Annotated in this window: 60 protein-coding genes (1 of these 60 running past the window's edge); 20 read left to right on the forward strand and 40 right to left on the reverse strand. The window is 58.6% G+C overall.

Translation table 11 applies throughout. The features are described from left to right. The first annotated feature begins 269 nt into the window (after nt 1-269). The gene (locus tag ACSQ3S_RS32930) at nt 270-578 is read left to right on the forward strand and encodes an H-NS histone family protein (protein ID WP_436145170.1); all 309 of its coding nucleotides are present in this window, start codon (nt 270-272) and stop codon (nt 576-578) included. A 486-nt stretch (nt 579-1064) separates the two neighbouring features. Here the strand turns inward: ACSQ3S_RS32930 and ACSQ3S_RS32935 are convergent, their stop codons facing one another. Continuing rightward, nucleotides 1065-1286 (reverse strand): hypothetical protein, encoded by a 222-nt coding sequence (locus ACSQ3S_RS32935; RefSeq protein ID WP_436145171.1) that lies wholly within the window; start codon nt 1284-1286, stop codon nt 1065-1067. 51 nt (nt 1287-1337) lie between these two features. On the opposite strand from ACSQ3S_RS32935, the gene ACSQ3S_RS32940 reads away from it, so the two are divergent. From ACSQ3S_RS32940 to ACSQ3S_RS32950, 3 genes are all read left to right on the forward strand, one after another. Next, a complete protein-coding gene (locus ACSQ3S_RS32940; protein WP_436145172.1) occupies nt 1338-2162 on the forward strand; it encodes an N-6 DNA methylase in 825 nt (274 codons plus the stop codon). Between the two features lie 167 nt (nt 2163-2329). Beyond that, complete coding sequence (locus ACSQ3S_RS32945) at nt 2330-2968, forward strand: response regulator (protein WP_436145173.1); 639 nt, start codon at nt 2330-2332, stop codon at nt 2966-2968. Between the two features lie 116 nt (nt 2969-3084). Continuing rightward, on the forward strand, nt 3085-3669 hold the full coding sequence (locus ACSQ3S_RS32950; protein ID WP_436145174.1) for a hypothetical protein: 585 nt from the start codon (nt 3085-3087) through the stop codon (nt 3667-3669). 53 nt (nt 3670-3722) lie between these two features. Here the strand turns inward: ACSQ3S_RS32950 and ACSQ3S_RS32955 are convergent, their stop codons facing one another. Together ACSQ3S_RS32955 and ACSQ3S_RS32960 are read right to left on the reverse strand one after the other, a co-directional pair. Then, nucleotides 3723-4103: a hypothetical protein gene (locus tag ACSQ3S_RS32955; RefSeq protein ID WP_436145175.1), complete on the reverse strand. Its 381-nt coding sequence runs from the start codon at nt 4101-4103 to the stop codon at nt 3723-3725. Between the two features lie 15 nt (nt 4104-4118). Next, nucleotides 4119-5045, reverse strand: a complete 927-nt coding sequence (locus ACSQ3S_RS32960; protein WP_436145176.1) for a glycine zipper 2TM domain-containing protein — start codon at nt 5043-5045, stop codon at nt 4119-4121. Between the two features lie 217 nt (nt 5046-5262). Here ACSQ3S_RS32960 and ACSQ3S_RS32965 point away from each other — a divergent pair, with 217 nt between their 5' ends. The 4 genes from ACSQ3S_RS32965 to ACSQ3S_RS32980 all read left to right on the forward strand — a co-directional run bounded on the left by ACSQ3S_RS32965 (nt 5263) and on the right by ACSQ3S_RS32980 (nt 7691). After that, on the forward strand, nt 5263-6162 hold the full coding sequence (locus ACSQ3S_RS32965; RefSeq protein WP_436145177.1) for a recombination-associated protein RdgC: 900 nt from the start codon (nt 5263-5265) through the stop codon (nt 6160-6162). 20 nt (nt 6163-6182) lie between these two features. Beyond that, a complete protein-coding gene (locus tag ACSQ3S_RS32970) occupies nt 6183-6407 on the forward strand; it encodes a DUF3717 domain-containing protein (protein WP_436145178.1) in 225 nt (74 codons plus the stop codon). Between the two features lie 119 nt (nt 6408-6526). Then, a complete protein-coding gene (locus ACSQ3S_RS32975; protein WP_436145179.1) occupies nt 6527-6979 on the forward strand; it encodes a hypothetical protein in 453 nt (150 codons plus the stop codon). 496 nt (nt 6980-7475) lie between these two features. Further along, a complete protein-coding gene (locus ACSQ3S_RS32980; protein ID WP_436145180.1) occupies nt 7476-7691 on the forward strand; it encodes a hypothetical protein in 216 nt (71 codons plus the stop codon). 74 nt (nt 7692-7765) lie between these two features. Here the strand turns inward: ACSQ3S_RS32980 and ACSQ3S_RS32985 are convergent, their stop codons facing one another. Further along, nucleotides 7766-8068 carry a hypothetical protein gene (locus ACSQ3S_RS32985; protein WP_436145181.1) on the reverse strand — a complete coding sequence of 101 codons (303 nt, stop codon included), beginning with the start codon at nt 8066-8068 and terminating at the stop codon, nt 7766-7768. Between the two features lie 112 nt (nt 8069-8180). Here ACSQ3S_RS32985 and ACSQ3S_RS32990 point away from each other — a divergent pair, with 112 nt between their 5' ends. From ACSQ3S_RS32990 to ACSQ3S_RS33010, 5 genes are read left to right on the forward strand one after another with little or no spacing between them, the layout of a single operon-like run. Continuing rightward, the gene (locus tag ACSQ3S_RS32990; protein ID WP_436145182.1) at nt 8181-8798 is read left to right on the forward strand and encodes a hypothetical protein; all 618 of its coding nucleotides are present in this window, start codon (nt 8181-8183) and stop codon (nt 8796-8798) included. Continuing rightward, on the forward strand, nt 8795-9274 hold the full coding sequence (locus ACSQ3S_RS32995; RefSeq protein WP_436145183.1) for a polymer-forming cytoskeletal protein: 480 nt from the start codon (nt 8795-8797) through the stop codon (nt 9272-9274). Before ACSQ3S_RS32990 ends, ACSQ3S_RS32995 begins: the two co-directional genes overlap by 4 nt. A 15-nt stretch (nt 9275-9289) precedes the next feature. Beyond that, nucleotides 9290-10621 (forward strand): hypothetical protein, encoded by a 1332-nt coding sequence (locus tag ACSQ3S_RS33000; protein ID WP_436145184.1) that lies wholly within the window; start codon nt 9290-9292, stop codon nt 10619-10621. Continuing rightward, the gene (locus tag ACSQ3S_RS33005) at nt 10608-10889 is read left to right on the forward strand and encodes a hypothetical protein (RefSeq protein WP_436145185.1); all 282 of its coding nucleotides are present in this window, start codon (nt 10608-10610) and stop codon (nt 10887-10889) included. The genes ACSQ3S_RS33000 and ACSQ3S_RS33005 overlap by 14 nt, the downstream gene beginning before the upstream one ends. Before the next feature lie 2 nt (nt 10890-10891). Next, nucleotides 10892-11596 carry a hypothetical protein gene (locus ACSQ3S_RS33010; RefSeq protein WP_436145186.1) on the forward strand — a complete coding sequence of 235 codons (705 nt, stop codon included), beginning with the start codon at nt 10892-10894 and terminating at the stop codon, nt 11594-11596. Nucleotides 11597-11647: 51 nt separating this feature from the next. Here the strand turns inward: ACSQ3S_RS33010 and ACSQ3S_RS33015 are convergent, their stop codons facing one another. The 19 genes from ACSQ3S_RS33015 to ACSQ3S_RS33105 form a co-directional block, all read right to left on the reverse strand. Next, complete coding sequence (locus ACSQ3S_RS33015) at nt 11648-12046, reverse strand: hypothetical protein (protein ID WP_436145187.1); 399 nt, start codon at nt 12044-12046, stop codon at nt 11648-11650. A gap of 125 nt (nt 12047-12171) precedes the next feature. Continuing rightward, the gene (locus ACSQ3S_RS33020; protein ID WP_436145188.1) at nt 12172-13446 is read right to left on the reverse strand and encodes a hypothetical protein; all 1275 of its coding nucleotides are present in this window, start codon (nt 13444-13446) and stop codon (nt 12172-12174) included. Nucleotides 13447-13458: 12 nt separating this feature from the next. Beyond that, nucleotides 13459-14016: a hypothetical protein gene (locus ACSQ3S_RS33025; protein WP_436145189.1), complete on the reverse strand. Its 558-nt coding sequence runs from the start codon at nt 14014-14016 to the stop codon at nt 13459-13461. Nucleotides 14017-14045: 29 nt separating this feature from the next. After that, a complete protein-coding gene (locus ACSQ3S_RS33030; protein ID WP_436145190.1) occupies nt 14046-15098 on the reverse strand; it encodes a hypothetical protein in 1053 nt (350 codons plus the stop codon). Beyond that, nucleotides 15062-15535, reverse strand: coding sequence for a hypothetical protein (locus tag ACSQ3S_RS33035; protein WP_436145191.1), 474 nt, complete (start codon nt 15533-15535; stop codon nt 15062-15064). Before ACSQ3S_RS33035 ends, ACSQ3S_RS33030 begins: the two co-directional genes overlap by 37 nt. 13 nt (nt 15536-15548) lie before the next feature. Further along, nucleotides 15549-15998 carry a hypothetical protein gene (locus ACSQ3S_RS33040; RefSeq protein WP_436145192.1) on the reverse strand — a complete coding sequence of 150 codons (450 nt, stop codon included), beginning with the start codon at nt 15996-15998 and terminating at the stop codon, nt 15549-15551. 12 nt (nt 15999-16010) lie between these two features. Beyond that, nucleotides 16011-16238: a hypothetical protein gene (locus tag ACSQ3S_RS33045; RefSeq protein ID WP_436145193.1), complete on the reverse strand. Its 228-nt coding sequence runs from the start codon at nt 16236-16238 to the stop codon at nt 16011-16013. Between the two features lie 10 nt (nt 16239-16248). Then, nucleotides 16249-16569 carry a hypothetical protein gene (locus ACSQ3S_RS33050; RefSeq protein ID WP_436145194.1) on the reverse strand — a complete coding sequence of 107 codons (321 nt, stop codon included), beginning with the start codon at nt 16567-16569 and terminating at the stop codon, nt 16249-16251. 14 nt (nt 16570-16583) lie between these two features. Continuing rightward, nucleotides 16584-17150 carry a DNA topoisomerase gene (locus ACSQ3S_RS33055; protein ID WP_436145195.1) on the reverse strand — a complete coding sequence of 189 codons (567 nt, stop codon included), beginning with the start codon at nt 17148-17150 and terminating at the stop codon, nt 16584-16586. After that, nucleotides 17147-18658 (reverse strand): DNA topoisomerase, encoded by a 1512-nt coding sequence (locus tag ACSQ3S_RS33060; protein ID WP_436145196.1) that lies wholly within the window; start codon nt 18656-18658, stop codon nt 17147-17149. Before ACSQ3S_RS33060 ends, ACSQ3S_RS33055 begins: the two co-directional genes overlap by 4 nt. Nucleotides 18659-19199: 541 nt before the next feature. Further along, entirely contained in the window at nt 19200-19472 is a 273-nt protein-coding gene (locus ACSQ3S_RS33065; protein ID WP_436145197.1) for a hypothetical protein, read from the reverse strand. A 44-nt stretch (nt 19473-19516) separates the two neighbouring features. Continuing rightward, nucleotides 19517-19843 carry a hypothetical protein gene (locus ACSQ3S_RS33070; protein WP_436145198.1) on the reverse strand — a complete coding sequence of 109 codons (327 nt, stop codon included), beginning with the start codon at nt 19841-19843 and terminating at the stop codon, nt 19517-19519. A gap of 259 nt (nt 19844-20102) precedes the next feature. After that, nucleotides 20103-20348: a hypothetical protein gene (locus ACSQ3S_RS33075; RefSeq protein WP_436145199.1), complete on the reverse strand. Its 246-nt coding sequence runs from the start codon at nt 20346-20348 to the stop codon at nt 20103-20105. Beyond that, nucleotides 20345-20656 carry a hypothetical protein gene (locus tag ACSQ3S_RS33080; RefSeq protein WP_436145200.1) on the reverse strand — a complete coding sequence of 104 codons (312 nt, stop codon included), beginning with the start codon at nt 20654-20656 and terminating at the stop codon, nt 20345-20347. Before ACSQ3S_RS33080 ends, ACSQ3S_RS33075 begins: the two co-directional genes overlap by 4 nt. A 32-nt stretch (nt 20657-20688) precedes the next feature. Then, nucleotides 20689-21033, reverse strand: a complete 345-nt coding sequence (locus tag ACSQ3S_RS33085) for a hypothetical protein (protein WP_436145201.1) — start codon at nt 21031-21033, stop codon at nt 20689-20691. 268 nt (nt 21034-21301) lie between these two features. Continuing rightward, nucleotides 21302-21793 carry a hypothetical protein gene (locus tag ACSQ3S_RS33090; RefSeq protein ID WP_436145202.1) on the reverse strand — a complete coding sequence of 164 codons (492 nt, stop codon included), beginning with the start codon at nt 21791-21793 and terminating at the stop codon, nt 21302-21304. 18 nt (nt 21794-21811) lie between these two features. Next, nucleotides 21812-22582, reverse strand: a complete 771-nt coding sequence (locus tag ACSQ3S_RS33095; protein ID WP_436145203.1) for a hypothetical protein — start codon at nt 22580-22582, stop codon at nt 21812-21814. Between the two features lie 98 nt (nt 22583-22680). Further along, nucleotides 22681-28647, reverse strand: a complete 5967-nt coding sequence (locus ACSQ3S_RS33100; RefSeq protein ID WP_436145204.1) for a strawberry notch-like NTP hydrolase domain-containing protein — start codon at nt 28645-28647, stop codon at nt 22681-22683. 169 nt (nt 28648-28816) lie between these two features. After that, the gene (locus ACSQ3S_RS33105) at nt 28817-29632 is read right to left on the reverse strand and encodes a hypothetical protein (RefSeq protein ID WP_436145205.1); all 816 of its coding nucleotides are present in this window, start codon (nt 29630-29632) and stop codon (nt 28817-28819) included. A 204-nt stretch (nt 29633-29836) separates the two neighbouring features. Between ACSQ3S_RS33105 and ACSQ3S_RS33110 the strand changes: the two genes are divergently transcribed. Then, nucleotides 29837-30373 carry a hypothetical protein gene (locus ACSQ3S_RS33110; RefSeq protein ID WP_436145206.1) on the forward strand — a complete coding sequence of 179 codons (537 nt, stop codon included), beginning with the start codon at nt 29837-29839 and terminating at the stop codon, nt 30371-30373. Between the two features lie 112 nt (nt 30374-30485). On the opposite strand, the gene ACSQ3S_RS33115 is transcribed toward ACSQ3S_RS33110, so the two are convergent. Continuing rightward, on the reverse strand, nt 30486-30968 hold the full coding sequence (locus tag ACSQ3S_RS33115; RefSeq protein WP_436145207.1) for a hypothetical protein: 483 nt from the start codon (nt 30966-30968) through the stop codon (nt 30486-30488). Between the two features lie 151 nt (nt 30969-31119). On the opposite strand from ACSQ3S_RS33115, the gene ACSQ3S_RS33120 reads away from it, so the two are divergent. Then, nucleotides 31120-31683 carry a lytic transglycosylase domain-containing protein gene (locus tag ACSQ3S_RS33120; protein ID WP_436145208.1) on the forward strand — a complete coding sequence of 188 codons (564 nt, stop codon included), beginning with the start codon at nt 31120-31122 and terminating at the stop codon, nt 31681-31683. Here the strand turns inward: ACSQ3S_RS33120 and ACSQ3S_RS33125 are convergent. Further along, on the reverse strand, nt 31674-32555 hold the full coding sequence (locus ACSQ3S_RS33125; protein WP_436145209.1) for a hypothetical protein: 882 nt from the start codon (nt 32553-32555) through the stop codon (nt 31674-31676). The two genes, ACSQ3S_RS33120 and ACSQ3S_RS33125, sit on opposite strands and share 10 nt — an antisense overlap. A 204-nt stretch (nt 32556-32759) precedes the next feature. Here ACSQ3S_RS33125 and ACSQ3S_RS33130 point away from each other — a divergent pair, with 204 nt between their 5' ends. The 4 genes from ACSQ3S_RS33130 to ACSQ3S_RS33145 all read left to right on the forward strand — a co-directional run bounded on the left by ACSQ3S_RS33130 (nt 32760) and on the right by ACSQ3S_RS33145 (nt 39045). Next, nucleotides 32760-33002 (forward strand): helix-turn-helix domain-containing protein, encoded by a 243-nt coding sequence (locus ACSQ3S_RS33130; protein ID WP_436145210.1) that lies wholly within the window; start codon nt 32760-32762, stop codon nt 33000-33002. Beyond that, on the forward strand, nt 32989-34122 hold the full coding sequence (locus ACSQ3S_RS33135) for a site-specific integrase (RefSeq protein WP_436145211.1): 1134 nt from the start codon (nt 32989-32991) through the stop codon (nt 34120-34122). The genes ACSQ3S_RS33130 and ACSQ3S_RS33135 overlap by 14 nt, the downstream gene beginning before the upstream one ends. A 426-nt stretch (nt 34123-34548) precedes the next feature. After that, entirely contained in the window at nt 34549-35106 is a 558-nt protein-coding gene (locus ACSQ3S_RS33140; RefSeq protein ID WP_436145212.1) for a hypothetical protein, read from the forward strand. Nucleotides 35107-38895: 3789 nt separating this feature from the next. After that, a complete protein-coding gene (locus ACSQ3S_RS33145) occupies nt 38896-39045 on the forward strand; it encodes a hypothetical protein (RefSeq protein ID WP_436145213.1) in 150 nt (49 codons plus the stop codon). Between the two features lie 1053 nt (nt 39046-40098). On the opposite strand, the gene ACSQ3S_RS33150 is transcribed toward ACSQ3S_RS33145, so the two are convergent. The 15 genes from ACSQ3S_RS33150 to ACSQ3S_RS33220 form a co-directional block, all read right to left on the reverse strand. Beyond that, nucleotides 40099-40695: a hypothetical protein gene (locus tag ACSQ3S_RS33150; RefSeq protein ID WP_436145214.1), complete on the reverse strand. Its 597-nt coding sequence runs from the start codon at nt 40693-40695 to the stop codon at nt 40099-40101. Continuing rightward, the gene (locus ACSQ3S_RS33155) at nt 40688-41251 is read right to left on the reverse strand and encodes a hypothetical protein (protein ID WP_436145215.1); all 564 of its coding nucleotides are present in this window, start codon (nt 41249-41251) and stop codon (nt 40688-40690) included. Before ACSQ3S_RS33155 ends, ACSQ3S_RS33150 begins: the two co-directional genes overlap by 8 nt. An 11-nt stretch (nt 41252-41262) precedes the next feature. After that, a complete protein-coding gene (locus ACSQ3S_RS33160; RefSeq protein ID WP_436145216.1) occupies nt 41263-41775 on the reverse strand; it encodes a hypothetical protein in 513 nt (170 codons plus the stop codon). 2 nt (nt 41776-41777) lie between these two features. Next, a complete protein-coding gene (locus ACSQ3S_RS33165) occupies nt 41778-42314 on the reverse strand; it encodes a hypothetical protein (protein WP_436145217.1) in 537 nt (178 codons plus the stop codon). Beyond that, nucleotides 42307-43494, reverse strand: a complete 1188-nt coding sequence (locus tag ACSQ3S_RS33170; protein WP_436145218.1) for a hypothetical protein — start codon at nt 43492-43494, stop codon at nt 42307-42309. Before ACSQ3S_RS33170 ends, ACSQ3S_RS33165 begins: the two co-directional genes overlap by 8 nt. 3 nt (nt 43495-43497) lie before the next feature. Beyond that, nucleotides 43498-44535 carry a type II secretion system F family protein gene (locus ACSQ3S_RS33175; protein WP_436145219.1) on the reverse strand — a complete coding sequence of 346 codons (1038 nt, stop codon included), beginning with the start codon at nt 44533-44535 and terminating at the stop codon, nt 43498-43500. Then, nucleotides 44532-46424, reverse strand: a complete 1893-nt coding sequence (locus ACSQ3S_RS33180) for a GspE/PulE family protein (RefSeq protein WP_436145220.1) — start codon at nt 46422-46424, stop codon at nt 44532-44534. Before ACSQ3S_RS33180 ends, ACSQ3S_RS33175 begins: the two co-directional genes overlap by 4 nt. 15 nt (nt 46425-46439) lie before the next feature. Continuing rightward, nucleotides 46440-47216, reverse strand: a complete 777-nt coding sequence (locus tag ACSQ3S_RS33185) for a hypothetical protein (RefSeq protein WP_436145221.1) — start codon at nt 47214-47216, stop codon at nt 46440-46442. A 29-nt stretch (nt 47217-47245) separates the two neighbouring features. Continuing rightward, nucleotides 47246-47842 (reverse strand): prepilin-type N-terminal cleavage/methylation domain-containing protein, encoded by a 597-nt coding sequence (locus tag ACSQ3S_RS33190; RefSeq protein ID WP_436145222.1) that lies wholly within the window; start codon nt 47840-47842, stop codon nt 47246-47248. A 37-nt stretch (nt 47843-47879) separates the two neighbouring features. Next, nucleotides 47880-48917, reverse strand: a complete 1038-nt coding sequence (locus ACSQ3S_RS33195; RefSeq protein WP_436145223.1) for a type II secretion system protein — start codon at nt 48915-48917, stop codon at nt 47880-47882. A 17-nt stretch (nt 48918-48934) separates the two neighbouring features. Further along, nucleotides 48935-50836 (reverse strand): hypothetical protein, encoded by a 1902-nt coding sequence (locus ACSQ3S_RS33200; protein ID WP_436145224.1) that lies wholly within the window; start codon nt 50834-50836, stop codon nt 48935-48937. Further along, the gene (locus tag ACSQ3S_RS33205) at nt 50836-51510 is read right to left on the reverse strand and encodes a TcpQ domain-containing protein (RefSeq protein WP_436145225.1); all 675 of its coding nucleotides are present in this window, start codon (nt 51508-51510) and stop codon (nt 50836-50838) included. The genes ACSQ3S_RS33200 and ACSQ3S_RS33205 overlap by 1 nt, the downstream gene beginning before the upstream one ends. A 274-nt stretch (nt 51511-51784) precedes the next feature. Next, complete coding sequence (locus ACSQ3S_RS33210) at nt 51785-52966, reverse strand: ATPase, T2SS/T4P/T4SS family (protein WP_436145226.1); 1182 nt, start codon at nt 52964-52966, stop codon at nt 51785-51787. Next, nucleotides 52963-53772: a type IV secretory system conjugative DNA transfer family protein gene (locus ACSQ3S_RS33215; protein WP_436145227.1), complete on the reverse strand. Its 810-nt coding sequence runs from the start codon at nt 53770-53772 to the stop codon at nt 52963-52965. The genes ACSQ3S_RS33210 and ACSQ3S_RS33215 overlap by 4 nt, the downstream gene beginning before the upstream one ends. After that, complete coding sequence (locus tag ACSQ3S_RS33220; protein WP_436145228.1) at nt 53772-54131, reverse strand: DotD/TraH family lipoprotein; 360 nt, start codon at nt 54129-54131, stop codon at nt 53772-53774. Before ACSQ3S_RS33220 ends, ACSQ3S_RS33215 begins: the two co-directional genes overlap by 1 nt. A 1340-nt stretch (nt 54132-55471) precedes the next feature. Here ACSQ3S_RS33220 and ACSQ3S_RS33225 point away from each other — a divergent pair. Then, nucleotides 55472-56195, forward strand: the 5' portion of a protein-coding gene (locus ACSQ3S_RS33225) for a replication initiation protein (RefSeq protein WP_436145229.1). It continues 587 nt past the right edge of the window; 724 of the gene's 1311 nt are visible here — the first part of the coding sequence; its start codon is at nt 55472-55474; the stop codon falls past the right edge of the window.

Consider the following 56195-nt stretch of genomic DNA (forward strand, 5'->3'; position numbering starts at 1 on the left):
TGATTGGCGCGACGCGTCGTGCTCGCATCGCAGCCGTGGATCGGTTCGCCTCTATTATAGTCCGTTAAATGATACGGTCAACAGGCTTTTTTTTGGTTCCATTGCTTGAGAGGTCGAGCGAGAACCCTGCTGAGTACGTTTACGCGCGGCTGGCACAATACTGACAATGCCAAAATTATTCGCAGTCTCGCAATATTGGCAGCGATGAATATTAGCGTTTAAAATCACCGTGCCTTAAAAATTTCCCGCCTCACTCGCAAAGGACCTTTATGACCACGTATCAAGAATATAAGCAGCAAATTGCTGAGCTGGAAAACCTGGCCGAGTTAGCCCGTAAAAATGAGATTGCAGCGGCCAAAGATAAGATCGGATCCATTATGAGGGACTTCAATCTAACTCTGGCTGATTTGGGCCATATCGCAAGAGTGAAGGTTGCCAAGGACCGCAGTCCGGTCCCCATTAAGTATCGTGACAATGCGACCGGAGAGACTTGGACTGGTCGTGGGCGCGCACCGAAGTGGCTGCACGGGAAAGATAAAAACGATTACGAGGTTAAGTCCGCCGTTCAAACTATTTAATCCACGGCGACCGACACTGGGTCATACGTGTGCTTGCGCATTTTTGTCCTGGGGTGCCAATGTAATCTAGGCGTGCCAGATCCCCGACCGCTGCCGGCGCCTCCTCCACCTGCAGCACCAGGTCGACGGCGCCCGCCATGCACGCGCCGCCGGCGCGCCGCGGTACTGACGCTGGCCAGCACCACGCCCGGGCACACACCAGCTGCGGGCCGGCCGCCGCCGGCGCCGGGCCAACGCCAACACCTGATCACCACCAGGTCCCCGATCGCCGCTGGCGCGCGCGCAGCGCGGCGATGGCCACGGCCATCACCAGCTGCTGGCCCACCTGCTCCACCAGCTCGGCGCCTGGCCGGCGCCTCCTCCACCTGCAGCACCAGGTCGACGGCGGCCGCCATGCACGCGCCGCCGGCGCGCCGCGGTACCGACGTTGGCCGGAACCTCACCCAGGCACGCACCTGCTGCTGGCCGGCCGCCGCCGGCGCCGCGCTAACGCCAACACCTGATCACCGCCGGATCGCCGATCGCCGCCGGCGCGCGCAGCGCGGCGGTGGCCACGGCCATCACCAGCTGCTGGCCCACCTGCTCCACCAGCTCGGCGCCTGGCCGGCGCCTCCTCCACCTGCAGCACCAGGTCGACGGCGGCCGCCATGCACGCGCCGCCGGTGCGCGCAGCGCGGCGCTGGCCACGGCGCCCGCAGTTGCAACCACGCCTCAAGAACTGCGCTCTAATCGGCACATCACTAAGGAGATCCGTGCACGATGAAGCAAACAGTCGAAGAACGCCAAGAACAACTGTTGGCAACGCCAGCGGCACCAAGGAAGCCTGAGCAGGAAAATCTCCCCTCGGTCGCGATCGCCCACCGCAACAAACTGATCAAGTTGATTGAACAAGCCTCCAGACGCCACGCTAAATTGGACGTCTTCCGCGACTTTGTAACAATGGCTGCCACGGCGTTTGCCAGACTGGATCTGCACCATGCTTCGCGCCGCGAAGAAGAGTACCTTGCTTGCGTTCGCCGCTACAGCAAGGAAGAATTGGCGCTGTTCCCGCAGATGATGGCTGAGCTCACGATGGGTATGGAGGCCTGCCCTCGCGACATCTTGGGCGAGACGTTCATGATGCTCGAACTGGGAAACGCGTACAAAGGCCAGTTTTTCACTCCCTACGAACTCTGCCAACTGATGGCCGAGGTGACGTTCTCCGAGGTCAGCCAGGAAACCATTGCCAAACAGGGCTTCATCACTGTTCAAGAGCCGGCCTGCGGCGCAGGCGCAATGATCATCGCCGCCATGATGTATTTACGCGAGAAGGGCATCAATTACCAGCAGTGCGTCCACGTCACTGCCATAGATGTCGACTCGACCGCTGCGAAGATGACATTCGTCCAGCTCTCGTTGCTGCACGTGCCCGCGACCATCGTGAACGGTAATTCGCTCACGCTCCAGGAATTTGACCACTGGCATACCCCGGCGCACATACTGGGCTTATGGGGCCCCCGGCTGAATTCGCGCGACGAGCAAATCCCAAGTGAGCAGGATATCGAACAAGACGATGAATCCGTGGAATCCCATGTTTCTCGGTAATCTCTGGTGTCCAAGAGCAAGATTGTCTTAAGTTCTCTATAATTGTTATCACTAGGCAACTGGTGCGGAGTTATAACCGCGTGTCAACCAAACCCGTTTGACGACTTTAGTCGGAATGCACTACCGTTCAGTATTAGCGCCATGGCGCCCAGCAGCTAGCGGAAATAATGCCAACAAAGAAACATGCTCTCGTCGTAGATGGCCATCCGCTTGTGTGCGATGCGTTATGTAGCGTCGTCGCCTCCTTCTACCCAGACTACACCATCCACGGCGCCTATACGGCTCGCCAAGCGCGCGAACACTTGACGACCAGCCCCAACCGCTGGGCAATGCTTCTGTTCGATCTCAATCTTCCTGATGAGGATGGGATAGAACTCATCCGAGAGGTTCGCAGCCACCTGGACATCCCGATCATGGTGATAACGGGTCGCGACGATCCGATTACCGCCCAAGCGAGCAAACTAAGCGGCGCCACCGGCTTTCTCAGCAAGGGCTCCACGACTGACGAACTGCGTGATGCATTGTCAACAGTCCTGGCTGGGCAAGCCTATTTCTCGAAGTCCTTGGCGCTAGGCGCGATTTCGCCAGCTGAACTAACGCAGCGGCACAAGCAGGTACTCGATCTGATCCTCCACGGCAGGTCGAACAAGTCGATCGCCAGTGAGCTGTTCCTAAGTGACGGGACTGTCCGAAATCTCGTCAGCGCGCTCTTCGACGTCTTCGATGTCAGCGCGCGAACCAGGGCCGCACTCATTGCAAAAGTCACAGCCACGGGGTACCGTCCGCCACAAAATAAAATCATATGACAATTGTCACTTGGCAACTTTACTTACTTTCTAGATACTCATAACTTCCCTTACGGGCCAGATTTTTGTCGGGGCGCAATTGCGTCGAAGAACACCTGCTTCAGGAGTATCAGATTTTGCTGTCACTTTCTATGGGCGCAGATAGCGCCGGCGAGATGTTCATGCCTCAAACGCCAGGCCAACACCCCGGATATGCTCCAGGCGCCGACCAGGCCCTGTCGATTTTTGACGCGAGGGTCAACGATACGGGCGCCTATGAACGCTGCATCGCTGAATGGGACGGCTTGCTCGGCTGCCATGCTGATTTCGAGGACTGGATGAACCACTTTGACGGGAGCATCTGCACTGCAACCGAACTTGCGACGTTAATCACAATGGCGCCAAATGACACTTTGCGTCATGTCGCGCGCGAAATGGTCTATTGTCGCCAACAACTGGCCCTGACCCTGGGTTACGCTTTCCAAGCCAACGACGAGGAACAGGCGCTCTTCAACCGGTGCGAGGACGAGTGGCAGGACTTGCTGGCCCAGTTCCCGAAGTTCAACTCCTGGTTGGTCTCGATCGACCGATTTACCTGCAGCCGTGCAACCCTGCTCGAGGCTATTCGCCGCGCTCCAGCCGCCGAGATTCGCCAGGCCCTGCGCGAGATGTACTGTTTCCGCGAGACCGCCTCCTTGGCGACGTCGATTCCCTTTGCCTGACCCCGCAAAAAAGCCCTTGCACGCAAGGGCTTTTTTCTGTGTGGCCGCGGCGGTTAGATCGCCGCTGTTATAGCCGCGACACGCCGCGCCATCAGGTCCGGAGCGATCCCGCTGTCGATCCGCGCGGGCTCCTGGGCCATCCAATCCACGAGTTGCATGCCCAGTTTCGCAAGGCCCGCATCCTGCTGTGCAAGCTGTGCGCCAACGAACAGTTCGGTGAAGTCCATGCCGTCGTCCATCGTCTGGGCCATGGTAAAGCCCACGGCGATACTTTGGGTCATATAGGCTGCGTGCTGATGGTACGCACGGTCAGTACGCAGCCGGCCAACCAGAACTTCGTCGCCGATGGCATTGGCCGCTTCGTGGATCATCGTTGCGATGCGCTGTGATGGCAAGCGCATCTCCGCGAGCGACGAGTTCATTGAGATCGTCATCTTCGTCTCCTCGACTTACTGACGCACGGTGTAGATGTCGCCGCGAGCCTGTTCGACATCGTGCAGCCCATTGCGGCTGTAGACATTCTGGCTGTGATCGCCCAGCTTCATGTCGCCACCGGTAACGCGGCTGCGAGCCAGTTGATAGCTGTAGGCGTACTGGTGAACATCATAGCCGCGCTCGCCCAGGTATTCCAGGGCCTCGGTGAATGGTTGGCGCACCGCCGTGTATTCTTGCTCAGCCGTGCGCGTCTGCGCTTGAGCAGCGGAGATCTGCTGGCGCAAGGACTTACTCGACGGCGACAGCACCAGGTCATCTTGCAGTTGCTGCACGGAGTACATGCTGCGGGCGTAGCCGTCGCGCGCCGACAGGAACGTTTGCTCCATGTTATTCAACTTGTCCATACGCTCGCCATTGAGTGGGACAGTACCGCTTTGCAGCTGCGACGACACGCCCACCGCGGACGATCGCGGCGCCACCATGGTACTGCCTTGGTTCCGCATTACCCGGGTATCTACGGTTGTGGTCGTAGTGGCGATCCCGCTTGGTCCGAAGCTGTCGAAGCTGGAAACGCCCGATCGCTGCGAGCGGCCGTTCGTGTTGCTACCACTCTCCTGCATCGATTCCGATACCCAGACGCCGGCGGCGGCGCCGGCGACTTCAGCGACCTTACGACCGTTGCCGCCGCCAATCCGGCTGCCGATCGCACCGCCGATAGCGCCGCCCAGCACATCGGCCGCGGCGCGTTTGATCTGATTTTGCGACTGATTTTGCGCCTGGGCCGGGGATGTCGTCATCGACACGGCCAGCGCCGCGACCAGCGTCAAGGCGACCACTGACATGCGCTGACGCAAAGGCTCGTGGCGCTCCAGCTGCAGAGCAGCCGAATCCACGGTAGCCGCGTAGGCACTGGAAAAGATCTTGGAAGGCTTGCTCGTCATATTCACTCCTCAAAGGTGGGCTTAAGTGTTTGCATCCTACTGCGAGACGGTGCGCGTGGTTGCAAGCGCAGGCGTGGTCAACAAGTTGCAAAATCGCACTTACTTCGTTCGGGAGCCAATCATCCTTGCGAGACGAGGGCGCAATTTGCCAAGCTATCCCTAAGCGACCACATGGGGACGCCAAGCCATCCACACCAACTCACTAAAGGAAATCCACATGTTTTTATTCAAAAATCTGCAGCTGTATCGGCTCCCGGCCCCTTGGGCCTTCACGCCGGAGCAGATGGAGCTTGCGCTGCAAGCGCAGGCGTTTAGCCCGGCCGGCAGCAGTGAAGTGGAGCGCCAAGGCTGGGACAAGCCCCGCCCTAACGGAGGCTTGGTCCACGTGGTCAATAAGCAGATGCTGATCGTGCTGGGCAAAGAGAAAAAGCTTCTGCCGGCAACCGTCGTGAACCAGGTAGCCAAGGCCCGCGCGGCGGAGATGGAAGAGGCTCAAGGTTTCGCGCCAGGGAAGAAGGCGATGAAGGACCTCAAGGAGCGCGTCCATGACGAACTACTGCCGCGTGCATTCGCCATTCGTAGCGACACTCGTTGCTGGATCGATCCGGTCAACGGTTGGCTGGTGGTCGATGCGGCCAGTCCAACGAAAGCGGATGAGGTCATCAAGATGCTGCTCAAGGCAATCGATCGCATGCCAGTAGAAAGTTTGCGCGTGCAAAACTCCCCAGTTGGTATGATGACCTCCTGGCTGCAGGAAGACGACGCTCCCGCAGGCTTTACCGTGGATATGGATACCGAACTACGGGCCACGGGAGAGAGCAAAGCCGCAGTGCGGTATGTGCGACACACGCTGCCGGCAGACGAAGTTGGACGGCATATCGCAGCTGGTAAACAGTGCACTCGCTTGGCGATGACCTGGGACAGCAAGATCAGCTTTGTACTCACCGAAACGCTGGCGATCAAAACGGTCAAAGCCCTGGACGTCATCAAGGAAAATGAAGCAGCAACACGCAATGACGACGAACGCTTCGACGGCGATTTCATGCTGATGACCGGCGAACTGGCCAAGATGCTCGCCGACATCACCGAAGCCCTGGGCGGCTTCGCGGCCGCGTAACCCGAAAACTGGGAGGACACGTGAAAGATGTTTCCATTACCGAACTCGAAGCGGCGATCAATTACTACCGAAATCACTCCCCCACGGATGAACAGGTACCGATCCTCTGTCGCGAGGCCCGCGTGTTGGCAGATGCCTATGCGATGCTGATCATTAGAAAAAAAGACGGCATCCAGCTTTCTGAGCTCAATGATTCTCAGAAAATGGTGCTTGAAGACTACTTCGCCAAGACAAAACCGCAATAGGCCAACCAAGCAAAACTGTGGCTGAAATTCCTTCGCGTGATCTGCAACCACGCCTCGGTCAGCCACAGTAGACGCGCTATAATTCGAGCACACTTACTGCTTGCCCGGTTTACAACATTATGACCAATAGCTCGTACGAACCACCCGTATTTGACGTCCCACCTAAGGTGACCGGGGTTACTTTCGAGGTCTTCCGGGCCGACAAAGCGTCGCCGGAACGCAAAACATTCCTCTATGATCCAGAAGAGGACATCGACGGTCGCTCACTCAATGACCCCCTTCTCGACTGCAATGTATTTTTCCAAGGCGTCGTGACCGATTCGTCCGTTACGCAGGCCCGTACTTCTATTTCCTTCGATCACAGCCTTCGCCCTCTACTGCCGATCCCAAGCCACGCCAAGGCATCCAACCTCAAGAGCATTGGCGATTTGATCGGCGTGGTAATCGATATGATGAACGTGAGCGGTGAGTTTGCCGATGAATCACAGAAAGTGACTCCCTTTCTGCACTTGGCCACACTGGCCGGCAAAGAATTACCAGGCGCCAGCGCCGGGGCCCACCCCAACACCTGATCACCGCCAGATCCCCGATCGCCACCGGCGCGCGCAGCGCGGCGGTGGCCACGGCCATCACCAGCGGCTGGCCTACCTGCTCCGCCAGCTCGGCGCCCGGCCGGCGCCTCCTTCAGCTGCAGCACCAGGTCGACGGCGGCCGCCGTGCCGACGCTGGTGGCCAGCAACACGCCCAGGCACACCAGCTGCGGGCCGGCCGCCGCCGTCGACGCGCCCACCACAACACCTGATTACCGCCAGATCCCCGATCGCCACCGGCGCGCGCAGCGCGGCGCTGGCCACGGCCATCACCAGCGGCTGGCCTACCTGCTCCGCCAGCTCGGCGCCCGGCCGGCGCCTCCTTCAGCTGCAGCACCAGGTCGACGGCGGCCGCCGCGCACGCGCCGCCGGCGTGGCATTGGCACGCACTGAACGATATAAACGATTTACAATATTCCAGGAAGAGACAGGTCTTTGCCTAGCCGGCGCCTCGCGGAATCAGGGGTAGGATGAAATTATGAGCAGTGTGGTACTCAGTGTAGACATGACCTTCGGCGACAGCGCTTCGGAAGTCAATCTGATCAAGGTCACTAACTCTGTCGGGGACGACATCTCGGACAAGTTCCGCCAATTCGCGGCAAACAACAACATCGACTTGAAGAAGAAGGAGGAGCTCGAATCTGCAGCCGGCACGTTCGCAAAGCAGTTCGCTGGCATGCCTTGGTTGCCGTAACTACGGACTAACCAGCAGGCTCTCCGATACCCGTGCGTCAGGCCTTTCGGTCCGCATGGGTATCGGACAAGCGCTTATCGAAAGCGAGCACTCAATATCTTTTCCTGAAGTGCCTTGGGTCGTCCAGGCAGACCCACCTCCACAAAGAGCAGTCCTTCGTGATGCATGCGGATCCGGCGCAACAGCTCCAGATCAATGGGGTCAATCAACGAGCCCATGGTTTCGACAGCACCGTCATGGCAGTGCAGTTCCACAACACCGGCGGCGGTCACAACCACGCGCTGTATAGGAAATCGGCCAGGGCGACCATTGACCACGATGAATGGCACCGAGCCAGACAGGCATTCATAATAATCAATTGCCGTTTTAGCAAACATTGCGGGACCTCCTAAATTGTCTGGACAAAAAAATGATATATCATTAGACTTTCGTTTGTTCCGTATTATAGCCATGCGACGGAACACTGCAAAGACAAATACTTTCTTCCATATGAGCGAATCATCCCTAGCGGCCTTACCACGGCTGTTTGACGACAAAAGCGACGCTGAGATCGTGGAGATGACCTTTCCGCACAGCGGGCTGTTCGTCTCATTGTCGCCACGAACCGCTGTTCGCTATAACGGCTCTCGGAAGCTGCCACCTGGCCCCCCACACTCCCTGCACAGGGATGACGAAGGCAGTTACAGCTTGACCAGGGTCGCCATTGTTCGAGTTCATCCGGACACCCATATCCAGCTCGCGCGGCGAATGATTCGAAAGGCGGTGCTGAAAAGCCTAACGATTGGTGTGCTCTGCGGCGCGGTCGCGGCCGCCGGATCCATTTGGTATCTGCGCACCAAAGAAGATGCCAAGTCGGCTGCTTCGACCAATGTCACCGCGCCGTGCCTGATCAGTGCGGTCACCCCCCAAGGGGTCAACTGCCAACTCGGCGCACAGGTCGTAAGGGTCTCAACGGGCAAATTTTTCCCCGACGGACAATACCAGCTACAGGCAGTAAATAGCGATCGCCTCAGCTTTACAGCGGTCCGCACTACTGACCAGCGTCCAGTGATTTTCGTACTGGACCAACATCACTCACCCCAACCTCAAGGAGGAAGCAACAAATGAATAATCTCGTTATGGATAGCCCGAACCTGGACGCAGCTCGTAGCAAACCCCAAACCTCGTCGACCGACGTGCAAGCTGCCAGCGAAATCGTCTCCGCCAAAGTAGCGGCAGAGCGCCTGGAGGTCAGCATGGCTGTTGGCGAAGGCGACTATATCGAAGGCAAGATTCGGGTAGGGCCTGGCAAAAGCCTCGTGATACGAGGCTGCGTCAACGGTGAAATCGAATGCCAGGGCACCGTCGTTATCCTGAGCGGCGGCAAAGTCCTCGGCCTGGTCAAAGCAGCCCAACTCGTCAACGAAGGCGACATTGGCGAGCTGAAGAACCCGGCAAAGCTGGACGTCGGCGAACTCGTCCTTGGCGTGAACTCCCGCGTTATCGGCGATACGGTCTATGACACCTTGGCCGTCGCTACGCCGAATCGCGGCGTGCGCGGTCAGATGATCCCACGTTCGGAAATGGATGCAGAGGAAGCGTAACCCATGCGAAGTCGCATGTTGGCGATCCGCGCACGCACCGTCATCGGGTTGAGCCTGGTTGCAGGGTGCTCGACGAGCTCCTCGGAACATATGGCAAAACACGCAACGCCTGGGCAATTGGTGAGCCAAGCCATTTCCCCGGAGCCGATTCAATGGACCAACGTATCGCTGCCACACTCTGCGGAGATCGGCACCGAGCTGGAGCCGCTTGGCTATCGAGAATCTGGCACGCCCCAAGCACGCCCGCCGCCATACCCATTCGGCCGGACGATACGAACCAAGGTCGCGCCTCGAGGCGACACACCACAAACCAACAATTCGCAAGGCAACTTGGAAATGGAAAATTCGAAAGCGAACACGACAGCCGTGCAGCTACAAGCCCCGCCAGTTTCACGCGGCAAGGACGATCACGCTTTTGACCTCACGCAGATTGGGATAGGCGGCCTCGGTTTCGCCATTCTCTATGGCGCAATCGCGCTTGCGCGCCGCGCTGCGGTCGACCGCAAGAAGAAGCGCGCCGACGAAGCACTGCTTGCAGAAGAGCGAATGCAAGATGCGGTGCGCAACGCCGTCGCCGCGCAACTCGACGTGCTCAAGAAGGCAGATGCCACGCCCGCCACGCCGACGGCGAGTACGGAGCCGACTTTCTCTCACATAAACAATGAGGGATCGGCAGCTCAGGCAGAGCCTCCAGCGGCGCCACACTTGCCGGTACCGACGGATCCTGAACAGCCGGCCATACCCGTCGTATCAGATGTCATCGAGCCGGTCGTCGAGCCGGTCGTGGATCCGCGCAGGACCGATCCCAAGTATCTGGCCGCGCGTAGGCTCCTCGATGCGTTGCATGCTGCCGAACGTGATGTCGAACCCTTCCTCGAAATGATCAAGACTGCAAATCTGCCTGACGATCACGACAAGCATGATGCCGCACTTCGGGTGATCGGCGCCTGGCACCAATGCGTGCAGCGCACACGAAATTCGCTGCAAGAAGCCTTCGTGCGCGCCCAGCTGCACGACGAGCTCCCGAGCACGCCGGCACCGGAAAGTCTCAGCGATGCGCTGGCGCGTCTGTACCAGCACGCGGCTTTCTTCACTTCCCTGCTGACCGTGCAGCAAAAGCCAAAGTCGCCTATCCTCGCGTGGTCAAAGCAGCTGCCCGGTGCCGTGTTGCAGCTCTATTGGCATGCACAAACGCATCTCGTGGCGAAGGACATTCAGGCGCATCCGCTGCCCCAACTTCCGGAAGGTACAACGGCCGGCCGGGCGCCAGCCGCACCACCACCGGATAACGGCGACTTTCAGCACCTGTTGAAGAAGGCCATCGGAGGCAGCCATGGCGGCAAGTGATCAAGCGCATGCCGCATCTCAAGAGCAAACGGGTTCTCGGCAAGTGGGGGACATGATCAATACCGCGGCCGCCGCCAGGATCCTCGGTGTCACGCCGGCGACGTTACGCAACTACGCCTGGCTTCAGTCGCTTACCAAGCGCGAGCGCAAGCAACGCTCGCTACAGGAGCCGCCACCAGGCATGCCGCGTCCGAAACGCGTGCGAGGCGAGTTGGCATGGAAGCATCAGGAAGTTGTGTCCTTTCGCGAAAAACGACAGGCGACTTGATCGTGTCCAACGACGTCATCCACTGGGCGGAGCGTGCGCTCGATGAGCCCTACCCGGACCAGGACTTTTCCTGGGTACGGTGGCAGTTTGCGGCTGGACTCGTAGCGGCCGGGCTTGCCTCATCGGCTGTGGTCACATCGGCCGTGCTGCTGGCGCCGCCCACGCATTCGGACGCGGATCAAGCAATTCTGATCGTCTCAGCGCAGGTCGAGGAGGTAAATCCGGAGCTGAAGATTTCCCTTGGCACGCCGTCGGCAACGCGCGTGCAACGGGACCGCGGCCCCGCAAACACGAAAGTCGAGCGCGGTTCGAATCCGCAGCCCGGGGCCAATATTCCCCCCCAGGCGGTTAAGGTGACCGCTCTGCGTCAGACGGATCCGAAAAAGGAGAGCGTGGAGGTGAACACTCCCACACCAGCGCCGACGACCCAAGCGGTGCCGCCGGCCGCCACGCCTGACAAGGCGGCGAGCCTGGCCAAGACCGAAACCTATCAGGCCACGTCCAAAAACACGGAAAAGAAACCGGTGGATATCGCATCAGGGGAAAAGCTGGGCATCCAGGCCATTCTCAGCGATGGCATCGTCTTGCTGACCGGGCGAAAGGTCAAAACTGGATTCCCGCTGCCGAATGGCGAGCTTCTCGTGGGAACAGATCCGGCCAAGGGAATGGCAGAGACGGATCGCCGGGTGCTTGTCGTCACACCTTAGTTGAAGTAGACGCGGCCAGCACGGCGGGTAGGCCGTAGGTTTTTCATCGCATTAAATTGGGTTTGCACAGCAAGGACATACCTTCGGAAAAACCCCCGGAAGCACTAGCACCTTTGTCAAAAGCCGCTCGAGTTTTCCTCCGAGCATCCAGCGTGTGAACAACAAGCTAAAAGCAAAACAACCACCATATCCGACGAAAGGGTTCGTCAATGCACTGTAGGCATCTGGGCCTAAAAGCTCCTGTGCCTCGGAGACATTTGCGATAATCGCCCTCATAGTCACGTAACCATCACGAAAGAAATTGGCGGCAACGACGGCGATTGAAAAGACAATCGCTGTTCGCGCGCAGCGCACTGCCGAAAGCCGGGCATGCAGCCTATTCACGTCGTGGACCAGCGCAAATACAAGCGATCCGGCGAACCCCAGTATCAACAGAATCGGCTTGTGCATGGCGGCAAAGTACCCATCCAGGTTATGGATGTAACACGCCACTGCGCAAACCAGAATCGCCGCGCAAGCGAGATCCCGGCGTGTCTGTCTCGATACCTTCCTCATGTTTATCGATGCACGGCGAATCACCTTGTCGACGTCGCACGCTTGTGCTGCGCGGCCAGCTCCGGCATGAAGTCCTTGTTCAAGGATGCCTGGTAGATGGCCCCGAGGTACATGTTTGTCTTCTGGGTTTCCATCAGGTTCTTGGTCATGAGGCTGGCCATCTGCGCGGAGATCATCAGCTGCTCACGCTGCAATGTGGTCTGGTCGCTGGTCGCCGCGATCTCCTTCACCCATTCCGGGTTATCGTAGCGCCGCGCGACGTCGATGGCCATCATCTGGTGGAGCGACACGCCCTTCGTATTCCAATCGGGCGCTACTTGAGGAAGCAGCTTCACCAGGTAGCGCGCCGCCGCCCCGCTACCATCGAGCATGGCTTGCAGAATCGGGACCGTGGCTGGGTATTTTGTGCGATTGCTCGTCCACTCCTCGATCGGACGCATCGCCAAATCCACGCGGGACTGGTAGCTGTCTTTCAGCGCCAAATAGCGACGCCCCTCATCGGTTTGCGTCTCAATCTTCGTCAAGTCGCGCAACTGCACTGGCGCCGACAGGTTGCGCACATATGCCGTTGCCGCGGCCAGCTGCTTGTCGCTGAATGACAGCGACACTTTGCCAGTGTCTGCGGTAGTCTGCGCGCCATCAAAGATCGTCGACGCACGGATATCCGCGTCTGGTAGTCCCGCCAAGCCGGAAGGGGTGCTACCAGCCCAGCTGCACTGCTGCGAACGCACCTTGCCGGATGCGTACGTCTCGCATGCGCCTTTCTGCGCCATGACGGCCTGCACTTCCGGTTGCGGAGCGAAATCGTCGTTACGGGAGATGGACAGTGCCTTGTCCAACGAGGAAGAGCCCGTCGACGGCCGGAACGAGCCAGCGCCACGTGGGCCGAAAGCGGATCCGTTTGCGCCGGTAAAGCCTGGATTAAGGCGGTCAAAACTCGGATCCCCAAGGCCACGAGAGGCATTGGCGCAGGGATCGATGGGAAGACGGGTCGACCGCTCGACGTCGACCGCTTGTTTAGCTTTCTCTGCGTCCAGCTGACGTTGCACCTGGTTGCTCGACGATTCGGCGATCTGCGACGAAATCTTTCCCGCGTTGGCGCTGATAAGGTTCTGGATCTGATACAGACTTTGCACGACGGTGGTGGTCGCGGCCGCGATCGCCCCGGTGATGGTGGTCGTTGACGTGGTGATCGCAATGATAATTGGCCCCGCGTCCAACTGCGCATATGCAATATTGGGGATAGTCGCTGCGTAGCACACGGCCAAGGCACCGACGAGGATTCGTTTCTTCATGCGCGTGCTCCCTTATGGACCGATAAACGATTTCATGCTGTCCCAGGCGCTGCCAATCGCGCTGGAGATCTGACTGGTAATGGACTGCGACGCCACGGGCACCTGATTTGCCACCTGGCTGGTGACCTGCCCCATCGCTTGCCCGGCGATTTGCCCGCCGATCCCGTTGCCGAGCTGGCCATTTACCGCCTGGCCCAGCTGGCCCAAATCGCCCGTCACGCCCTGGCTGACCTGCTGCGTTACCTGACCAACGCTCTGCGAAACTTGGGTCGCCAGTTGCTGGCATGCCGCGCTGCTCAGCTTCGTGATCATCGCCGCAGCACCAGGCGTCAAGCCAAATGCGGTCATATCGAGCGCTGACAGCGAGTCGAGACACGCACCCTTTACAGTGTTTGAGGCGAGAGCCACTGCCGATAGGCCCGATGTACTGCGCGCAAACTGATCCTGGCGCACCTGCTGCTGTATGGTCTGGATGTCGTTGCGGAAGTCGTTGCAGGGACCGGCCAATGCCGAATCCACCATATAGCTATAGAACGTAACAGTAGCGGCCACAGCAATGCGTCGTTTCATTTTCAAATCCTTGAGATCATGGTCGCCAGTCAGTTCTGGCGTACCGATTGCGACATGGTATCTACATCGACCGCCTGGCTTGGCTGCACGTCAAACCCGGCAACGGCAATGAGGTCTGCAAGCGTCTCGGAAGTGACTGGCGCGACCTTCTGTAGCACATCATCCAACATGCCGGTCGCTTTGGAAAAGCGCTGGCTGAATTCATTTTTCGAAACCTCTTCCCCGGCGCGGAACCAGCTGATCACCCGCATGGTCCTCGCCACATATTCCGTCCTGTAGATCTCGGAGGCCTGGCGAATCCACGACTGCATCACGGACGTCCGTTGATCGTTCGACAGCGAGCCGGAAAACTCGCAATTTAACAGAACGTCGCGAACGACCCGGTCGAAGTTCTCCAGCATCGCTGCCAGGACCTGCGGCTTCTTTTTCCCATAGGTGAAGGTCTGTCCGCGTCCGTTGCCGAGCCGCTCATCGGAGACGGCCTCGTAGAAGCGCAGCGTTGCCTGGTGCATCGCCACACGCAAGCGGGTCTCCATCGTTTCCTCCGAATCGACTCGCAGGTATCCCACCTTGTTCATCATCAGGTGAGCACGAGCCTGCTGCTTCTCCAGAAACTGGGGATCACTGAATACGCCGGCCACAGTACGCAGCAGATCGTCAACTTGCTGCTGCTGGTTCTCGGCCGTTGAACCCTGCCAGATCCGCCCGATTATGTGCGTCAACATTGAATTGAGCTCGATGCGATCGTACTCCTTCGCCATCGGCGTCAAAGCGACCTGCTCCGACATCACCTTCGCGAGTGCGTCAGCAGATCCGAGCATAAATTTCAGCGCTTCTTTGCGGTCCGTGAGGCTCGCGTCGGCACCTGGCCGCTGGATAATTCCCAGCATGAGAGGGCTCATGTGATTGAGCAACCGCATTGACAGCTTTGCGTCACGCCAAGCAGGCGAGTAGTCGGCGCTGGGGCTCGCGACGGCCGTCCGATAATGGACCTCCATGGCCTGTTCGATCGCCCGGGCAGGCAGCTCGCGGCCAGCGCCGTGCATTACGCCGCCTGCTGGAGAGGTTGGTACAGCGGCCATGCGACCAGTTCCTTGTCATCGAGCTTCATCAGCGCATCGCGACGGTCACGCGCCATGCCCGTGAAGAACGTATAAACGGGAGTGATGTCCACCGCCCCTGGATAGCCCAGTCCCAGCACATCGCAGGCAGCTGAATGCAGTGCCGCGAGGCGAAGTCCGTCTTCCAGGATGCCTTCGGCCGCCGGCGACGCGTTGAAGCATTCGCTGAAGATACCAGCATGATCGGGCAGGTACGAAAAGCCACAGCGCAAATCCGGCACATCCAGCGTGCGCATCACCTTACGCTCGGCCATGCGCCCCAGCAGCGGCAAAAAACCTTGTGCCGAGAAGACCTCGTCCGCGTAAATGATGCTGTTGTCGAGCCAGAAGACAGTCCGATCCTCTTCCGATCGCGCCGTCGATTCAGCAGCAGCCAGCAAAGCTTCAATCAGGTTCATTGTCCGATCCCATTCATAGGTTATATTGCGTCGCGGGCAATCCCTCGCGCTCTTCGAACTGGTCCCAGTCGACAAGGGAAGAATCGCTCGAGGCCCCCTCCATTCCCATCGCCTCCATAAACTTGGAGAGGTCGGTGCCATTTCGGGACACCGTCCGCGACAAAATCTCGCACGCTTTCTTGATCTCGACTGGGCGCTCCAGGAACGCCGACTGCAGGTGCGGGATAACCCCCGGCGACACATTGACGATCTGGATCCACGCTTCCAAATTTGCAGGGTCCTTGACCCAAGCCAGGGTCTCGTCATGATGCTCGGACCCCGGCTGTGCCAGGTCTGAAGCAACGTCTGCGATCATCTCGATAAAAAGCATGCATCGGCCATGCACCGTGAAGGCGTCGATGCCCTCATGGACGATCAGGTCCGAAGGGACATCTTTTTCAAAGTCTTTTACAATTTTAGGCATGTGCGGCTCCGATCAATGCTTTGTCGGGACAGACGGCCCAGGCACGGTTCCGCGACGAAGAGCGCGCATCACACTTTTCAGTCGGCGGTCGTATTCCGCTCCGTCAATACCGAGACGCACGCATGTTGCATCGCGGCCTTCTTCCAACACGTAGCGCGCACTGTACACTTCGCGCTCACCTTCGGGCAGCGCTTCGATGGCCTTTACCAGGCGCGACATTGCCTCATTCGGACTATTCATTACGGCATCCTCAATGCGGCCGCTCACCCGGAGCATCACTGTCCGGTTCCTGTTGATCAAGGTCGGCCTCCATGTCCGCCGGCTGCATAGCGCGCTGACGAAAATCGGCGCGCAGCGTGTTGATTTCATCCAGGGAAGTCATGGCCATCTTTTCGCTGACCAGACCTTGGTTTCCCAGCATGCCCTTGAGCACCTCCACGGTCTTCGGGACCGCTTCGGCGCCGATGTGGCGCTCCAGTTGTTTCAGGGTATTGGCAATGACCGTTTGACTGCAGCCAATGCCCTGAGCACTGAGGCCGATCGCGCGGCGCGCCCCGTTCAGCGTTTTCATAGCGTTCTCCGTTTTCATTTTGTTTCCCTAACACCTTTCGGCATAACCGAGTATTCATTCTGCCCTGTCTGGACCGGCGCGGTTGCACTGGCAGCCAGATTCTTGCGTCGCCGCACATCACCGACCACGGCTGTGACAAATTTTCTGATGACCGCTCGAAAGTGCTCCGGAGCCAATTCTCCAAGCTCGATCTGACGACAAAGCATTTCCCATTTGGCGGTCAGTCCCACGCTTTTCAATTCAGCTGGCAGCGCACCTTCAAGCCGGCTCCCCGACGCGGTCAACACGACCTCGGCGCGCCGCGTACCATCCTTGGACGTCGTCATGCGCGCTAAAGAGCCATTCCTCAGCAAGTCAACAATCGCCTCGCTGCGAGTACGGGCTGTGCCAATTCCATTCGTCGCGCGCAGCACTGCCGCATCTGATTCCGACATGGCGTGGCGCTCGGCCAGCAACATGTCCTCCAACAGATCGGCTTCAGTATACCGTTGTGGAGGCTCGCTCTGAGAAACAGTAACCCGTGCTGACACCGCGCGCACGAATGCTCCAACGCGCACTCCGGATAGGTCGAGCGGCTTCACGAAGGTTGCTCCTCTTCGGTGGGACACTCAAATTCAGCGGGCGCCTCATGATGCACTTGTTCTTCGTCGTCGATCGTCATGTCGGGCGCCTGTGTCTCAACGTTAGTCCATCCATAGGCCACAACTTGAGTCGACTGTGCGCCGAACACGTCCTCCCCGAACATGACTTCCACAGAAGTCGCGTCAAACTCGAATTCCGGATAGAACTGCGCGGCGAAACGGTTCGAGATCATCTCAAAAACCCCCCTCTCGGCTTCAGAGAGATCCCGGCTGCTGGTCGGCAAAACGCCCAGAGGTACAATCGCATGGTGCTCGTTCTGCCCGATTTTCGAATCATCCACTGAATCCGGCCGGGATGACGCGTTGGCCCCCCGCATTGCTTTACTAAACATGGGGGACAGACCAGCCATGATGTTGCGGGCGTCCAGCAGCATTGTCTCCGGAATGTATGGGCAGTCGGTCCCGATGTAGGAGATCAACTTGTGCTTTAAATAGAGGTTCGTCATCGCCTGGGTCACCTCCTCCATCGGAATGCCCAGCTTCCGACAAGCGTCGACCTCCAGTGTCGTTTTCGTAAACGGTAGCGGCGCCGCGCGGCGAACGCGCCTCGTCCCAGCCTTGGCATAGCGACCGGCCAAACCAGCGTTGATCTTGTCGACGATGGCCTTGGCCAGCTCCTCGCTGACAATTCTCCCTTTGTCGTCGAACCCAGGCATATTCTCGGCACCAGGGCGCGCCTTCCAGTGCAATTCAGTACCATCATCCAGGGTGATCACCGGCATGTAGTAGCGAACAGGTTTGAAGGTAGTGAGTAAGCGTTCGCGCTGCGCAACCATCCACATGACGACGCCCTTCAGGCGCCCGACGGCGACACTCGAATCGCCCAGCAGCGACTGATAGGCGCGTGAGGCATTAATGCCCAGTTCCCAGTCGGCCTCTTGGCGCGCCTTCGCGGCGGCACCACTGTTCTGCCAGCGCGAGTCACCATTCGGCAACAGCCTCGCAAACGCCTGCTCGAGGGCCGTTGGATGCATGTCCACCAGCACAGCGCGAAGGATCTTTGGCGATGCAGGATCAATACCCAGGTGCATAAAGAGCGCATCCATCACCAGCTGACCTTCGCGGCCGATATCGCCGGCATTGATAATCACGTCCGCCGTCCTTACTTCCCTTTCAATGATCTTGTACAGCGGGTCCGGAACTGGCCCCTTATCCGACATCAGCGGCGTGCCATCGGACTTCCGACCCGCTCGAGGCACCCGCTTGTGCTCCGCCGGGAGCACGGGCAGATAGGCGAGCGGATCCTGCTCAAGTTGCGCACCATCCAGGTACGCATCCATGGGCATCAGTTCGATTAAATGCCCATTGGTGAATGAGACGAAGTCGCCGTTCGGCAGGCGATAGCCGCCCTCCTCGACAACGAGGCGGCCGCCATGGCGGCGGACGAGGAAATTGGCAATTTCCTTCGCAACCGCGGACTTCTCAGCAATTGTCACCGTTTTGGGCATGGGGTAAAGTGCGAATTTTGCAACACAGTTTCATTCTATTGCTACAGGACCAAACAAATACACTCCTATGGTACAAGAATGCAAGCCCAAAGGAAAGGTGTTTAATCCCGGTGCCCGCAGCGAAACACCGTCAAGTTCGCCTACCGCTCGCGGATTATCGGCGGCCGTGCCAAGTGAGACTCGCATTTCTCGGGCTTCTCTGCCGTGCAAATCCGATTGCAGCACCACATCGACGGCGGCCGCCGTCGCGCGCAGCTCCGCGCGACGGGTGGCTATCACCAGCTCAGTGCCCGGCCGACACCTTCACCAGCAGCGGCACCAGGTCGACCGCAAACGCCGCCATTGGATTGGCCAGCTAGAGCGCGGCTTGGCCGGCCAATTTCGTGCGTGTGCGCATAGAGCGCAGCATGTCAGGCAGTTCAGAAACGGTCTGCTCGAAATGCGCGTCATCGGGGACGGCGAGTACGTATTGCAGGGTGGGAAGAGGGAAGCTTGCCGGGATACGGCCGGTGCAGTGCGCCATGCGGCGCGGGACTTTTTCTTAGTACGGCAGACCAAGGCGCTGACGCGCTTCGACATCAAAGGCTTCGACCGCAGACTCCAGCTCAGTTTGGACCTGCACGCGGGCGGCGCGATCATCACTCATATCAAACGACAGATCAGCCCACACGATAATCATGCCGAGTGCCATGGCGTGATGCTGCGCGACATGAGCGGCGTCCTTGGGTTCGCTAGTGGCGTACAGGCGGTGAATCGCACCCCGCACTGTTTCGGTGATCTGAACGAATGTCTTAGCGTCTTGGATGGTCATCATTAATCCTTTTCCGGCACTTGCTGCTGGCCCGCGGTGATTTCCCTTTACTTCGCCACGGTGGTTTTGGGCGGCGCGAGCCAGCTACCCGGGTCACTCAATAACGTTGCGCCTAACCGCGCCGAAGCGGGCCAAGCGACGATCAATCCGACCCATTTGCGAAAGCCTGAGCCGGTCTGTATTTCAAGCGCGGACATACTTCGCCGCAATACGAAGGCCCCTATGGCCATCCACACGAACAAGGCGGCTGTCGGCCAAGGTTGAGACACGGGCACCGCGCAAGCCGCGAACAGCAGCAGCCAACCCTGACGGCTCACCGTCACGCCAGCACTACTCAGGTTTCGCACCAACACATATCTGGACATCGCGGTCATTCGCTTCGGCTACCGGCCGGAACGGGGCGCGGGCGCCATTTTATAGTTCAACCAGGGTGGCTGCGCACGAGGCCGCGCAGAACCATTACCCTCAAGCCCGCCAGCACAAGGAGCGCGCCTGCTACGATCAATTTGCTCCGGTAGATTGCGACCAGACAGCCCACGATCTGCGCGCATAGCACTATTCCTACAAGCGCCAATGTGAATCGCCTGTTGGGCCAGTTCTGCTCTTTCGTTGCAAGAGACATGATTTTCCCTATTACTGTTCATCGGTCTGTTGGCGGCCGTCGTCTAGCCAGTCCCCAAGCTTGACAATTAGCCCCAGCACGGCCAATCCAAAAAGAGCCGGGCCCAGCGAATCAGTCGCCGCAGCCTCCATCCACGACAGCACAACAGCTTGTAGCAGGAAAAGTCGCGCTCCAGTTAGCCTACGGCCGAGACAAAAGAAAGTAATCGAAAATCCGAATGCCACTAAACTAATGACAAGCACGATAATAGTCGTCATATTGAATCTCCTTCCGTTTTTTGCACGCGGTACGCGGCGATCTCGGCCACAGCTACCCCATGCGAAACATCCGGGACCATCCAGCTGTCGATTTCGACATCCCCTCCGGAATGCATCGACTGGTCGAGCGAAACGTGCACGATGCCAGCGCGCTCAAAATCGTCGTACCCCAGAGCGACGTAATAATCGTCATCAAGGCGAAGCACGTCCGACTCCTGAGGGTGAGTTCGCCGCACAATGTCGCGGACGGCGACACCCGCAGAGCACAGAGCATTGGCAATCCTATCGGTGACGGTTCGGTCAATCATGTGTTTTCCTCGCTGGTCGGCAGCACTTTTTCCTATTGTGGCGTCGTGGCGGGACCAACAATTTTCCCCTCGCGAGCGGACTTCCACTTTGCGACGCTGATTAAAAGCGAGATAGCACAAACCAGAAAACCTAAACCGGCGCCCATCATCAGTAACACGTCGAGCTTCGTGGCGGCACCCTCGGCCACGCCAAATCTAACCAGTAGCACGCCGAGAAAACTGCAGGCCAGTATGTCCGTTAGGACAGCTCGGCTATGCTTCCACATCGGACCAAACAGGGAGACTTTCGTGAAGCTGATAAGCCACGCAACCAATTCCTTCAACAGTCCGCCGACCACTGCCGCCAGCAGCAGCTTGATTAGTTCTGCTCGATCCATCTAAACCCCTCTAATTTATATCGCTATCGCTTGGGTGGCCGTATATCGCCCTGAAACGTATGCATTCGACACGCAGTGCGATACACCGACGCACAGGCCCCAGCCCTATTGTAGCGCCGCTCGTACGGCTCTTGCGAGCGTGGCGTAAGCTTGGTCAAAGTCCCCAAGCGTGGCCGCCGGCGTCGACACATGGGTACCATCGGCTGAACGCGCCAGTGGCACGGGCCTTTTCAAACCACCTCCATGCCACAAAAATGCGGTTCACAGTTCACCACGTTTCGGCCGGCGCGTCAGGAAGCGCGAAAACGTCTGCCAGGTCACGAACCAGAATTTTCACCGACTGCAGCACAAATACGCTGCTACGTGTCGCCCGGGTTTCGATCGACATGATCGCCGAGGACGGCAGCGTTGCTGCGAGCAGTCTGCGCAATGCGTTACAACTGGCGTCACAATCGCGTACTGCGACGTCCTGGTTATTATCATCCAACAACACAAAGCCTTTGGCCTCGAAATGCTGCCGTACCCTTCCTCGCCGCTCCACCTCTGGCAATGAAGAATCCTCATCGTACACCCGCTCCTCAAATGCGAGATAGAGGGAGCAGCTAAACTCAACCTCCAGGCCGCCGGTGTTCGTCAGGCGCATATCGGAGGTATGGCCAAGGCCATCGCTTTTCCACCATGCGTGTACTCGCCCGTTCAGATCGCGCATCGTGTCTCGCAATTGCTGCGGTAGCAGTGCATTCGGCTTGTGTTCAGCCATCCTTGCTCTCCATTTTTTTTACAGGTACTCGTCGACGTGAGCAGACAGGGCCTGCACATCATCTAAATTTTGAATACAGAAAGTAGCCTCTGACAGGATCTGTGCTTCTCCCCGCCCGCATCGCGCGCCGATGCTCAGAAATTCGGCTGAAGGAATCGCCCGAGTGATCAGATCAACCAAGGCATCGCGGCTTGCATCGCATGCGACAAGGTGTCCGACGTTGCTTCGCCCTGCTGTCAAGACAAAGCCACGTTCTTCGAGCGATTTAAGCCACGCGACGCGCGCGGCCTTATCTGATACCGGAGTGTTTGAGTCGAGCATGGTGGTATTGCCAAACAACATGCAGGATACAGTTACCTTCATGTTTCCCCAGCCATCCATTGTCACATCCTTGACGCTTCCAAGACCTGACGCGCGCCACCAGGATTTTATGACGTCGCTGAGGTGTGCCACAGCGTGCTTTGTATGTTGGGCAGCGACCTCGCTGCCGATGCGACGCTCCAGTTCCCTGATGCGCTCGTTCGCCGTACGTAGTGCCGCATTGCGACGCGATTGCTCTTCAGCCGAGTCGGTCACCACGTCAGTGATCGCCCCAACTTGGGCGAGACGAGACTCCGACACGAACAAGATGTTATATATCAAATTTCTCTCCACCAGCTGACCTGGCGCGAGCATTTCGGCGAGATGATGCAGAGCCGAAAGCATGCCCGTCACCTCGCGGCGGACGACGGCGCTCTGGTCTTCATTCAGTTGCACCGGCGGGGCGCTGCCGTATGGGCGCTCAAACAATCTTCTCTCCTATCCTATTTTTCAGATTTCGCTGCAGGACAATCCATTCCGGATGCTCTTGGGACAGTATACCCAGTCGGGCAAGCGTCTCGCCACAGTTACGCCGCACGCTGTCCAGGTTCATCCAGATCTTCCTCATCGTGGCCCGCATCGTCGACCAGTTCCTCACCGTCGGAGAGCGTCAACCGGCGCATCTGCGCCCGCATCAACCGCGCTTCATCCGCAGCTTGTCGGAGCGAGCGCGACTGTTCCCTGGAACGCTCCGTCACGGCCATCGCCAGCAGCCGCATCGCCGGCGAGGTCGAATAGAACTTCCGATAGCCTGTGGCCTCGACCACGTGTCTGGTGAAGACGTTGATCTTTCGGCGGATCACCTCGTCCGAATCCCGCGCCCCGTCCTCACCGGCGAATCGAAGCAGCATGCGCGCCGTGGCTGAGGTCTGTTTGCCGCGTATGACCGTGACAGCCTTCTCCCCCAGTTCAGCGTTCACGGCCTGGGCTAGCGCGACCTGCGCTTCGCGATCCAGCCGCGTTTTACGGATGCGGGCGCCAATACCTGCCAGCAAATGTTCCTGGCCTCCGTCTGCATCCGGAACGGGCATCTGCACGCCAATACCCATCTCTTCCGCCAAGTCGTCCCCGTAGTTGAAACGGGTCGGAAGCCAATACAGCGACACATCCGAATTCTTTGCCTGCGTGTCGGAGTGCAAACCACGGCTCTCCAAGCCGGAGCGCAGGAAGTCTTGCCAATACCTTGCATTCTGGCTGGGAGGACGATCTAATCCCGACCAGGTGGTGCGGAACAGCAATGTCACGCCCTCTGGCGACAGCTCAACCGGCACCGTCGAATAGATGCTCTCCTTCGTCATCGACGGCCGTACACTGATCACGCGGCGAGGCGCTTCCGACAGCATCTGTAGGACGGCGCCGGCGCCGATCTTGTGCTTCGCCGCGATCGATGCGGCGCGGAACAGGTTCCCGCACAAAACGTAACGCTTCCCGACATGCTCGCGATCTATAAAGCCGTCGAATTCCTCTTGCACGGTGCGAGACAGAAGTCCATCCTCTATCCTGGCCGCGCCAGGCAGCCAGAGGTCCAAGCCCGTGAAATGCTTCTTGTACAGATCGGCAAGCGTAAATCGTTCAGGTGCGGTCCAGCCGGCCATCTGAATGGTCAACACCCATCGTGCCAGATTAGTCTCGCGCCCACGCGGCGGCAAGGTCAGGGACGTAACTACGCCCTTGAGGATGCGGTCTTCTCCCATGCCAAAAGTTCGCTCGCGCACCACCACGTATTGCCCGGGCATGAAATGCTGGAGGTGGCCGAGAAGCCACGCGCGACGGCGCTGGACCACTTCCGTCGGGGTGACCAAGCTGTTGCCGCTCTCGTCAGTTGTGCGGGACTCATCGATGGTTTGATTCGCGCCGGCGCGCGCGGCATCCGAGGAGCGCATCATCACCAACATCGCGTCAAACATCTTCGAGACACGATCACGCAACCCAGAGGGCAACATGCGCAGCGCGGCCAACACCGGGCCGTGCGTTTCGACTCCACTTGATACATAGATAGCAGGCACAGAGTTGTCCGGCACAAAGTCGGGAGTCTCACCGGCCTCGCGCGCGCGGCGCGAGCTGAAGAACATCGCGTGGGTGTGTCGCTCGATCTCGGAGAGAACATCATCCCAGCGCCGCGCAGCAACGTTGCGCCGTACGGTCAACGTCTGCAGCTCCACGGACTCGTCGAACACTGAATCCACTTCACCCTGTTCGTTCAAACGGGCCGGCAGCAGATCTTCTGCCCCCGTAATCGCTGCGGCATCCCACTGGGCCATGTCCAGGATGTTGGTACGCAGCGGATTGATCCCCTGTTCGTCCAGTTCCGCCACGACTTCGTTGAAGTTGTAGGTGATCTCCTGGTAGACCGTGCGGGACTCCTTGTCCGGAAGCAGATCCAGGCGCGAAACCACTCGCTTGGCCAGCCCGTGCATCGGCGCATTGACTTCGGTTCCGTCCTGGTGCACAGCTATTGGCATGAACGATTGGAATGGCACGCCCAGGCGGGTTGCAATGCCTGGATTCGCCTGCAAAAAGTCCCGCACAGAAGCGTCGCCAACGCTGTTGAACAGGTCAGGCAAATCATGCAACTCGAAGCGGCTCGATCTGTTGCTCGTCGCAGAAGCATAAAGCTTACGCAAATGGCCATAGTGCACCATCATGATCCGTGCCTCGGATTGGAGGCCAGAGGCGAGCATCTCGACTTCGGGTGGCAGGATCTGCCCGCGGCGGTCGGCGCGCCCAATCGCTTGCACGTAGTCGACGATATCGGCGAAGACCTGGCAGAACATCTCAGAGCGCTGCCGCTGATCCGAAAATTCCGCCGACGCGTGCAGGCTCATCCCCGTTGACATTGCCTTGTTGCCTACGAGTGCATCGTAGCCACCGAAATTGAAGCCCCTCTCGATGTTTGTGATTTTGCACTCCTGGGCACTGCGTGGCGCCACCACCCAGTAGTCGTCCTGCATATCGACGACCTTGTATTTGCGCCCGGTCGCTTCACCGACCGTGTAGCCAGCAGATCTGATAGCGTGGCAGATGGTGTCGATTGGTGAGCAATACAGGTCGTCAGGCAATTCGTCGATCATCTCGTCGAGCGTCGCCAGGCCTTCCTGGATCGCCTGCTTCTCAACCACGGATGCCATGAACTGCGATTCCATCACGGTGCCCTCTATGCGATTGCCGTCTGCATCGACATGGCTCATACGCACCACGGTGTCATACATCGAGCGCAAGGTGCGCTTCAGCGTCTGAGGCCGAATATTGTAGGTGCCGTCATCGTTTTTCACTGCGTCGGCTTCGTCCAGCGCTTCCTTGATGCGCTGCTCAAATGTCTGCTCGAGGAAGATGATCGGCTTCTTTCCTTCGCGGATCTTCTCCACAGCACGCTCGCCGGCGAATCGTGCTTGAAGCGCTACGTTAAGCGTTCGCTGCGTCGCAAACAACAAGCTGCCAAATGCAGTGGTCTGCGTCTTGACGCCGTTGACGAGCATTTTAATGCGGCGCATTTCAGCCTGCAGCCGAGCAGTCGCTGCGGCATCGGAACCGAGGGCGCCCAGGTCAGCGGTGATGCGAGCGGCCTGGTCGCCTGTCAGGCCCAGATCTTCCATGCGCAAGTCGAGGATGCTCTGAAGCGAACCTTCGACGATATCCGCGCCGTCCAATAATGCTTCGGCGCGCTCAACGGCCAGTGCATCGGCATTGAGCGTATTTTGCGCGAGCGCTGAATCGAGCAGCTCGGCATTGCCCTGCGGCGCGTCTGTGGCGAGCTGCTGCTCAGCTTCGATTGCACGCTGCGCTTGCCCCGCCACTAATTGCGCCGCGGCTTGGCGCGCAGCTGCTTCGTGGAGCTGATCACCTTCGCTTTCCGCAGCCACCTGACTATCTAACGGCCGGCGTGCCTCCAGAGAATCAACGCTCGCGCGCGATGCCGCTTGCGCGCGAGCGAGCGCGGCCGCGATGATCTTCTGCGCGGCGTCGAGCTTATAAACCTGTGCGCGCGTCAGACGTCGGCCCACCTGGTCGGTGACGCCGCACAAGCGCTGCAATCCCTGTAAGATCAGCGCCACTTGATCAGAGATGCGTTCATTGGCATTGATGCGCGCATCGTCTACCGTCATTGTGATATCCATGGTGGACGCATCGCGTTCGCGGCGAATAAACAGCCCATCCTCGGCAAGCATGGACGTGAAGACCTCCTGGATACTCTCACCACCGGCCTGCATCGCTTCCGAGACCATTGTGGTGTCGATCGAGCTGGGCAACATGCGTCCGTAGAACGCCATCTGGCGCGCGTCCTTCAACCAGGTTGCCGACGAATACAAGACACCTTTAGCGGCGTTGGCGATCTGCGTGCACACGTGCCCCAACTGGGAAGTGTCACCTGCGGCAATGTGAGCTTCGTCGAAAATGATGACTGCCTGGGAGGCAATTGAACGGATCCACTCACTTTTCTCGGACTCGCTGCCTTGGCTGAACTGGGAGTAAGTGCAAAAGACCAAGTTCGGGCTGTCAAAGCCTTCCAGTCCAAACTGATAGTTCTCCAAGAACTTCTTGCGCGAGACTCCGTACGCAACCCGATCCAGCCCATCGGAAAACTGGTCTATCACCTGAGCCGTGTGGTTGAGCACCAGTGCGCGCATTTGATTGTGCAAGCCAGTTTTTTTCAGGTCGCGATAGAAATCCGAAAACAGATTGTCCTGCTTTGTAACAAAGATGACGGGCAGGCCCCTCTTCCAGGCGTAGGACACCATCGTGGCCAGAGTTACGCCCTTGCCGGCGCCGGTTTGGTCCCCCAGCACGAAACCTTTATTGCGATCAATCGCTCCCACCATCAGTGCGGCTGCGTCGACCTGCTCCGGCGCCAAATAGGAATACTGCTCGTCAGTGAAGCCAATTGCGTTGCGCACATACTCGTCCAGATTTCCGACGCGATCCTGCATACCTTGGAGGGCCTTGTAGGTCGGACCAGCCAGATTGCGCGGGATCATAAGTTCAACAGCACCATTTGCCGAGAATGACTCGTAGGGCAGCTGGTAGCTGTTTTCCGCGCTCTCGTTGGCGCGAAGCGCGGCTTCCTCATCCGCAGTCAACTTATGGCCGGCCGATTCGTGCACACGGACCAGGACGTCGTTAGTGAACGCGCGCACGGCATCCCAGTCGAACATCGAGTCGACCTTGCGCGGCACCCAGTCATCGGCGCGAAGCTGCTTCTCCTTCTGGCTAAATCGCCGGCCCACGGCCACAACCATCAGTGCGGGCGCCACGTTGAGCTTGCGTCGCATTACGGGCGAAAGCAGCCCGATTCCCAAGACGTCATAGTCGCCTTGCAGTCCCTGCAAAAAGGCACCCACGCGCTCCTTCTCCGCTGCGCGCTCTCCATCCTGTTCCATCACAGATTCCGGCATTAACACAAGCGATAGCCCATTCACGTGACGCTTTCCGAGGTCACGCCTCAGGCTCGCCAGCGTGTCCGCTCCCACATCGTCGATGTTCAACACGGATTGGCGGTGCGGGGGAACAGATTCGTTGGGCGATCGCTCCACGAGCGAGATGGCCGGATGAATCTGCGCGCGCAACTCAGCGTCGCGCGAATCCGGGTGTACCGGATCCGTCAGAACGAGGTAGGAAGGTCCGAGCAGGTTCACCAGGGCGCCGTCGTACAGCGCCGGAACGTAAAGTGGAATCTGGCCCTCACCGCCGTAAGCACGGATCAATTCCTGGATCGACACTGCAAGCGGTAACGGCACCGCGCCTGGACCACGGCGTACCGCCGGCAGAGGTGGCGAATTTTCGTACAGGAGCTGCGCCTCCCGATATGCGCCGTCACCGGCCACGCCGTGGCGCTCCATAACGCGGGCGGCCATTTGTGTCTCGATCAGCTGGGTGACCAACTCCACCTTGCGCTGGTCGAGGGAGGCGCCCCGGCCGTACATCACATCCACGAAGCGGTTCACATCGGCCACATCTGCGTGCTGGCCGGTTGTCAAACCCATGATAAAGCCGCGGACGCATGCGACCAGGTTGGAATCGTCCGCCTTGAGGACTTGCGCGTTCTGGAGCTGCTCTGACTCGATGCGGCTGCCCTCCATATCCACGACGAAACGAGATCCTTCGGGACGTTCAAATACACGGTGTCCATCCAGGTTCACGCCGACCGGCGCGGCGACGCGCATGGCGGCGGCGACGGCCATCTCGAGCGGGGACAGCTTGACGCCCCCCTCCAATCGCAAGCGCACGTCTTGGGACGAGGCGATTTCGACCAGGCGCGCTTGCGGGAACACTGCGCGGAAGTCGGCAAGCTTGGGAGTGTTGGTCGGGGAAAAGGTGCGCACCAGCACGGCCTTACCGGTTGGCGACGGCTTGAAATTCAGAGGGGTTTCCTGACACAGGTCCCATTCACGCGTACCCTGCGCAACGCCCAACAAGACGAGGAGATTTTCTTTGAAGCCTTTCTCCTTCACGAAGCGCAGCTTCACATTTTGCTTTCCGAGTTCGAACCAAGTGGGCATTTCTTCTCCTGTGCAATTGCGGACAGAGCGACAACTCTGTCGATGGCGCTACGTTATCTGGTAAGCTGAGGCGTGGTTGCGCATTCTTCTGAAATCACGAGTCCCCCAAAAAAAAACCCGCGTCGGCAAGACGCGGGTCAAAAAACCACCTGCTGGTAGTTGGAGAATCTTAGCCGGCCGAAGGCGAATGCGCACTGGCGAATGCTTCTTCGTCGGCGATGCCGCCGTCGTCGTCGCCCAGCAGCAGATCGGCGGCGGCCAGCGGGGTTTCGCCGTCGTCAGCGGCTGCGGCCGGTGCCGGAGTCGACGATGGTGCCGATGGAGCTGGCTGACGGCCGGAGGCCGACTTGACCTTCTCGTCCACCGATTTCGCCAGGGCCAGGATGAATTCGTGCTGATTGGTGAAGTCCAGGACGGTGTCGATGATGGCGCCGGTGCGTGGATTGGTCACTTCGATCTTCTCGGCGCGCGGGATCTGGACGTTCGGATCATCGCCGTACTTATTGGCCAGCTTCTGCTCGCCCTGGTAACCCACCAGACGCACTTCGTCCTTCTCGCGGACGACTTCTTCGCCCTCCTTGCCTTTGCCGGTCGAGCCTTTGGGGAACAGGTAGCTCTTCAGGGTGATCGGCTGGCTCGGGTCAGCTGCGTTGATGGCGCCCAGCACCTGCAGGGCGGAGCTGCCCATGCTGAACTTGATGACCGCGTCCTTGCCTTCCGGGCTGCGCACCGAAACGCAGATCTTGTGTTCTTTTTCACCGGGCTTCTGGTAGACGTCTTCTTCGCGGATCATCACGCGGCGCACGAACGCGGAGATCAGGTCAGGATATTCTTCCTTGTACACCTTGCGGCCGGTCGTGGTAGTGTGCTCACGGAAGCTGCCTTCGGTGTTTTGCGAGTTGTGGTCGATGGTGAACAGGCCCAGTTTGCCGTTGTAGTTCACCCAGGTGGTTGCCGAGTTATTGCCGCGAATATTACCGAACATGATGTGTCCTTTCAAAAATGGCCCGGATCGAAGAGCAGCGTCTGGGCCCACGACGATGTCTTTTTGAATATGAAATTTCTCAAACCATTTGATGTCCGCGCATCGCGTTCACCGGTGATCGAATCATAAAATTTGTTCGATGGCGCGGTTGCAAATTTGTTGTGGAAATTGACGGAATGTGCGTCGGGCTGTTTTTGACATTTGATGGCACCGACGCTGGCCAGCACCACGCCCGGGCACACACCAGCTGCTGGCCGGCCGCCGCCGGCGCCGCGCCAACGCCAACACCTGATCACCGCCAGATCCCCGATCGCCGCCGGCGCGCGCAGCGCGGCACTGGCCACGGCCATCACCAGCTGCTGCCCAACCTGCTCCACCAGCTCGGCGCCGGCCGGCGCCTCTTTCAGCTGCAGCACCAGGTCGGCGGCGGCCGGCGCGCACGCGCCGCCGGCGCGCCGCGGTACCGACGCTGGCCAGCACCACGCCCGGGCACACACCTGCTGCTGGCCGGCCGCCGCCGACGCCGGGCCCACGCCAACACCTGGTCACAGCCAGATCCGCGATCGCCACCGGCGCGCGCAGCGCGGCACTGGCCACGGCCATCACCAGCTGCTGCCCACCTGCTCCACCAGCTCGGCGCCGGCCGGCGCCTCTTTCAGCTGCAGCACCAGGTCGGCGGCGGCCGGCGCGCACCTGCTGCTGGCCGGCCGCCGCCGGCGCCGGGCACACGCCAACACCTGATCACCGCCAAGTCCCCGATCGCAGCCGGCGTGCACAGCTCGGCGCTGGCCACGGCCATCACCAGCTGCTGGCCCGCCTGCTCCAGCAGCTCGGCGCCCGGCCAGCGCCCCCTTCAGCTGCAGCACCAGGTCGACGGCCGCAGCCGTGCACGCGCCGCCGGCGCCGCGGTGCCGACGCTGGCCAGCACCACGCCCGGGCACACACCAGCTGCTGGCCCGCCTGCTCCAACAGCTCGGCCGGCGCCTCCTTCAGCTGCAGCACCAGGTCGACGGCGGCCGCCATGCCCGCGCCTCCGGCGCGCTGCGGTACCGACGCTGGCCAGCACCACGCCCGGGCACACACCAGCTGCGGGCCGGCCGCCGCCGGCGCCGCGCCAACGCCAACACCTGATCACCGCCAGATCCCCGATCGCCGCCGGCGCGCGCAGCGCGGCACTGGCCACGGCCATCACCAGCTGCTGCCCAACCTGCTCCACCAGCTCGGCGCCGGCCGGCGCCTCTTTCAGCTGCAGCACCAGGTCGGCGGCGGCCGGCGCGCACGCGCCGCCGGCGCGCCGCGGTACCGACGCTGGCCAGCACCACGCCCGGGCGCGCACCTGCTGCGGGCCGGCCGCCGCCGGCGCCGCGCCAACGCCAACACCTGGTCACAGCCAGATCCGCGATCGCCACCGGCGCATGGAGATTGCTTTTCAGTGACAAACTATAGCTATAATACGAAACTATCCTTATCCCATTAGATCACCCGACATGGCAGACTTTTCACAACTTGCGGTTCAGTGCGGAGCCTCGGTCAACCCCCAGACGCTACGAGCACTCGCGCATATCGAATCCAGCTTCAACCCATACGCAATTGCTGTGGTCAACGGTCGGCTTGACGCGCAGCCTAAGAACCTGGCCGATGCCGTCCGCGCCGTCGAACAGCTAGAGCGTGAGGGAAAGAACTACTCGGTCGGCTTTATGCAAGTGAATAAGCACAACTTCAAAAAGTACGGTTTGACTATACAGAGCGCGTTCGATGGATGTACAAACGTTCGCACGGGATCAAAGATACTAGAAGCCTGTTATGTGAATGCTTCCAAGACGGAAGGCAATAACCAAGTGGCGCTGAGAAGAGCATTTAGCTGCTATTACAGCGGAAACTTTATTCGGGGATTTCAACCGGAGAATGGCAAGTCAAGCTACGTCGACAAAGTAGTCGGCACAGCGCTTGGGCCGAATGCAGTAAAAGGGATGCCTATCTCAAAAAGGCATTCAGATCGCCCCGTATGGGCAACGCCCGACTTTCTTGCAGCGAACCAGTTTCAAAACTGATTGTTTAAGAAAAAGTCGGCTTCTTGCCGAGGAATTTGCCGGACATCCACACCGCAATTTCCAAGCGCGACCCTTGTATTTGAAACAATGGTCGCCACGGCCCCTCTGGCTTCGCGATTGCGCGCAAGTCCTCTATAACCATCGGGGATTTTTGATCTCAAGGTTCTGAAATATGCCTCAAGCAAATTCAGATGGCCGATCATATTCCGCACCTGCTTATCCCCAGATGGCGCTTCATTCCTGCAAATGAACGTCGCAACTTGCGAATACGCGTTTAATTCGTCAATAACATTTGCAATTGTGTTCTTAGGTGAATTTAACACGTAAAACTGATAAATATTACCTTTTTCTTGAGGTTGCATTTCACCTGCCACTTGAGCATTAGACAAAGCAGGCCAAGCATCCGCGCGTAGGTATGGCTCATAGTACGTGCCTCCAATGAAGAATCCAGCGTGCACCGCCGACTCGATGTGGATCAGTTCATGTACCACAGTTGCGAGCTGCTCAACCGGGCCGCGAAATCCCTGTCTTTGTGCGTATTGTGCGAACGCAGGCTGATACGCTGCGTTGCGTTGGTACAGCTTGTAGAGCTCGGGAGCCTGGTCTTTCAGCAATTGAATCGGAGAATCAGCTGCCGAGGCGGTGACCGCAAATGCCGACAACAACATGCAGAGCAGATACTTCATGGGGATTGAGATGTTTGTGTCTAACGGACCCAGTTTACCTGAGATGTTCGCCGTCTCACAAATATCGCGCCCAGGCACGCCAGTTGCTGGCCGGCCGCCGCCGGCGCCGGGCACACCCCACCCCCTGATCACCGCCAGATCCTCGATCGCCGCCGGCCAGGGCCGCACGACGCTGGTCACAGCCACCACCAGCTGCTGGCCCGCCTGCTCCAGCAGCTCGGCTCAAAAGGACCTCATGACATAAAAATTCCCGTGTTATTTCTAAACGGACAACGTATTCCGACTATTGGCGGTTTGCGGTTGCGACTTCTTTGCCCAGAATCACAAGATTATGAAAATTAGAATCCACGACCTTGCGACAGAGGGCAACGTTGATGGGTTTCGCTAAACATGACACCCAATGAAGCATTCGGGGAAGTGCTCCGACGTCACCGAAAAAAGAAAAACAAGTTCCAAGCCGAAGTTGCATTCATGGCAGGGCTGGATCGAACATATATATCACTTTTAGAACTAGGAAAGCGCTCTCCGACCCTCGACACGATCATCGCTCTGTGCGACGCGCTGGACACAAAACCTTCGGACTTGATTTTGGCAATGGAAAAACTAATAAGAACAATTGATGGCAAATCTTAGTTTGAAAGAAGGCCTGGAGCTCTATCGCTCTCGGGTCTCGATCCTTAAGAAAGGGTACTCGCAAGAACGCTTCAGGGTTGAACAACTGGCAAGAAGTCCTTTGGGCGAGAAAATCGTTCGAGAAATTACCAGCGTCGATATCGCTACTTATCGCGATGAACGGCTGACCAATATCAATCCTCGGACGAAGAAGCCTATGGCGACCTCTTCGGTTCGCCTTGAGATGTCGCTGCTCTCAAGCTTCTTCGAGATCGCCCGTATTGAGTGGGGGCTCTGCGACGATAACCCGGTCAAGAAAGTCCGAAAACCAAAACCGCCGCCAGGTAGGGATCGCCGACTGTCCCCGCGCGAAGATCGTCAAATTCTTCGTTACGCACACAATCACCCAAACCAATCGCTTTATACGATTATTGTTTTGGCGCTAGAGACGGCAATGCGACAGAGTGAAATACTTAATCTGGACTGGTCTAATGTCAATTTAAAAGTCGGCATTGCTCATTTACCAGAAACGAAGAACGGATCTAAGCGCGATGTACCGCTGTCAACTCGCGCAAGAGAAACGCTTATCAAGTACGGCATAAAATCATCGGGAAAGGTTTTCGGTTATACCTCCGACGGGTTCAAGTCCACCTGGCGGTATATGACGATCAAACTGGGAATTAAGGACCTGCATTTTCACGATTTAAGGCACGAAGCAATAACCCGGCTGTTCGAACTTGGCACGCTCGACATTATGGAAATCGCTGCGATCAGTGGTCACAAAAGTTTGGCCATGTTAAAGCGATATACGCACCTTCGAACTCAAAGACTTGTGCGAAAGCTTGAAGGCACCAAACACCGAGGCAAGCTCACCGTCCTAAATAATATGATTCCGTATCCCGCCACCTTAGACCGGTCCGATGCTGGGTATAAGGTGCGGCTTCTGGACTTCGACGAGCTCGAAGCTTTCGGCACCACAGAGGAAAGAGCGATACGGTCTGCCCAGGATACGTTGATGCGCGCGATTCTGAACGCTATGCGCGCCCAAGCGGTGATCCCTCCTCCGGACCAATATCTGGAACTCGTCGACGAAAGTCGCATCGTCATGATCGACCCGCTACAGCTCGAGCACGGCGTTTAACACAATATTTTCGATAGAGTGTTAGCCCGGCAGATACTCCGGGCCCGATTCTCCCCCGGCGACCGCTTTGAAATTTGGACACATATGCATCCGCCCAGAGCGGGATATGCAATGAATTTTGGAGGAATAGCGTTATGCGGCGACTTGCCGCCTCGTATGCTTATCCTGTGCACAGCGAGGACATAACTGTTCCGATACTGTGATCAACCAGCCCGCCTTTCTGGCGAGCGCGTGACACTCCGGCCAGCTGCGCCCGAGGACTGTAACCAACCTTGGCGCCGCCTCACCCGAGATTGTGGGACCGCCCCCGCACTTGCGGCGACCATCACAAATCAGTTCTATTGAAAATACAAGCATGGCGGTCACCTACATTCACAGTAATGGTGCGCCTGCTCTAACCAGGCATGTTGAGCAAACTCAGGAATCGTGAAGGTGGTAGCGCCTTGTCAATCCGGTGCCAGCGCCGCCGCGCTGACCGCCCTGCTGGCAGCGGCCGCCCCGGCCGATGCGCAGCCCGCCTGGGCGCACCAGGTGCCGGGCTTCCAGAGCAATGGGGCCCTCACGGTCAAGTCACTGTCTGGCGGAGCCTATGGCAGCACGGAGAACCCGACCGGGGCCGTGGCCCGGGTCAACCAATCTGCGGTCACACAGCCGCCGACGGTGATCATTCAAGCGACCTCCAGCGGCTTCTTCAATTACGGGACCGACTGCTACATCCTGTATGGACCGACAGGTGGGAATGCGATTGGCATTGGAAAATTGCCCACTCCCACGTCGTTCACTGGATTTGCTGCCCAATACATAAATGGCCAGGCGATGGTTGGCGCGATGTACCTGTTAGCACTGGCAACAGGCGGTCCGAATGGATCAACACCGACGTTCAATGGCGTAGCTTCCAGCTTCAACAGTCTATCCGCAGGCAATAATCCTATTTTCATTGCGCAATCAATGCCCATTGCTCTGGCAACCAAATGCTATCCATGATCACCTTGTCAATCCGGTGCCAGCGCCGGCGCGCTTGCCGCAGTGGCAGCCTGCGGTGCCGGCGCGAGCGGCGCCCAGCCTGCCTGGGCGCACCAGGCGCCGGGCTTCCAGAGCAACGGGGCGGTCACTGTCAAATCGCTTGCTGGCGGCGCCTACGGCGGGACGCAGAACCCGACAGGCGCCGCGGCGAGCTAACCAGTCGGCGGTCACCCAGCCGCCCACGGTAATCATTCAGGCTACAGATAATGCCGTGGCATTCGAGACGACCACCGCGCTATATTCCGGAAACTTGGAGGCAATCGCCGGGGCCGCCAATGCGAAGCCGAGTTCGGGGCGGGATGGAAAATGGTTACACTGAAAGTTCACCGCCTCAACTACGCAGCCTCTACGGCTGGATAGTTGTTCCAAGTGGCACAGCAACTCGTGTTCCGGATATACGTCAGCGTCTTTTGCTTCCGGGTCAGCACTTCAACGTCGGCTGGAAGTGGGAACGCCGCGATTTGGAGTAACGCAATGCCAACTGCTCAGCCGATCCAATGTCTTCGAGTCCATAATCTGCCTTGTCAATCCGGTGCCAGCGCGGCGGCGCTGGCTGCGCTGCTCGCTGGCCGCTCCGGCCGGCGCGCAGCCGGCCTGGGCGCACCAGGCGCCGGGCTTCCAGAGCAACGGCGCAGTCACCGTCAAATCGCTTGCTGGAGGCGCCTATGGCGGCACGCAGAACCCGACTGGCGCCGTGGCCAAGGCAAACCAGTCCGCTGTCACCCAGCCACCTACCGTCATCATCCAAGCCACATCAGCGGTGTCTCAACTACACTACGATTGCTACTTTGTCGGTCGGAAAAGACCCTGCCGTTGCCACCGGTCGCCACTCTGGGCGGGTACCCAGGAAATGATCGACAGCCCAATAGCTTCACCGGTCTGGTTGGACAACTCGGAAGCACCAGGATCATTCCGGCAGGATCTTATTTTGAATTTCTACAGGAACCTCCGGTTCCGCCAGTAATTTCACGTCCTTTCTGAATTGCGGTTCGACGCCAACGTCTTAGTGGGCTCGTACGGGTTCGGTGTGCGTGGCCAGCAGTCCTTTGCTCCAAATAGCCTTGTCAATCCGGTGCCAGCGCGGCGCGCTGGCCGGCCTACTCAGGCTGCCGCGTCGGCCGGCGCGCAGCCGGCCTGGGCACACCAGGCGCCGGGCTTCCAGAGCAACGGCGCTATCACGGTCAAATCGCTCGCCGGAGGTGCATATGGCGGCACGGAGAACCCGACCGGAGCTGTGGCCAGGGCTAACCAGTCGGCGGTGACTCAGCCGCCAACTGTGATCATCCAGGCGACCTCTGCCGCGAGCAATCAGATGATCCCTCTGCTCGGAACGACAAGCACGGCCCCTCATGCCCTTCGGGCCACGCTGTGTGGGCGGCGTCCGCACCACGTCAGGCTGTACCTTTCCTCCTTTCAACATAGCCGGTTCCGTTTCAGCTTTTCCATCATGCAGAATGCAGGGAGAGCCAGTCGGCGTTACTGAGGAACCGGCTCCCGCAAGCTATTCCCCGTGTGCGAATATGGACGGCATGCCTGAACGATGCTCCAAGTTTGTAGCGTTCCGATGCTGCCACTTTGCTCGAGTAATAGCCTTGTCAATCCGGTGCCAACGCGGTGCACTGATTGCCCAGCTGTCCGGAGCTTCGCCAGCCGGCGCGCAGCCTGCCTGGGCGCACCAGGCGCCGGGCTTCCAGAGCAACGGCGCCATGACTGTCAGGTCGCTCTCAGGGGGGAATATGGCGGCACCGAGAACCCGACTGGAGCTTTAGCCAAGGCCAACCAGTCAGCGGTAACTCAGCCACCAACGGTCATCATTCAGGCAACAGGTAACAGATCAACAAGCGTATCCAATCGTCGTAGTCGGCTCTCCCGTAATCCCTACGTGCCCTCCGGGGTACACTTCAATTTGGTGACCTCCGCACCGCAGGGCACGTAGGGATTACGGGAGAGCCGACTACGACTTGGATCGCTTGGATAGGTGTTACCGTTGCTTGATGATACCGTTGGGGCTGAGTTACCGCTGACTGGTTGGCCTTGGCTAAACTCCAGTCGGGTTCCGGTGCCGCCAGCCCCTGGAGCGACCTACTCATGGCGCCGTGCTCTGGAAGCCCGGCGCCTGGTGCGCCCAGGCAGGCTTCGCGCCGGCTGGCGAAGCTCCGGACAGAAGGGCAATCAGGGCACCGCGTTGGCACCGGATTGACAAAGCGCCAGATATTCGTGCAAGTATTGGTGCGCAGTTACACATGCTTGACCATAGAGATTGTTCCCATTGCTACATGCCATTGGTCGTAGTGCCTGTCGATTGGGCGGAACTGGTCCAACCAACGCAATCTGACGACCTGTGTCGCTGAATCCTGAATCCACGATTGCGTAATCGTTCCCGACGGCATGACATGCTCAGGCCGGTCCACGCGAATCGCCACCCGCTTCCGAATTCAGCTGGCATTTTGCATTCGCGCCCACTGCCCCGCCAAGGTTTCCGTTGTACCGGCGAGTGGTGACATACGATTGCTTGCCACCTGCTGTGGCCTGGATGATGACCGTAGGCGGCTGGGTGACCGCTGACTGGCTAGACCTCGCCACGCCCGTTGGGTTCTCGGTGCCGCCGTAGGCACCGCCGAGTGATCTCACCGTGATCGCCCCGTTGCTCTGGAAGCCCGGCGCCTGGTGCGCCCAGGCCGGCTGCGCATCGGCGGCTGCGGCCGCCAGCAGCGCAGCAATGGTGCCGGCGCTGGCACCGGATTGACAAGGAGATATCTCGAGCAGACAATGGGAATCGGCGTGAGCAGTTGGCACTGCGTTACCCAAATCCGCGTTCCCACTTCCAGCCGACGCTTGAAGTGCTGATCCGGAAGCAAAAGACGCTGACGTATATCCGGAACACGAGTTGGCTGTGCTACTGGGAGCGACTATCCAGCGTAGAGTGCTGCGTAGGTTGAGGCGGATGTTAACTTTCCAAGTGTAACCATTTTCCACCCGCCCCGAATTCTGCTTGGCATTTGGCGTTAGCCCCGATTCCCCCCAAGTTTCCGGAAATAGCGCGGTGTCGTTGAATCACGGCACTACCGGTAGCCTGAATTATTACCGTTGGAGGCTGGGTGACCGCTGACTGGTTAGACCTCGCCACGGCCCCGGTTGGGTTCTCTGTGCCGCCGTAGGCTCCGCCCATGAGTGATTTGACCGTGATCGCCCCGTTGCTCTGGAAGCCCGGCGCCTGGTGCGCCCAGGCCGGCTGCGCACCGGCTGGAGCTGCGGCCGCAAGCAGCGCGCAAGGCGCCGGCGCTGGCACCGGATTGACAAGGCTATCGGCTAATAATCCATGCAAGCCGCTAAAACATTAGCACGTTGCATGCGTTCCAATAATTCCCTGCTGTTACCGCATATGCCGAGCCGTGACGAACCGGTTCCGTCACCGGAGTAAAAACTGGCCGGCGCTTCATTCACCATGCTAAAGCGCCACCCGTTGAAAACACCAGCCTGGTTGCCGGCCTCTGCAAATCCAACCTGGTCCGAACTCGGCAACACATCGCAGCGGCTCCTGCATTGCCTCCTAGTTCCGGTGCATGTGGGCCGTCATCATCAGATAGGCGTATTTGATGCTGTAGCCTGAATGATGACGGTGGGCGGTTGGGTCACCGCCGACTGGCTCGCCTTGGCCATTGCTCCGGTCGGATTCTGCGTGCCTGCGTATGAGCCACCAGCAAGCGATTTGACCGTTACCGCGCCGTTGCTTTGGAAGCCGGCCGCTTGGTGCGCCCAGCCAGCCTGGGCGCCGTCAGCGCCGGCACCGCCAGGCTGGCCACTGCGATCGCGGCGCCGGCCGACGACCGGATTGACAAGGCGAGCAAGGGACTTGCTGCCACGAGCAGCGCGATCACGACATACATGCCTGATGGCTGAGGAGCACGCCCCAAATTCTGGGGCGTAGACGGTGCCAGCGCCGACATGGCCGGCCCTACGGCGATCGTAAAACCAGCCATAGTCCCAACGCTGCTGCGATCATCCCGTAAGGCTAAATCTTTCCCAGCGGCATTAATATATGGGCATCCCATATTCGCTGGGTACCTGACCAATGGCGAGTATCCGGTCGGGCAAGGCAGTGCTTGTTCCGACCGAAAGAGTGGATACTTCAGCGTTGCACTGCTAGTCGCCTGGATGATGACGGTAGGTGGCTGGGTCACGGCTGACTGGTTAGCCCTGGCCACAGCTCCGGTCGGGTTCTCCGTGCCGCCATATGCGCCACCAGCGAGCGATTTGACCGTGATGGCGCCGTTGCTTTGGAAGGCTGGCGCCTGGTGCGCCCAGGCCGGCTGCGCGCCAGCTGGCGCCGCTGCAGCGAGCAGCGCGGCCAGCGCCGCCGCGCTGGCACCGGTATTACTGCGAGCAAAGCGTGGCACTCCATGCATCGGAGGGGGAGCCGCTACAAACTTGGAGCATCGTTACAGGCATGCCAGTCCATTTATTCGCATACGGGGAATAGAAGCCTTGCGGAAAAGCCGGATTTCCGTCGAGTAAAAAGCCGATAGCTGTAGCTCCCCCTGCATTCTGCATGATGGAAAAGCTGAAACGCGAACCGGCTATGTTGAAAACCGGAGGAAAGGTACAGCCTGACGTGGTGCTGGACGCCGCCCACACAGCGTGGTAGCCCGAAGGGCATGAAGGGGCCGTGCTTGTCGTTCCGAGCAGAGGGACCATCTGATTGCTCGCGGCAGAGGTCGCCTGGATGATAACGGTAGGCGGCTGCGTCACCGCCGACTGGTTAGCCCTGGCCACAGCTCCGGTCGGGTTCTCCGTGCCGCCATATGCGCCACCAGCGAGCGATTTGACCGTAATGGCGCCGTTGCTTTGGAAGCCCGGCGCCTGGTGCGCCCAGGCCGGCTGCGCGCCAGCAGACGCGGCAGCCGTGAGTAGGCCGGCCAGCGCCGCCGCGCTGGCACCGGATTGACAAAGCGATCAAGGGTAACATTTAGTTGCCATTCGAATTGGCAGCGCGATCACTTGACATACATAGCCTGAGCTGGCTGAGGAGCACGTTCCCCAAATACCTGCGGGCGAGCTAGGTAGGATGGTGTTCACAGAACTTGATGAGATCGACGCCCCTGTACTGATCGTAAGTAGCGCCGTATATCCGGTCACGTGACCTGCGATCAATCCCGTAAAGTTATTTAAAGTATCTATCTTCCCAAGCCCCATTCTTTGCGCACTCTCATTCTGATAGCTCAAGCCGGTTGGTGGATAAAAAAGCCAGCAGTCATCCTTATAATTGAAAGGGAGTGCCGATCCGGTAGCCTGAATGATCACGGTGGGCGGCTGCGTCACCGCCGACTGGTTGGCGCTCGCTACAGCGCCGGTCGGGTTCTCCTTGGCCCCATAGGCACCTCCAGACAGAGACTTCACCGTGATGGCGCCGTTGCTTTGGAAGCCCTGCGCTTGGTGCGCCCAGGCCGGCTGCGCGCCGGCAGACGCGGCAGCCGTGAGTAGGCCGGCCAGCGCCGCTGCGCTGGCACCGGATTGACAAGATTGTGTTAAACGATCAAAAAATTTAGCCATTGGACGCTCCATTGAAAATTCTCCAGTAATAAGCTGCGAACGCTTTGTCGACGATATTCGTCGGGGGGTTGGGATCCGGCACTGCCAGGCCGGACTCGATCATTGTTACGTTGAGAGGCTTCTCATCGATCCAGACGACGACACGGTCGCCGTACACGTTGAGAGTCGCATCGGTTGTTCGAAGGGCTGCGAGCATGTTGGCCGTGCCCACCAGGTTCGTGACCTTGATGTCGGCCAGCTGGTAGCGCTTCATCACATAGGCACTGTCGACAGGCACGCTTGCCACAACCCGAGCGTCGTACTCGATCCCCTGGAGAAATCCGAATCCGACTTCAGGTACGGAAACGTCTGACGGATGAAACATGGCACGCGTCTCCCAGTAAAGCGCGCTCTTGAGCGCACCCGTCTTGATCTGCATATGCCGAATGCCGGACGCTCGTGCGAACTCCCCGTCTGGGAACAGTGCAAGGGCGAAAATCACGACCGCAGTAATTCCACCGCCGACAGCCAATCGGTACAGGTTTGGTGATTCGTATTTGAAGTCTTCGAAATCCATCTGCCCCTGCCTTACAGTTTGAATACCGCAGTTTTAGCACCGTGCTTGATCACGACGGTATTGCCGCTAATCGAAGCCACGACTGGCACAATCGTGCGCCCACGCATCGGATAGCTATATTCAGGCACAGCCTCGCCGACCGAATAGAACTTCCCATGAATGAACACGCCGTTGGTTCCGATACCGTCAACAAGCATGTACTGCTGCAGCAGCGCCGAATAGTCCGGCTCAGGTGGCTCGACAGGATCAGGCGCCTTCGGTGGCGGATCCTTACGGAATGCACGGTCGATATCATCACCGGCTTGGGCCACCGGACCGAGCTTTGCTGCCTTGACTTCAACGGGATAGAGGTTGTGCACGTCAAACGGAGCACTCACTTCCTGGACCGTCTTTACCCTCTCGACTGCCACGGAATTCAAGTTCTCGTTCACATAGTCGACGAGGGTCCACGTCAGCCACAAAACGACGGCCATACACGCATACGAGAACAGCGCGAAATTACGGCTCTTTAAAATGGCCTTCAAAATTAGCTCCTCAGGTAAATGCAAAAATCTGAAATGACGGCCTCTGGAACCTGCTTGTCGCCAACGATGCTGACGTTGTCGATAAAGATATCGCGGCGATGCGAGAGCTTCACATAGCCCGCCAGGAGCTGCTCGTATGTAGCCGCCTTAAGCACCATATCGCTCCCGGTACTGACGAGGCACACCTTCTTCAGCTTGAGCGGAATCGCATTGGACAGCACCTCGGTCTGGTCGGATTTAAACGCGATCGCCTCATTGTCGAGTGTCAATCCATACGCGTTGAGATCCAGCATATTCTTGATCGTCCGCATGTCGCGAGCAGAGGATGTTTGGATGAATGTCCGGTTCCACCGGTCCTGAGTGCCTGACAAAGCCAGAAAACTTTTCTTCCACCGCAGGATCGACTCCGTGACCGTGCGCTGCTGTTTCGCCTTCTCAGACAAGATCCTATATCCCTGCAGACCACTGGAACATAAGATCGCGGCCATCACCCACGCGAATAGGTACAGCAAGAATTTGGGTGAAGTTTGCTTACCCATGAATTGTTCCCTCCATCGAATAGGTGCGACGGCCGGTCGCTGCGTCTTCGGACCAGCCGTTGCGCTCCAGGCGCAGGTCCATGCCAGTATTTTTGGAAAGCTCTCTCATGAGTAAGCCGCTCTGCTCCCAGGTCCCAATCTGCATCGCCGGCACGCTCACCTTGATCCAGACATCCGGTTTGGTACCGGCCTGAACGTCAGCTTGTGGCGCGGGCACACCGACGGGCGCCGGACCGCCGGCGAGCGATGGCGCAGGAAGTTTGACCTGGATGATTTTCACGCCGTTCACCTGTGCGATACCAGCCATCAGCTGCTTCGCTTTTTCTGCAAGCACCTCTTGATGGCGAGCTTGGTCTAGGAAAAACCTGCGCTGTTGAATCGTGTCGATCAACCCGCTGTCCATTCCTCCACGCCCCTTCACGACTGGGTCCGATTGGGCCTCGATAAACGCGCTCTTGGCGGCCTCACGCTCCATCCATCCCAAGGACATTGCACCCGCATAGAACAGAACGGCAGCACCAACAATCGCCGCAGGCCAACGGAACTCCGACAGCCGGCGTTCGGTGAACACTTCCAGCGGGCGGAAGGACAGCGCGGCAAAGACCTTCTCGTCGACGTAAGTAATATTCGAATAGCGCGCGGCCGGCTTTTGCAGCGGTGCCGCCACGACCATCCGATGGTCGGGAAAATTTTCCTTCAGCGTTTCGATCAGCGTCGAGAAACCGTCTTGGAAGTGCGGCGCACGTTGAGATGGCAGCCGCTTATCTTCAAACGACGTCAATACGCCGTCTTTGAAAATAAACACCTCTACGCTGGTCTGCGAGCCATCTTCGTACCCTGAAAGAAGGACTGTGCCGCCCTTCTGCTTGAAGCCCCATTTCAGATACGCATCCACCGCAAACGCGAAGCGCATGGTCTTCGGCGAATTGACCAGGATGTCGGTGCGCACCGACACATACAACTTCTGCTGGTCCTTCTTTGCCCAAGCCTTGCGCCAGGCGCTCGTCGCCCGCGGAAGCACTTTTGTATAGTTCTCCGCCTTCAGGTCACGAATCGAAATGAAGACGGCACTGCCCACCAAAAGTGCCTTATTGCGTTTGACGCTGTCGAGCTCCCCGATTCCTGCTACAAACGACAGCTTGGAAGCAGGCTGGTCGCCCGCGACGTTGTGCGAACTCATATCTTATCCCCTCATCGCAGCCTGGAGTGCCGCACCCATTTGCATGAAATAGGCGGCAATAGGTAGCGCAACAAAAATCGACGTCACCACAAAAGTGATGACAATTGCGGCGTTGATCGCCAAATCGAATGCCACCGTGCCTTCATCAACCAAGGCGACCGACGCTGCGAGCAGCTGGTCGTCAAGCACACCGCTGGTGTCGGAGAGAATAAAGGCATTGCTGATGTAGAACGGCCAGTCCTTCCGGGGGTCGCCATCGACCTGCTTTGCAGGGTCGGTCGCTGCGGCCGAACCACGAACCTCCACTTCGCCGGCGGCAAGCAGGATTCCGGGCCGCAGAGACTCTGGCAGCATGTGGCTCGTCATCTCCAGTCCGCGCGAGCGCGAGATCGCTCCGGTACTATCGACCAAGGCCATGTAGCGCGCCCAAATCGCCCAGTAGAAGAATGCCAGCGCTGGACCAAGCACTGGGATCGACAAAGACCAATCCTCTACACGCTCGCGATTCTCGTAAACCGACAACCAGGCCGCCGCCGCAACAATCGATGCCCCTAACGCGATGAGGATCACAACCCAGTTGTCAAACCAAGTTTTGGACATCCATTGAGACACCTTAAATACCAGGCCCTGGTCCTTTGCTTCCAGCGCCTGGAACAGGGTTGGAATGACGAACACCATATAAAAGATGAACACAACCAGTGCGAGCGCCGAGATACCAAGCGGGTAGGCCAGGCCCCACATCTTCTTCTGGAGGCCGCGCTGCAATATGATCGCGTCCTTGATCTTCGCGCATGCCTGGGGCAAGGTGCCGCTTTGCTCGCCGGCGACGATCGCGTTGACGAACACCAGCGGCCACTCGCCTTCCAGGTAGGTGCTCAGGCGACGACCGGCCTGGGCGCCGTCTGCGGCCGCCTGCCAAAATTCGTCGTAGGATGGCTGCAGGCGTGCCATGCGGCGCAGCGCGTCAGCCTGCGGCATACCGGCTGTCAGCTGCGTATCGAGCGCGGCCGCCGCCGCTTGGATTTCCTTGAGACTCATCATGACAGCAGACACTCCTCCAACTCGATTTCGTGGGCCAAAACCAGCTGCAAGGCATTTTGGAAGAACGTAGCGGGCCTAGCTTCAGCGATGATGTCGCGGTGGTTGACGCCGTTCACGATCACTTCACCCGACAGCATGGCCATCATGGAAGCCTTGACTTTTGCAGTCACTGGCAAGATCTCGTTCACCGGCCGGATACCGACGTATCCTCCCCTGCATTTGCGCCGAGGATTGTCCGAATCTACGAAGTCGCACCCTTCGCGATTGGCGTGGGCAACCTTCGCAGGCAGCTCCGCCTTCAAGTCCATCATGAAGAGGTGGTCCTGGAATGCCTCTATTTCGCTTCCGGTGGGCTCCTCGATCTTGCGGCAGTGAGGGCAAACTTCTTTTACCATCTCCTGCGCGACGATCAGCGTAAGCGCCTCGATCAGCTGATATCGCTTGTCGGCGGTAACGAACTTGGAAATCGCGTCATACCCGAGCACCGCATTGTTCGCGTGTAGTGTGGAAAACACCAGGTGGCCACTGATCGCGGCGGTAACGCACACCTCGGCCGTCTCCGGCCCAAGGATCTCGCCGATCCAAATGAAGTCCGGGTCGTGCCTTTTGAACGCTTCCAGATAAACGTTCTGCGCGTTCTTGATATACAGCGGCACGTTCACCTGCCTGATGCCAGGCAAGAATCGTTCGACCGGTCTCTCGAGCGACAGACGCTTGAGACGGTCCCCAAATTGCTTTCGGTTCTCGCCGATGGCGCCGGCAGTAGTTGTACTTTTGCCGGTATTGGTGCCGCCGACCACCAGGACGAAACCCTTCGGCCGCGTGGCAGCAAGCCGGATTGCCCGGGCCGCTGTCGCCTCAATACGCAAACGCTCCAGGTCAATGTCTGCCTCGGTGCGGCTGAACAAGCGAATACTCACCGACATCAGGTTCTCGCCAAAGTGGCCGAGGGGAATGAACGACAAACGCATGTATGCGTCGCCTGCCGAAGACCGGTACGCGATGTGACCATCACGTGGATCCTTGACCATCTCCCCTTTGGGGTTGGCGCCGGACTTCGCCAGCAGCATGTTGATAATTTCTTCGGACTCCGCGGACGTCAGGCGCGGCTCTACAGGCATGGGCACCATGTCCTTGAGCTGGCGCATTGTGATCCGCGCCCCACCACCACGCACATCCTCGATGCTGATGTCCGTCACGTTGTTAAGCAGGCAGTAGTCGAACACGTTGACGATCTTCTTTTCAGACTTGTCCTCGGCGTTCGCGCCGAACCAGATCGATTCCTTGCTCCCATAATCATCCTGGGCATCCATCTGCTTCGCGGACCCCAGCGTGGTCATTACTTCATCGCGCTTGCCAACCGCGACCAGGACGTCGTCCACTTTCAAACGCTGGCGGATCACATCGTTCAGGCGGGCTTCAAAGCCCTCCTGCGAATAGAGCTTCATTTCCTTTTGCGCCGCGAAGACAACTACGGGAACGCTGTCCTCAATGAGCATGACAACGGCCCGCAATGACTCGCATCGCGATTGGATGGCAGGATCGTGCATGACGCCATGGACGCTCAAGGTCTTGAGCGAATCATAGTGGGGATATCCGTTTTTGAGTGCCATGATCTTATCGATCAATGGGCGTATATCTGGATCGAATTGAGCGATCCATTCCAGCGCGAGTACTTCGCTATTCTGCGGACGCTGGCTCAGATAGTACTCGACCTTCTCCTCGGTCATGATATTGAGTTCAGACAGCGCGGCGCCGACCGGCATATCGGCCAGTCGCAGCGACAATGCAGCCAGCTCGCGCACTTCTTTGGTCGGCAGCTTCCATCCCCAAGCCGTGCACCGGCGTTGGACTTCGAGCTCCAGGCCCTCTTTGACAAGATCATTCATGACGTCTGATTTCCTTTAATGCACGTCGTATTCACCGACAATGTTCACTGCATTTCCGCTGCCGTCTTTGAGCGGCGTTTCGCTCGTGAGGCCAACATGTGTGTTTGAGAAATAGGCATAGCCAACCTGGCCTCCCCACTTGTCAAACATATCCCCGCAATCGATGGGGATACCCTGCCACGAATAGGTTCCGGTGCAGTTCGTCGCAGTCCCTGCGTAATTAGCGAGCGCTGCCAGCGAGTACGTGTTCGTCTGTGTCAGCGGAGCGTTCGATCCGTCAAGATTCGGGAAATTTCCTTTGCCGTTGAAGTACGACGCCAGCTTCTGCTGCGTCCTGTTCAATCGCAGCCGTTGCTCATTGACAGCGTCGTTCATATCCTGGCGGGTCTCCCAGCGATACCACAAACTGGAATTGACAGGGCACCAGCTGTTCGCCGTCGCAAAGCTCCCAGTGCCGCAGGTGTTCGTCGCCAGGAACGTCGCCTGAGACATGCCCGCCGTGGGATCCATCGAATAGAGGACCACGCGCTGGTATGACCAAACGGAGTCGACCAGCGTGCCGGTGACCGCGTAGCCCTGCCAGTTGTTCATGAACGAGATTACGTGCGAGTAGCCCGGCGTCGCCGCAAGTGCAGCCAGACTCGCTGGAAACTGACCTTTTTCCTCGTAATACTGCTGAATCGATTGCGCAAGCGCCTCCAACTGCACGTGCTGCCCCGACGCCTTATACGATCGCATGATGGCGAAGTCCTGCCTCGCCAGGTCAGCATAGACACTGGCGATCCAGAGCATTAGGGCGGCAGCAAGTGCAGGGTACATGCTTACAGCGGATGGAAGATGGTGACGGTACGATTGCCCGATGCATCAACGACCGTATATTGGACGTTCGGGTCAGCAGCGTCGCTCGCGGCCAGAGTCTTCACACCGGAGCCATACTTGGAGACGAGCTGACTCGTGATCGTGTCTGGGAAAGTGAAGACGAACGTATGGCCGCCACCCGGACCGCCAGCTCCGCCACCGAAGGTGAACGGATAGCCAGAAATGGAGAACGTACCGCCGGAGCTCTGAACCGCGCTGCTCAACGGAGTCACGCCCGCCGTATCCATGACGTTGGAATAAGCTGCGGCCAGGTTGCCGGAGCCGCCAACCAGCACGTCCAGCAGGGTCTTGCCGGCAGCCGGCAAAGGGTTCGCTGCAACGGTGGCGGGGACGCCTGCGGTCTGCGCCAGAATTACGGTGTTCTGCGACAGCTTTTTGGTGGTCTCGTAAATTGCTTCTCCCTTTGCGCCGCCAAAAATGCCGATGCCGAACTGCTTGGCACCGATGACGCCCAGAATGCCGATGATGACGATCACGAACACCAGCTCGAGCATCGTAAAGCCGCCTTGCCGACGCTTGAATTTAGTATGGTTGATCACGAATTTTCTCCTTGAAGTTGAATAAAAAAGATCTGTTTTAGAAGGTCAGCACCAGGTTGTTGCCGGTCACAACAGCGTCAGGTGCTAACCCTTTGGAGACACTGCTATGAATTCTTAATGCCGCGTAATGGGGCGAGGCATTTGCTGCTTTCGTTCCTGTGGCGTCGTAGTCCCTGCAATACTGGATAGCGCCACCCCAGATCGTTGTTCCGAACTCCGACGCAGACAGGCCGAGGTACGGCAGAATCACTGTGTCGTTGGTCAGGTCGTACCAGCCGTCCAGGCATCCTTGGTTGGTCGCAGGGTTGGCCCCGCCCATCGTTCCAGGGTTAGGGAGGAACCAGTTCGTGCCATCCGACGCCGCCGCACTACGCTGTTTCTCGCGCACGTAGCCCGTCAGCGTTTCACGCAGACGGTTTAGACGGGACGCGGTCGTTCTCAGCATTTGCTGCTGGAGGTTAAGCGTCGAGAACTTCTTCGCGGCACTGTCTTTTCCGGCAGTCGTCCACGTGACGATATTCGCCGCCGTGAGTGCTGGACTGGCGCCAGGAATGCCGGTGGCCGGATTCGGATTGCACGTCGCATCCGCCTTTGCGCAGCCGGTGGTGTACACGACGCCGTACTGGTAAGTCAGCGTAACCAGCGGCCCGGCCGTGAATTCAAGTGGGTACGTCTGAGTCAGGCCTGAGACCATCTGATACACCCGGATGCGGTGCGATGCGTAGTTATCGTCGAGGAGCTGGTTGGGGTCGATGCTCGTATCGTTCAGAAGCCCTTTCAGATACAGCCCAGTAGCCGACACGTCAGCAGGATTGTAGATCCCGCTGACGGTCCCCGCGCCGGTGTAAGGCGCAGGCATCTGTCCGAGCGGGCTGTAGGGGTTACCATGCGCGAAATTCAACAACGCGTCAGACAGGGCACTGTTCGCGGCCTTTTGCACTTCCGTGTATGTCCCCTTCTTGGCTGTGATCGCCGAGCTCAGTACTGGCGCGGTCACGATGCCGACAATACCGATGACGAGCACGGTAGCTACCAGCTCGAGAAGTGTAAAGCCTGATTGGTGACGATTGATCATGACGTGGACCCTGGCTATCAGTTTTGGCGCTGGACGCTAACGCGCAGCGCGAAATAGTAGGTGCCGACACGCTTGACGTTCGACTTCTGCCCAAAGATTGGCGACAGCACGCCGTCCTTCAGGCCCGGCACACCGCCATCGGTGCTGTCGGTTTCATCGTCGGTCTGGCCTCCTACTACGATCAGATCGCCGTCGGCCAGCAGGGCCTCGCCCTGATAAAGCAACCGCGTCACGATCGGGATCGGCTGGGTAACTGGAACCACGTTCGCGCCGCTGTTGAGGGACTGCTGAACGTTCTGTGTGCCGGACTGGATAGTCTGGTTCAGGGTGATCTGGGCCCGGATCAAGTTCGTCGACACATCCAGGCGCGGGTAGATGCGCAGCGAGGTGCCGAAGTCCACCGGCGTGAGCGTGTTCTGCGTGCCGACCGTGGCCTGGCCGACGCCGCCCGACGCGGTATTCTGCGACACCGAGTTGAAGTAGCGAGTAACCGTCTTGGAAAACTCGCCTGGAACGCCAGAGGGTACGGCCACCAAGGGCTTTTGCACGATCTTGACCGTACCGATATTTCGCAGGTAGTTGTTGAAGATTTGCAGACCATCGAGCGGGCTCGCGATCCCCAGTAGCGTGTTCGCAACCGGTGCATTATTGGAGGAGATGCTTGGGATCAGGCTGTTGCCAGAGAAGTTCACCGTAACGCCACCCAGGGCATTGTTCGAGTACGCAAGGCCGTAGCGGGCCTTCGCGAATCGAGCAAAGCTGCTAATGTCAAGGCCCTCACTAGCGTTGTCCTCGGTTGTAACCATCACGATTTCACCGCTGAAGCTGATCAAGCTGTTGTACATGTCCCGCACGCGCGACAGGTACTTATCCAGATCGTGCAGGACCCAGCTCGGCGCCTGAACGGTGATTGCGCCGGTTTCCGGATTGAGCGCGAAGGTGCCAACCTTCTTGCGAGCGAACATATCGGTGGCACCACCGTTCTGAGAGCCGGATCCATTCAGCGGCATCATCGGATTTTGACCGCCCATCGACATGTTGGGCACGCCGATCGGCGCGATCGCCGGGACAACTTGTCCCTGGGGCGGATTCGAGGAATCTTGCACGGGAGCCTGGCTTGGCAGCAGCACTTCCAGACGACTGGTGAGTTCCGCGCGCAGGCTGCCCCAGAAATCATCCGTGCTGCTGATACTCGTTCCCGATGGCGCGCTGGCGGTGCTCTGCGCGACATTCGTTCCCTGGTTCTGGCCGTTTTGCTGTTGGCCGCCGGACGACTGCGATTGGCCTCCCTGTTGCGCGCCGCCGCCTTGGGCAGATTGCTGCTGGTTTGGACCGGTCTGACCTTGATTGTTGCCAGAAGCCGCGATACCAACAGCGCCGCTCGACGCGCTGTTGGAGCCAAATGAGGTGCGACGATTGCCCACGTTCAGGTACCACGTGCGCGAGGCCATCGGGCGGATAACGATCGTTTGGGACTTTTCGTCCAGGTCGTAGTCCAAACCCATAGGGCCAAGGACGATGCGCAGTCCTGCCTCGACGCCGGTTTCGTCAAACCCCAAGCCCGAATAGGTGTACTGGTCCAGCGGCAGTTGTGCCGAGGTGACATAGATGCCCTGGTCAAAGCACATTTTCACGATTTCCTGCAGCGACAGTGGGCGCTTCTTGTCGTTTCGCAGTTTCAGGCGCTTCTTTGCCAGCCAGTTGTCTTCTACTTCCGGGGCCACTTCGACCACGGGCAATACAACGTTATCGCTGAAACGCACTGTGTTGACAGCCTCGCGCGCAGCGGGAACGGGCGCGCTCAAGTGGCTACGTGCGACATCATGCGCATCTTGGGCATCGGCCTGGCTCAGCTTAGTTTGCGAAGCGCAGCCGGTCAGCAACAATGCCGCTGCGGCGATAGGGGTGATCTTGAACATTATTTTTTCCCTCGATTGACATAGACCAGCTTGTTGCGCGTCACCTGAACGTCGAGATGAAGCTCCTCTGGGATGGCGGCGAACAGAGCAGCAACAGCGCTCTTGAAATCGCCCTCGAAAACATTGGAGCCGCGCAGAATAAAGCCTTTATCAACCGATTTGCTCCACTCCAGGCGGTAGCCTGCGCGCTCGCACCACTCGTCGAGTTTGGTCCGCAGGCTATCGCCTGCATTCACGGTCCAGATTTCTGTCTGCTGGACCGGCATCTTCGCTACGGCAGCAGCCAGTTTCGTGTCGGCCTTTCCGCCAGCGCCGCTCTGTTGCCCTGCGATCAGCTGAGTCTTGGCGTCGCCCTCTGCCGACAGGCGCACCACCTTCTCGTTCCGAAGGTTCTCGACTTTCACATGTGCGGCCGCAGCAGTGCGAGCGACCAAGGCCTCCCAGGTGCCCTTGCCGTTCAGGTCAATTTTCCTTTGCGGGATTTCTGCGTTCATGTATTCAATGGCATATCCCTGCGGAACGATTTCACTCAACAGGTCTGCCACGCTGATGGCCTTGTAGGCGACGCTGATTTCGCCGCCAGCTGCCGGCGCGCGATTGTCGACAAACGCGGCGTTGGCAGCTGCTGCCAGTAGCACCAAGGTTGCGGCGATGATCAATTTCACTTTTTTCATGTCTTAGTCCTTAAAATTTTCCTGTTCTTATGTATCGCCAATACCGTGGTGTCCTTGCCAAAATCACGCCGCGCCGAATCGCAAATCGAAGACGTCGCCAGAGCCACTGAATGGACCGGCCACGGATTGACATGTACAGACTTGCACCCGCATATCCAATCAAGAACAGGATGGTAGTGATGTGAAAGACCACTGCCGATACAATCAGCGGAAAGATCACGGAGCCGTCGACCTTGCCAACCTTCGTGCGGTGTCCCGCGTTGCGCCAGTCCATTTACGAAGTCACCTTTGCAAAAAATTCGTAGGCTTCGTCACGACCCATCTGGGTGATTTCCCTGAATTGCTTCAGGCTCATCTCTCCCTTGGAGATGTACGGGATGCACTGGCTGGCGAAATCCTGGCCGTGCTTCGCGGTGTACTCCCGGACAAACCGGGCCCAACGCGGGTATGGCCACTCTTCGCTCTGGAGCGCATCCTTGATCCTGCTGTCGAAAGCAATCCAGGCCGTCAGCGGCACGACGAAGCCGCTGTCCAGCGCGACGATCTTTCGCGAGCAAATGAGGCGCAGCGCGCCGAGCATCTTGGCTGCCGCTGCTGACCGTTCGTCAGATGGGAACATCTCAACGAGACGAAACATCGTCTCTTGAGGCGTATCCGCGTGAATAGTCGCGTACACGGCGTGGCCCGTGGTTGCCATCTCAACGGTTCGGTCGGCGGTCTCCTTGTCGCGCACCTCCCCCATCAGGAGGATGTCCGGCTTGCTTCGCATAGCGGCAGGAGCAGCACGCTCCCAGCTCTTCAGATGCCGTCCGATGCTGGCCTGTGCCACCAGAGGGCCACTACCAAGTCCTGCCTTGTCATAGGTGATCTCGGTAGGCTCCTCGAACGTCTGGATGCTTGGAGCAGGAGACTCCTTGGTCCGCTCGTGCAAGGCACTGGCTATCAGCGTTGTTTTGCCCGAGCCTGTGGCGCCGCTGACCAAAACCAAACCGCGGTCGATCAGGATGTCCTCCTGCACTCCCTGCGGCAGACTTTGCTTGGCAAGTTCAGGTAGACCCGACGGGATAGTACGCAAGGTGATCGAGACGCCGTCCTTCACGCCGCCTACGCGAGCCGCGATGGCATGCAGACGCAACCGCACCAACTCCCGGTCGCCACCAGGGCGATAGAACTCCGGATCTTCATCGACCTCGCCGCCGGAACCGATCTTGGTAATTGAATCTGGTCCGGCCAGAATTCTCAGTATCTTCTTCGCCTCACCGTCATCCAGCACACGCGTGGTCAACGAGTACCAGCTGCGGCGCCAGTACACCGTAATGTAGTCGTTGCTCTGCACTTTGATGTCCGAGCACCCTTGGTCCAGCGCGCATACGATCATGCGATACGCTTCTGACTGATCAAACCCAACGGGCAAACCGAAACTGTCCGGTTTAGCTGCAATCAAGGCGTCTCTCATTTGGTGGCCTTCCACTGATCGGCGTCGCCGTTGAAGGTGGGCTGCACGGTAATCCGGAAGACGGAATCGCCCACGATGATGGTGTTCGGATCCGGGCGATAGACCGTCTCGGTCGCCGCGGCGAATTTGGGAGCGGTAACCAGGCCGCGCGAATACAGCGCGTAAAACAAGCGCATGCCATTGAAGTCACGTTCCAAGCGGGCCAGATTTACGGCGAAAGTGCGGCGAGATTGCTTTCGTCCTTCCGCGTGCGCTGCGCGCACGACCGCTTCCCAGTACTGTCGCTCAACATCGGTTTTGGGGAGGACTTTGCTCTCGTCGTCACTGATCGCCTGATCGTCGCTATCGGTTAATCCCAGGTACAGGTAGTTCCTCCAGCTGCTTTGAAGGAAGGCCGCCGGTGCAATGATTCGGTACACCTTGCCCTTGACCTTCATCGAATAGTCCGTGATCGATATGACATCCTTGGCCTCCTCGATCACTGGCGGCAATGCGCCATTCGAAAAGGTCAAGGAACCGAAGTTGAACTTGGAATCCAGATCGGTCTTCTCCGACTCGATCTCGGTAACTATGCGACGGCTTTCGTCCACCAGGCCTGCGCGAGTGCCAAGCCCGGTTGCCAGCTGCTTGAGCGTTTGCGCGCGAACCTCAGAAATTCCGGCTGGAATGCCCGACGGGCGCGACGGCGCCTTGAGAAGCTTCTCAAGATTCTGGTTTTCAGTGGACGAGCTTGCCGGCAATGCACTTGACGCACAGAGCGCACACGCCAGAAACAGCACCAGTTGTTGACGGTGATTCTGCATCATCAGTAGAGTTTTGAGCGAAGTTCGATGGACGACTCATTGAGGACCACATCCGCGCGCCCGCCACACTGTTCGCCGATAGCCTCAAGGGCCTGAGCCAATGTGACGTTTCTCAGCTTGATGAAAACCGGAAGCGGCAAACGGGGCTGTGGCCCCGTGTTTTTGAAAGTTAGCTTTTGCGCAGTCGCGATGCGCTTCAGGATTTCAGCCGCATCACCTTCCCAGATCACTGTCATGGTGTCGCCGGCCAAACTCGCGGGGACAGTCGCATCGATCATGGCCTCCTTGCTTTCGTCCGCTCGCTTAATTGCGGCCTGAATCGAGAGCCGCACACCAGGGGAGTCGTCGACAGGCTTTTCCATTGGATGTTCCGCGGCGCAGCCCACCAGGACTGCCCCGATGGCAACGGCAAACATCACTCGAATTCGAAGTGCGTTTGGGCTTGGCATTTGTTTCGTCCTATAGCTATAAAATGAATCTAGGGCGTAATGTACATTGTCGCGCGTGCCAATGCAAGTTATGTGTGGTTTCTCGATTAGGTGACCAGTAGGACCCGCTTGGCATGCTTGCAAATGTTTCCAGCGAATGCTGGCTTCGAAGCAGGTTTCCAATTTCTAAATTATGGCTATGGGACAGAACATCGAGGGCGGCATCAGCGCGCGACCACCTGCTGCGGCGCCTCCTCCAGCTGCAGCACCAGGTCGACCGCGGCCGCCGCGCACGCGCCGCCGGCGCGCCGCGGTGCCGGCGCTGGCCGGAACCTCACCCAGGCACGCTCCAGCTGCGGGCTGGCCGCCGCCGGCGCCGGGCCAACGCCAACACCTGATCACCGCCAGATCCCCGATCGCCGCCGGCGCGCGCGGCGCGGCGCTGGCCACGGCCATCACCAGCTGCTGGCCCGCCCGCTCCGCCGGCTCGGCGCCTGGCCGGCGCCTCCTTCGGCTGCAGCACCAAGTCGCCGACGGCCGCCATGCACGCGCCGCCGACACACGCAGAGCGGCGCTGGCTCCGGACATAACGCTTCCAAGAAGTTGAGGCTTCGGTTTTGTTTTTGAAGGTGGTCATTAAATGAAAAGCAACAACAACATCAGGCAGGCGTTAGCCTGGCTGTTGTTGTTTACTTTAAAAAAACAACACCTTTAAAAAGCTTTGGGTTCCAGATCTCCTTTACCTACGGGCGCTATTCAAAGTATTGCCATAGTATTCGGGGTGAATTGCCATAGTATTCGGGGGACCATTGCCATAGTTTTCGGTGCATTGCCATAGTCTTCGGGGTCTATTGCCATAGTTCTCGGTGGCACTTTTTGGGGGTTTTCACCAATTGCCATAGTTTTCGGGGGATTGCCATAGTCTTCGGGGGCGGGCTGTGGATATGTTGCCCAGCTATATCGACTCGGATTTGGCACACGACTTCTCACTGCGCAGCAGCAAGATGAATTGCCTATCGGCCATGATTGCGTACTTTCTAATTATTTATCATTGTAATTATGTAAATGTGGGGAAATTGATTGCCATAGTTTTCGGGGCGTGGTTGCAAATTGTTCTCCAGCAAGGCTCGCAATGCCATAGCTTTCGGCCGCATTGCCATAGTTTTCGGGGCGTGGTTGCAAACAACTTGTTCTGTGCATGCGTGAAATGTCATAGTACGATTGGCAGACTATGGCAGTAATTGCTACGATCCAACATCACCTAAACTTCACTCATGGCTATGTCTGAACAAGCACCCGCTACGCAAGATTCGAGTCGTACGCCCTCTGCACCTGCCACTGATCTGGCCGCACCGGCAAAGCAAGAAGTGCGAAAGCACGTTGCAGCTATCCATACTTCGGGGGAGTTGGGACTGGTCGAGCGAAAGCTTGTCAACGTGCTCTTGCTCAATGCGTACGACAACCTGGCGACCACTCGGCAGCATCGGATCAAAGTAAAATTGCTCATGGCGATGCTGGGATGGACCAAGAGCGAGGACACTGTGCACTTGCAAAAGGCGCTTCTCGGCATCGTGACCACTCCAGTCGAATTTAACCTGATGGAAGAAAACCCGGACTCAGTTAAATTGAAGAGATGGACGGCCACGTCGTTGTTGGCGCAGGCAGACTTGGAAGATGGCTACTGCGTGTACGAGTACTCGACCAAGCTCGCCGCAGAACTTGCTGATCCTGACGTGTACGCGATCATCAATGTTGGTATTCAACGCCAGTTCAGCTCAGGATATGCGCTGACGCTGTACGAAAATTGCGTTCGCTACAGGCGCACGGGTTCCACCGGCATAATGGCGCTGGAGAAATTCCGAAAACTGATGGGCGCGACAGCCTCGACCTACGATGACACACGACGCCTGATGGAACTCGTCGTCAAAAAGGCGAAGAATGAAGTCAACAAGGTTTCGGACATCGAGATTACAGAAACGTACGAGCGTATTGGTCGCA

This window comes from Duganella sp. LjRoot269, assembly GCF_964254095.1.
GTDB lineage: Bacteria > Pseudomonadota > Gammaproteobacteria > Burkholderiales > Burkholderiaceae_D > Rugamonas > Rugamonas hordei.

Excerpts from the sequence above, each read along its gene's own strand:
- ACSQ3S_RS32930 (WP_436145170.1), top strand. The coding sequence starts at position 270 with ATGACCACGTATCAAGAATATAAGCAGCAAATTGCTGAGCTGGAAAAC.
- ACSQ3S_RS32940 (WP_436145172.1), top strand. The coding sequence starts at position 1,338 with ATGAAGCAAACAGTCGAAGAACGCCAAGAACAACTGTTGGCAACGCCA.
- ACSQ3S_RS32945 (WP_436145173.1), top strand. The coding sequence starts at position 2,330 with ATGCCAACAAAGAAACATGCTCTCGTCGTAGATGGCCATCCGCTTGTG.
- ACSQ3S_RS32955 (WP_436145175.1), bottom strand. The coding sequence starts at position 4,103 with ATGACGATCTCAATGAACTCGTCGCTCGCGGAGATGCGCTTGCCATCA.
- ACSQ3S_RS32960 (WP_436145176.1), bottom strand. The coding sequence starts at position 5,045 with ATGACGAGCAAGCCTTCCAAGATCTTTTCCAGTGCCTACGCGGCTACC.
- ACSQ3S_RS32965 (WP_436145177.1), top strand. The coding sequence starts at position 5,263 with ATGTTTTTATTCAAAAATCTGCAGCTGTATCGGCTCCCGGCCCCTTGG.
- ACSQ3S_RS32975 (WP_436145179.1), top strand. The coding sequence starts at position 6,527 with ATGACCAATAGCTCGTACGAACCACCCGTATTTGACGTCCCACCTAAG.
- ACSQ3S_RS32980 (WP_436145180.1), top strand. The coding sequence starts at position 7,476 with ATGAGCAGTGTGGTACTCAGTGTAGACATGACCTTCGGCGACAGCGCT.
- ACSQ3S_RS32985 (WP_436145181.1), bottom strand. The coding sequence starts at position 8,068 with ATGTTTGCTAAAACGGCAATTGATTATTATGAATGCCTGTCTGGCTCG.
- ACSQ3S_RS32990 (WP_436145182.1), top strand. The coding sequence starts at position 8,181 with ATGAGCGAATCATCCCTAGCGGCCTTACCACGGCTGTTTGACGACAAA.
- ACSQ3S_RS32995 (WP_436145183.1), top strand. The coding sequence starts at position 8,795 with ATGAATAATCTCGTTATGGATAGCCCGAACCTGGACGCAGCTCGTAGC.
- ACSQ3S_RS33000 (WP_436145184.1), top strand. The coding sequence starts at position 9,290 with ATGTTGGCGATCCGCGCACGCACCGTCATCGGGTTGAGCCTGGTTGCA.
- ACSQ3S_RS33005 (WP_436145185.1), top strand. The coding sequence starts at position 10,608 with ATGGCGGCAAGTGATCAAGCGCATGCCGCATCTCAAGAGCAAACGGGT.
- ACSQ3S_RS33015 (WP_436145187.1), bottom strand. The coding sequence starts at position 12,046 with ATGCACAAGCCGATTCTGTTGATACTGGGGTTCGCCGGATCGCTTGTA.
- ACSQ3S_RS33020 (WP_436145188.1), bottom strand. The coding sequence starts at position 13,446 with ATGAAGAAACGAATCCTCGTCGGTGCCTTGGCCGTGTGCTACGCAGCG.
- ACSQ3S_RS33025 (WP_436145189.1), bottom strand. The coding sequence starts at position 14,016 with ATGAAACGACGCATTGCTGTGGCCGCTACTGTTACGTTCTATAGCTAT.
- ACSQ3S_RS33030 (WP_436145190.1), bottom strand. The coding sequence starts at position 15,098 with ATGGCCGCTGTACCAACCTCTCCAGCAGGCGGCGTAATGCACGGCGCT.
- ACSQ3S_RS33035 (WP_436145191.1), bottom strand. The coding sequence starts at position 15,535 with ATGAACCTGATTGAAGCTTTGCTGGCTGCTGCTGAATCGACGGCGCGA.
- ACSQ3S_RS33040 (WP_436145192.1), bottom strand. The coding sequence starts at position 15,998 with ATGCCTAAAATTGTAAAAGACTTTGAAAAAGATGTCCCTTCGGACCTG.
- ACSQ3S_RS33045 (WP_436145193.1), bottom strand. The coding sequence starts at position 16,238 with ATGAATAGTCCGAATGAGGCAATGTCGCGCCTGGTAAAGGCCATCGAA.
- ACSQ3S_RS33050 (WP_436145194.1), bottom strand. The coding sequence starts at position 16,569 with ATGAAAACGCTGAACGGGGCGCGCCGCGCGATCGGCCTCAGTGCTCAG.
- ACSQ3S_RS33060 (WP_436145196.1), bottom strand. The coding sequence starts at position 18,658 with ATGCCCAAAACGGTGACAATTGCTGAGAAGTCCGCGGTTGCGAAGGAA.
- ACSQ3S_RS33065 (WP_436145197.1), bottom strand. The coding sequence starts at position 19,472 with ATGATGACCATCCAAGACGCTAAGACATTCGTTCAGATCACCGAAACA.
- ACSQ3S_RS33070 (WP_436145198.1), bottom strand. The coding sequence starts at position 19,843 with ATGACCGCGATGTCCAGATATGTGTTGGTGCGAAACCTGAGTAGTGCT.
- ACSQ3S_RS33075 (WP_436145199.1), bottom strand. The coding sequence starts at position 20,348 with ATGACGACTATTATCGTGCTTGTCATTAGTTTAGTGGCATTCGGATTT.
- ACSQ3S_RS33080 (WP_436145200.1), bottom strand. The coding sequence starts at position 20,656 with ATGATTGACCGAACCGTCACCGATAGGATTGCCAATGCTCTGTGCTCT.
- ACSQ3S_RS33085 (WP_436145201.1), bottom strand. The coding sequence starts at position 21,033 with ATGGATCGAGCAGAACTAATCAAGCTGCTGCTGGCGGCAGTGGTCGGC.
- ACSQ3S_RS33090 (WP_436145202.1), bottom strand. The coding sequence starts at position 21,793 with ATGGCTGAACACAAGCCGAATGCACTGCTACCGCAGCAATTGCGAGAC.
- ACSQ3S_RS33100 (WP_436145204.1), bottom strand. The coding sequence starts at position 28,647 with ATGCCCACTTGGTTCGAACTCGGAAAGCAAAATGTGAAGCTGCGCTTC.
- ACSQ3S_RS33105 (WP_436145205.1), bottom strand. The coding sequence starts at position 29,632 with ATGTTCGGTAATATTCGCGGCAATAACTCGGCAACCACCTGGGTGAAC.
- ACSQ3S_RS33110 (WP_436145206.1), top strand. The coding sequence starts at position 29,837 with ATGGCACCGACGCTGGCCAGCACCACGCCCGGGCACACACCAGCTGCT.
- ACSQ3S_RS33120 (WP_436145208.1), top strand. The coding sequence starts at position 31,120 with ATGGCAGACTTTTCACAACTTGCGGTTCAGTGCGGAGCCTCGGTCAAC.
- ACSQ3S_RS33130 (WP_436145210.1), top strand. The coding sequence starts at position 32,760 with ATGACACCCAATGAAGCATTCGGGGAAGTGCTCCGACGTCACCGAAAA.
- ACSQ3S_RS33135 (WP_436145211.1), top strand. The coding sequence starts at position 32,989 with ATGGCAAATCTTAGTTTGAAAGAAGGCCTGGAGCTCTATCGCTCTCGG.
- ACSQ3S_RS33150 (WP_436145214.1), bottom strand. The coding sequence starts at position 40,695 with ATGGCTAAATTTTTTGATCGTTTAACACAATCTTGTCAATCCGGTGCC.
- ACSQ3S_RS33155 (WP_436145215.1), bottom strand. The coding sequence starts at position 41,251 with ATGGATTTCGAAGACTTCAAATACGAATCACCAAACCTGTACCGATTG.
- ACSQ3S_RS33165 (WP_436145217.1), bottom strand. The coding sequence starts at position 42,314 with ATGGGTAAGCAAACTTCACCCAAATTCTTGCTGTACCTATTCGCGTGG.
- ACSQ3S_RS33170 (WP_436145218.1), bottom strand. The coding sequence starts at position 43,494 with ATGAGTTCGCACAACGTCGCGGGCGACCAGCCTGCTTCCAAGCTGTCG.
- ACSQ3S_RS33175 (WP_436145219.1), bottom strand. The coding sequence starts at position 44,535 with ATGATGAGTCTCAAGGAAATCCAAGCGGCGGCGGCCGCGCTCGATACG.
- ACSQ3S_RS33180 (WP_436145220.1), bottom strand. The coding sequence starts at position 46,424 with ATGAATGATCTTGTCAAAGAGGGCCTGGAGCTCGAAGTCCAACGCCGG.
- ACSQ3S_RS33185 (WP_436145221.1), bottom strand. The coding sequence starts at position 47,216 with ATGCTCTGGATCGCCAGTGTCTATGCTGACCTGGCGAGGCAGGACTTC.
- ACSQ3S_RS33195 (WP_436145223.1), bottom strand. The coding sequence starts at position 48,917 with ATGATCAATCGTCACCAATCAGGCTTTACACTTCTCGAGCTGGTAGCT.
- ACSQ3S_RS33200 (WP_436145224.1), bottom strand. The coding sequence starts at position 50,836 with ATGTTCAAGATCACCCCTATCGCCGCAGCGGCATTGTTGCTGACCGGC.
- ACSQ3S_RS33205 (WP_436145225.1), bottom strand. The coding sequence starts at position 51,510 with ATGAAAAAAGTGAAATTGATCATCGCCGCAACCTTGGTGCTACTGGCA.
- ACSQ3S_RS33210 (WP_436145226.1), bottom strand. The coding sequence starts at position 52,966 with ATGAGAGACGCCTTGATTGCAGCTAAACCGGACAGTTTCGGTTTGCCC.
- ACSQ3S_RS33215 (WP_436145227.1), bottom strand. The coding sequence starts at position 53,772 with ATGATGCAGAATCACCGTCAACAACTGGTGCTGTTTCTGGCGTGTGCG.
- ACSQ3S_RS33220 (WP_436145228.1), bottom strand. The coding sequence starts at position 54,131 with ATGGAAAAGCCTGTCGACGACTCCCCTGGTGTGCGGCTCTCGATTCAG.